Here is a 57,671-nt window from a genome sequence, read left to right as displayed (position 1 = left end):
CTCGCCGACGGCGACTTCCTCGATGGTCAGTATACCGTCGTCGGCGACGTCGTCGAAGGCATGGATGTCGTGGACAAGATCAAGAAGGGCGACGCTCAGGCGAACGGCGCCGTCGACAAACCCGACAAGATGCTGAGCGTCCGCGTCGCGGCTGACGAAAAATAGGCTGGCCGTCGAAGGGCGGATCGGGCTTTGCGTGAGGGCGAGGCGTCGCAGACGTTAGGGCTCTTCCCCTTGCACGTTGGGGCAAAAACCCCCAAACAGCCGCCATGAGCAGCCGGGGCGCATCGACGCCCCCGCAACCGCAACGGCAAAAAGGACGACACATTGGCTTACGAAAACCCCGAAGACACGCTCGTTTTGGAAACCACCAAGGGCAAGGTGGTGATCAAGCTTCGGCCGGATCTCGCGCCGAACCACGTGGCGCGGGTCAAGGAACTCGCGCGCGAAGGCTTCTACGACGGCGTCGTCTTCCACCGTGTGATCGACGGCTTCATGGCGCAGACCGGCGATCCGACGGGCACCGGCAGCGGCGGTTCGGACAAGCCGGACCTCAAGGCCGAGTTCTCCGACGAGTCGCACAAGCGCGGCACCGTCTCGGCGGCGCGTACCGCCAATCCGAATTCGGCCAATTCGCAGTTCTTCATCTGCTTTACCGACGCACCCTGGCTGAACAAGCAGTATTCGGTCTGGGGCGAGGTGATCGAGGGTATGGACGTCGTCGACACGATCAAGCGCGGCGAGCCGGTGCGCGATCCCGATGCCATCACCACCATGCGCGTGGCAGCCGACCTTTAGGGCAGTCCGCTCGCGTCATCATGGCCGGATGGCGCCGACTGGTGCCGTCGCCGTCGAAGATGATGCGTCGCTGAGAGCGCGAAGACATGCGCGTCGATCTTTTCGATTTCGAACTGCCGGAGGAGCGGATTGCGCTCCGGCCCGCCGTGCCGCGCGAAGCGGCGCGGCTTTTGCACGTCGGTGCTGCCGGCATGCTGGCCGACCGTCATGTCCGCGACCTGCCCGAACTGCTCGGCCCAGGCGATATCCTCGTCTTCAACGATACGAAAGTCATTCCCGCACGGCTGACCGGCCTGCGTCGCCGAGAAGGCTCGGTCGACGGCGAGGGCGTGGCGCGGATCGAGGCGACGCTGCACATGCGGCTTTCGCCCGAGCGGTGGAAAGCGTTCGTCCGTCCCGCCAAGCGGGTGAAGATCGGTGACCGGATCGTCTTCGGCGCCGAGCGGGAGACAGCCTGCGCCTTGTCGAGCCTCGTCGGCGTCGTTGAAGAGCGCGGCGAGGGCGGCGAGGCGACCCTCCGCTTTGAGTTCTCGGGACCGGTGCTCGACGAGGCGATCGCCGCGGTCGGCCATATTCCGCTGCCGCCCTACATCGCCTCGAAGCGGCCCGAGGACGAGGCCGACCGGCGCGACTACCAGACGATGTTCGCGCGCGAGAGCGGCGCCGTCGCCGCGCCGACGGCGGGGCTGCATTTCACGCCGGAGCTGATGGACCGGATGGCGGCGCGCGGCGTCGGCACCGCCTTCCTGACGCTACATGTCGGGGCGGGGACCTTTCTGCCGGTGAAGGCCGAGGACACCGGCGCCCACAAGATGCATGCCGAGATCGGCCATGTGGACGAAGCGACGGCCGAGCGGCTGAACACGGCGCGGCGCGAAGGCGGACGGATCGTCGCGGTCGGCACGACGTCGCTGCGGCTGCTCGAAAGCGCGGCAGGCGAGGACGGAGTGATCCGGCCTTTTTCCGGGCCGACAGACATCTTCATCACGCCGGGCTACCGGTTCCGCGCCGTCGACCGGCTAATGACCAATTTCCACCTGCCGCGCTCGACGCTGTTCATGCTGGTCTCGGCCTTTTCCGGACTTCCCACGATGCAGGCGGCCTATGCCCATGCGATCAAAAGCGGATACAGATTTTACTCCTATGGAGACGCCTGCCTGCTCGAGCGGGCGGACGGCTGACTGCGGGATCTGAGAGCGCAAGGCAGAGCATGCCGCGACGATGGTGCCGCCCACACGAAAAACGGGGCCTTGCGGCCCCGTCCTCACGTCTCGGACCAGCATCCGGACCGTCTCAGTCGATGATCTTCACGATGTTTCGGTTCTCGTCGACCAGGACGGTGTGCCCGTCAACGACAGCATATTCATAAGGTCCAACGTCGTCCGGCAGGCGGTAGAGCGGGACCGGCTCCGGCAGCGGGGTGCCGACCGTGACCGTGTAGCCATCCGGCGCAGGCACCGATTCGCGCCGCTCCTTGGTGACATAGGTCTGGATCGTACCGTAGTCGGGGTCGGTCGTCTCGACGGTCGTGGTAGTGGTGGTCGTCGTCTGGGCAAGAGCGGCGACGGGTGCGCCAAGCGCCAGTGCGGCAACGAGGAGAAGGCGTTTCATCCTATTGGTTCCTTTCGGATTTCGTCCCGGCCCGAAAACTCCGTCAATGCCATTCCCGTTCCCACGGCCTGATCGCGTATCGTTTTGCTTCGCAACAATTCTCGAGGCACAGCCTCGGGGCCATACCGAAACAGGGCATCGGCAGCCCGACCATCGGGAGACGAGGCGCGTTGCCAGCAGCTGCCGAGCGCGCTACCGGATGCCGGCCATGACAGAACGCTTTTCCTTTCGCCTTTCCACCACCGACGGCAAAGCCCGCCGCGGTGAGATCACCATGCCTCGTGGGACGGTGCGTACGCCGGCCTTCATGCCGGTCGGGACCGCCGGCACGGTCAAGGCGATGTATCTCGATCAGGTGCGCGAGCTCGGCGCCGACATCATCCTCGGCAATGTCTACCACCTGATGCTCCGGCCGGGCGCCGAGCGGGTGGCGCGGCTCGGCGGCCTGCACGAATTTGCCCGCTGGCCGCATCCGATCCTGACCGATTCCGGGGGCTTCCAGGTGATGTCGCTCGCCGCTCTGAGGAAGCTCGACGAGAAGGGCGTGACGTTCCGCTCTCACGTCGACGGGTCGGTCCATGCGCTGACGCCGGAGCGCTCGATCGAGATCCAGGGTCTGCTCGATTCGGACATCCAGATGCAGCTCGACGAGTGCATCCGCCTGCCGGCGGAGCGGGCCGAGATCGAGCGGGCGATGGAGCTTTCGCTGCGCTGGGCGGAGCGTTGCAAGATCGCCTTCGGGGAGCAGCCGGGCAAGGCGATGTTCGGCATCGTCCAGGGCGGCACCGAGATCGACCTGCGCCAGCGTTCGGCGGCGGGCCTGTCGGCGATGGATCTCAAGGGCTACGCCGTCGGCGGGCTGGCGGTCGGCGAGCCGCAGGACGTCATGCTGACGACCCTCGATGAGACGCTTCCCGTCCTGCCGCAGGACAAGCCGCGCTATCTGATGGGCGTCGGCACGCCCGACGATATCATCCAGTCGGTGGCGCGGGGGATCGACATGTTCGACTGCGTGATGCCGACGCGGGCGGGGCGGCACGGCCTCGCCTATACGCGGCGCGGCAAGATCAACCTGAAGAACGCCCGCCATGCCGAGGATCATCGTCCGCTCGACGAGGAATCGGGCTGCCCGGCGGCCCGCGACTATTCGCGGGCCTATCTGCACCACCTGGTGCGGTCGGACGAATCCCTCGGCGGCATGCTGCTCACCTGGAACAATCTCGCCTATTACCAGCAGCTGATGGCCGGCATCCGCGCCGCGATCGAGGCAGGGCGCTATTCCGATTTCATGGCCGAGACCAGCGAAGCCTGGGCAAAGGGCGACCTGCCGCCGCTCGGCTGACGCTGTCGCGCCTGCCGCAGCTCAGCGTGGATAGGATCCATCAGACCGCGACGTCGTCGCCCTTGCGCAAAGAGCAGCCGGTGATCTTCATCGAACCGTCCGGCTGGCGCTGGAGCGTATAGCTGGCGATCCAGCTCTTGCCCTTGCGGTCGGTCAGGTGAACCTCCTGGCGAAAGCCGCTGCCCTCGGGCTTCAGCGCGCCGAAGACGGCGCTCTCGGAGCGATAGACCGGATCGTAGGCGGACTGGACCATGCCCATGAACTGGCCGGGGCTCGGAAACATCGTCTGGATGTTCGGCGCGGCATAGGAATAGGCCTCGGCGCCGTTGCCGGCGTTGAAGGCTCCGAGCTGGGCGGAGATCGTCGCCTGGATGTCGCCGGCATCGTCGGCCCGGGCGGCAAGCGGCGCGGCGAAGACGAGGGCGGCGCAAAGAACGAGGGTGGAGGCGGATTTCATCGGCAATTCTCCGGTGGTCTGGACCGGGAGGAGAATCGCTCATCTCGTCGGCGCGAAAACCTCCCGCCGGGTCAATTGCACGTGATGGTGTTCGGCGCGGAGGCGCGGGGGCCGCGCCTGGCGCCAGCCGGCGCTTTGGTTGGCCGCGGTTCGGCCGAGAGTATGAGTCGCCGGGCCGCGGTTCAGCCGTCGTTGGCGGAGGAAAGATCCTCCGGCCGCGTGCCTTCCTGATGGGCGTGATGGATGAGTTCGACGACGCTCACCTCCGGACCGGGGAGGCCGGGCTCCAGCGGCTGGCTCGAAATGGCAACCGTCAGGGCGAGATCGTCGCGGGCAGCCTCGCGCAGCGCGGCGTTCAACATTTCGGCCGCGGCCTTCGCCCGAGCAAGGATGGTTTTCGGTGGGCCGGGGGGCGTTGCGTCGGTGGTTTCCATGGCCTCACTTTCGAACAAGCGCACCCGGAAGGCAAGCACCGGGAGGTTACCGGCCCTTTGCCGGGAAACGATCTCGGCCCCCTGACCGCCGCCTTCTTCAACTCGCCATGAATCACAGGCAAGAGGCGTGCGGGGCTTCAGACGTCTTCGACGACGCCGGTCAGGTGGCGTAGCGCCATCGGCGGTCGCAGGCGTCTTGGGTCATGACATTCGGAGATCCCATGCGAAAAATCCACCTGATCACCACGGCCACCGTCGCAGCGCTCCTGGCGACGACTGCGCTCGCCGGCGCCCAGTCCTCCCAAGCGGCCGCCCCGGCACCGGCGGCGAGCCGAGCCGGCGATGCGGCGGCTGCGGCCGAGCCGACGCGCACCGGCGACATCCGCTCGATCGTGCTCTTTTCGGGCGGCGTCGCCGAGATCGTCCGCTCGGCCGAGGTCTCCGGCGATGCGACGATCGGCATGGAGGTCCCGCTCGACCAGGTGAACGACGTCCTGAAGAGCCTCGTCGTCCGCAATCCCGGCGGCGGCGTCGGCCAGGTGTCGCTGGAGGGCTCGGTCAACGCGCAGGAGCTGTCGCGCGCCGCCTTGTTCACCCCCGCCGATCTCGATTCGCTGCCGCTGCTCCTGAACAGGCTGAAGGGCGCCAGGGTGCGCATCGAGGGCGACCGCTCGGTGACCGGGACCGTGCTCGGCATTTCCCAGCCGCCCGCGGGCGAAAGCGCCGAGAAGTCGCAACGGCCGGTCGCAATCGTGGCGGTTCTCGACGAGACCGGCTCCGTCCGCTCGCTGCCGGTCTTCGCCGACACGTCGGTCGAGATCCTCGACGCGGAGACCGCCGAGGAACTGCAGAAGGCCGTCGCCTCGCTGTCGCGCAGCCTGTCCGACGACAGCCGCCTCGTCTCCGTCAAGGTCGACGGGACCGGCACGCGGAACGTCGAGTTCGACTATGTCGTCGCGGCGCCGGTGTGGAAGTCCTCGCACCGACTGGTGCTCGGCAAGGACGGCAAGGGCCGGCTGCAGAGCTGGGCGGTGATCGAGAACGCCACCGGCGAGAACTGGAACGACGTCAAGGTCGCGTTGTCCTCGGGCTCGCCCGTGACGCTGCGCCAGAACCTGTTCGATCCGTTTTTCAAGGAACGGCCGGAAGTGCCTGTCTTCGTTGACAGGCAGTCGGTTCCGGACGCCGATCGCGGCGCCGTGCCGAGCCCGTCGGTGCAGCAGGCCAAGTCCTACCGCTCGGCCGATGGCGCCGCCGCTTTTGCCGACAATCTGATGGCCGCAGCGCCGATGCCGGAGGCCGCGGAGTTCGCGATCGGCGGCGCGAGCGAGGTCGGTGAGGCGGTCGAGGGCGACGTTTCCGTCACCTATCCGCTGCCGCAACCGGTGACGCTGGACGCCGGCTCGACGCTGTCCGTGCCGGTGGTCGACGCGGACGTTCCGGCCGAGCGGATCGCCGTGTTCACGCCGGGGCGCGGCGAGATCCATCCGACCGCCGCCGTTCAGCTCGACAACGAGACCGGCTCGGCCCTGCCGGCGGGGATCGTCACGGTCTACGACACCTCCGGCTATGTCGGCGATTCGACGCTTCTGCCGGTGCCGGCGGGTCAGGAGCGGCAGGTGCAGTTCGCCCTCGATCGCAAGCTGACCGTCAACACCACCGAAAACCCGCAGGAGCTCGTCAGCGAGCTGCGCGTCGTCGACGGGGTGCTGCGCTACAAGTCCATCCAGGAGCGCCGCACCGTCTATACGGCGGCGAACGCGGCCGAGGAGGAGCGCAAACTCGTCGTCAATCATCCCAAGCTGTCAGGCTGGGAGCTGATTGCCGAGGACGAGGTGGGCGAGACGGAAGACGCCTATCGCCTCGAAGCGGTGATCCCGGCGGGCGGCACCCACGACATCGCGGCGACCTATCGCTTCGTCCGCGACGAGGGCTTCGCGCTGGTCGATGCCAGCCAGTCCGAACTCCTGCGCTTCTCCAGCCAGTCGCGCGATCCGGCGCTTTCGGCCGACCTGAAGGCAATCGCCGAGATCCAGGGCGAAAAGACCGACCTCGACCGCAGGATCGACACCCTCAGCAACCAGAAGCAGGACATCTATGCCGCCCAGGACCGCATCCGCGAGAACGTCAAGGCGGTTGGGCCCGGGGATCTGCGCGACCGATATCTCGACGCGATGCGCGACCAGGAGGATCAGCTCAAGGCAATCGACCGGGAGATCGCGACGCTGAAGAGCCAGCGGGAAGACGTCGAGGCACGGCTGCGGGAGAAGATCCGGGCGATCTGAGCGGCTGCGGGCGAAGGTCGGTTCTCCTGCGGAGGGGGTGGCGCCTTCGCGCCCCCTCTGTCTTGCCGGACATCTTCCTTTTTTGGGGGAGATCGATATCGCCGCGGGGACTGCGCGAAACAGCGGATGTCGGGGTCGGCATCCGACGATACGAAAAAAACGCTCTGGCGCAGCAGCTGCATGATCTCCCCCCCTGTGGGGGAGATGGCTGCAGCCCGCAGGGGGGCTGCAGGGCGCTACCGTTGGCTGCAAGGCCAGTAAATTGGTATCGCCCGGAGGCGCATCACCCCCACAGTCGCGGGTCGGGCGGGGAGACCATCGAGCCGGCATAGGTGAGGGGATGCGGACGGTCTCGTGCCAGGAGCAGCGGGCCGTCGAGATCGACGATGTCGGCGGTCTGAGCGAGGAGGATGGCGGGCGCCATGGCCAGCGACGAACCGACCATGCAGCCGACCATCACGCCGAAGCCGCGTCGCCTCGCTTCGCGCGTCAGCCGCACCGCTTCGGTCAACCCGCCGGTCTTGTCGAGCTTGACGTTGACGTAGTCGTAAAGGCCGAGGAGATGGTCGAGGTCCTCGCCGACATGCAGGGATTCGTCGGCGCAGACCGGCACCGGATGGGGGATATCGGCGAGGATCGCGTCCTGGCCGGCGGGCAGCGGCTGCTCGACGAGAATGGCGCCGGCGGCCGCGGCGGCGAGGAGATGGTCCCGCAGATTGGCGTCCGTCCAGCCCTCGTTGGCGTCGAGGATCAGCCGCGCGCCCCTGGCTGCCGCATGCACCGCACGGATGCGCTCGCGATCGTCGGCGGTGCCGAGCTTGATCTTCAGAAGGTCGCGGCCGGAGGCTCTGGCGGCGCTGGCCATCGCGTCGGCGCTGTCGAGGCTGATCGTATAGGCGGTCTCGACCGGCCGCGGCGTCTGGCCGCAGACGATGGCCGAGACGCGCCCGCCGGTCGATTTCGCCTCGAGATCCCACAGCGCGCAGTCGAGGGCGTTGCGTGCCGCGCCGGCCGCGAGCGCGGCGCCGAGGCTGTCTCGCGAGCCGCCGCGCTCGATCAGATCGCGCATGCCTTCGATCTGGTCGCAGACGCTCTCGAGGCTTTCGCCGTAACGGGGATAGGGCACGCACTCGGCTCGGCCCCTGCCGTATTCGTCGGCAATTTCGCACGTCACCACCGCCGCCTCGGTCTTGACCCCGCGCGCGATCCGAAACGGCTCGCGCAGCGGAAAATGCTCCACTGTGACCGAAAGACGACGCGGCATGGTAAATGATCTCCTTCAGGATGGCTCCGGTTTATTCCCACGAAGGCCTGTGCCAGTGAAGGGGGTACCGCGACTTCGCCGGACGGGTCGCCGCGGATCTTCGGGGAAACCTCGGGGAACGGCGGCTCCCGGCGGCCGAAACGGATGCGGATCGAGGAACGATGCTGGAGGCTGCGAAGCCTGACGAGACCGCCGGGCGCGGTCGCCTGTCTGCCGTCAAGCCTGCTCTCGAAGGCGAGAAGCGGGACGGCGGCGTGCGGCTGGTCGCCAGCGGCGACTGGCTGGCCCGCACCATCGGGGCCATGGAGCCGCTGCTTGCCGAGACCGCCGGCTCCGATCTCGGCAAGCAGATCACCGTCGACTGCTCGAAGGTCGGCCGGATCGATACCGCCGGTGCCTTCGTCCTCGAACGGCTGTCGCGCGAGCTTTCGGCCGACGGGCGCACGGTCGACCTCGCCGGCATCTCGCAGCGGGACGAAGCGCTCTTCGACGCCGTGCGCGGAACGATGGACCGGGAAGTTCCGATCAGCAAGCCGCCGCACGTCTCTCCCCTGACGAGCTTTTTCGGCGCGATCGGCGGGGGGGTCTACGGGGTCCGCGACGAGGCCGTGGCGTGGCTCAACATCATCGGCGGGGCGATCTACGGGGCCGGCTACCGCCTGGCCGGGCGGAGCCGCAGCCGGCCGGCCGCCGTGTTCAACCAGCTCGACCAGATGGGGGTGAAGGCGATCCCCATCATTGTCCTCATCACCTTTCTTATCGGCGGCATCATCGCCCAGCAGGGCGCCTTCCAGCTGCGCCGATTCGGCGGCGAGGTCTATGCGGTCAATCTCGTCGGCATCCTGGTGCTGCGGGAAATCGGCGTGCTGCTTGCCGCGATCATGATCGCCGGCCGCTCGGGAAGCGCCATCACCGCCGAGATCGGCTCGATGAAGATGCGCGAGGAGATCGACGCGCTGCACGTCATCGGGCTGAACCCGATCGGCGTCCTGGTGTTTCCGCGTCTCGTCGCCCTGACCATCGCGCTGCCGCTGCTGACGGTCCTCGCCAATCTGTCGGCGCTGCTCGGCGGCATGCTGACGCTGAAGCTCTACTCCGACATCTCCTTCGCCAACTACATGCAGGGAATCCAGAACAGCGTCGATTTGTTCACTGTCTTTTCCGGCCTGATCAAGGCACCCTTCATGGCGATCGTCATCGGCATCGTCGGCGCCCTCGAGGGAATGAAGGTGGGCGGCAGTGCCGAGAGCCTCGGCCTTCACGTCACCGCGTCCGTGGTCAAGGCGATCTTCCTCGTCATCGTCATGGATGGCCTGTTCGCGATCTTCTACGCCTCGATGGGACTTTGACCTGGTGACACTCGACACTGCGGCTGCGAACGGAGAAGCTGCGGCGAAGGCCGCATCATCGGCGCCGGAAGCGGCGGACGAGGACGTTTTGATCCGCGCCCGCGGCGTCAACGTTTCCTTCGGCCGCAAGAAGATCCTCGAAAACCTGTCGCTCGACGTCCGGCGCGGCGAGATCCTCGGCTTCGTCGGCCCGTCCGGCGCCGGCAAGTCGGTGCTTCTGCGCACCATTCTCGGCCTCAATCCCAAGCAAGGCGGTACGATCGAGGTCTTCGGCATCGACTATCACCAGGCGAGCGAGCGCGAGAAGCTCTCGGTGGAGCGGCGCTGGGGCGTCCTGTTCCAGCAGGGCGCACTGTTCTCGGCCCTGACGGTCGCCGAGAACATCGAAGTGCCGATGCGCGAGTATCTCGACCTGTCGCCCAAGCTGATGCGCGAATTGACCCGGCTGAAGATCGATCTCGTCGGTCTCGCCCCGGACGCGGCCGACAAGTATCCCTCCGAGCTCTCCGGCGGCATGATCAAGCGCGCCGGGCTGGCGCGGGCGCTGGCCCTCGATCCGGAGATCGTCTTCCTCGACGAACCGACCTCCGGCCTCGATCCGATCGGCGCGGCCGATTTCGACCAGTTGATCATGACGCTGCGCGACACGCTGGGTCTCAGCGTCTACATGGTGACCCACGATCTCGACAGCCTGTTCCAGGCCTGCGACCGCATTGCCGTGCTCGGCGACAGGAAGGTGCTGGTGGAAGGCCCGTTGTCTCAGATGCTGCAGTCCGATCACCCCTGGGTGAGATCCTATTTCCACGGCAAGCGCGCCCGCACCATCGTCACCGACGACGCGACACCGGCGCAGCCGATGCCCTCCGATGGAGCCGCCTGATGGAAACCAAAGCCAACTACGTCCGCGTCGGCATCTTCACGCTCCTCGTCCTCGCGCTGGCGGTGGGCTTCACCTATTGGAGCGTCTTCGCCTCAAGCGGCGACAACCGTGTGCCGCTGCTGGTCAGGATCGATGGGTCGGTGACCGGGCTCCAGCAGGGCAGCCAGGTCCTCTTCAACGGCCTGCCGGTCGGCCAAGTGACCTCGCTCAGGATCGACAACAACAATCCGAGCGTCGTCATCGCCACCACGATGGTGGACCCGTCGATCCCGATCAAGGAGAACACCCAGGCCAATATCGGCTTCCAGGGCCTCACGGGTTACGCCTTCATCGAGCTGAAGGGCGGCGATCCTTCGGGCGACAATCTCATCGACGAAGCCCGCCAGCAGGGTGTCACCCCGGTCATCCGCGCCAATCCCTCGGATGTGACGGACATCCTGGCGACGGCGCGCGACATCGCCGACCGGGCGAACACGATTCTCGGCGAGTTCGAGAGCATCGTGAAGGGCGCCGCTCCGGGCGTCCAGACCACCGTCGCCAACGTCGCCAAGACGTCGGAGAACGTCGAGACCTTCACCGCCGCGCTCGCCCGCAACACCGACAACATCGATTCCTTCGTCGACAGCCTGTCGGCCCTGACCGTCAGCGCGCGCAACGTCGCCGACGCCTTGCCCGGTGCGATCCAGCGGGCCCAGGATATCCTCGCAGCCGTCAACACCGACGAGGTCGGCCAGATCGTCGACAACGTCACGGCCGTGACTGCGAACTTCCGCGCCCAGTCCGACCGGATCGGCGAGGTCGTCGATTCGGTCCAGGCAGCGGCGAACGGCGTCGGCACGGTCGGCGACGTCATCACCCGCAATGCCGATGGGATCGACCAGTTCATCGGCGCGCTCGGTCCCTTCGCCGATACGGCGACGACCGTCGCGAACCAGCTCGGCACGACGCTCCAGAGCGCCGATCGGGTGATCGCCGCGGTCGATCCGCAGAAGGTGTCGACCACCCTCGACGGCGTCTCGACCACGGCGACGAACGTCGCGGCGCTGAGCCAGCGGCTGAGCGACCAGTCCGGCGCCATCGACACGATCATGCAGGGCGCGTCGAACGCCGTCGCCAATGTCGAGACCGTCACCAAGACCGTCGCCGACCGGCGCGAGGATCTCGACCGGACGCTGGCCAATCTGGCGCCGCTCTCCGACACGGCGAACCGGGTCGCCAACCGTCTCGACGTGACGCTGCAGAACGCCGATCGGGTGGTCGCCTCGATCGACCCGGAGAAAGTCACCTCGGCGATCGATTCCTTCTCCTCGGTCGCCAGCAACGCCGCGTCGATCACCGAGACGGTGAACCAGCAGAAGGAGGCGATCTCCTCGGCGATCAGCGGGCTTTCGAACTCGGCCCAGAACGTCAACCGGATCACCACGACCGTCGCCCAGCGCTCGGACGACATCGACGCGCTGCTCGCCAATCTCGGGCCGGTTTCCGATCAGGTCGGCCAGGCGGCGACGACCCTGAACCAGACGCTCGACTCGGCCAACAAGGTGGTTGCGGCGGTCGATCCCGCAAAGGTTTCCGCGACGCTGGACCAGGTTTCCAGCGCGGCGACCGACGTCGCCTCGATCACCCGGACGGTCGATCAGCAGAAGGAGGCGATTTCCTCGGCGATCAGCGGCTTTGCCAACTCGGCTCAGAACGTCAACCAGATCACCACGACCGTCGCCCAGCGGGTCGACGCCATCGACCAGCTGCTCGCCAGCCTCGGCCCGATCAGCGCCAATGTCACCGAAGCCTCGACCAAGCTGAACTCGACGCTCGACAGCGCCAAGGGAATGGTCGATTCGGTCGACACGGCGATGATCAACAAGTCGATCGACAACGTCGGCGCCATTACCGACGCAGTGCGCGAGAAGACGCCGGAAATCCAGTCGATCGTCGATCGGGTCAATTCGGCGGTTCTCACCATCGACGGCGCGGTCAAGGGCTTTTCCGAGACGCGGGCGCAGCTCGACACGCTGCTCGCCAGCATCGACCCCGGCAAGGTCAACCAGGCGGTGGAGAACGTCTCGGCGGCGACCGACAACGTCGCCAAGGCGGCCGATTCGATCGCCGGCGTCGCCAACGACATCGGCGAGAAGCGGCCGCAGATCGACAGCATCATCGAGAACGTCCAGGCGACCAGCGAGAGCCTGAAAACCGCCTCGGCGAAGATCGACGGGGTGCTGAATTCGATCGACGGCGTCTTCGCCGGCGCCGGCAACGGACAGCAGCTCGGATCCGACCTTTCCGGCGCGTTGCAGTCGGTGCGCGGGGCGGCGCAGTCGATCCAGGAGCAGGTGACCCCGATCTCGGCCAACCTGCAGCGCTTCTCCAGCCAGGGTCTGCAGCAGTTTCAGTCGCTGATGCGCTCGGTCGACCGGACGGTGAACCGGATCGACGATGCCGTCACCGACTTCTCCAACAATCCGAGCCGCATCCTCTATGGCGGCGACGACGTGAAGCAGTTCGACGGACGGACGCGGCGGTAGCAGGCCCTCGGGTCCGCCAGCCTCGGCGCTCGGACCTCGATCAAACGCTGCGTCCGGCGGTGGGTTTGTGGCAATCTCGTCCCGCCGCGGAAGTTTGTGCTGGAGCCGCCCGGCCGCGGCGATCGGTGCGATTGACAGCCCCGGTTGCGGATGCAAGCAACGGAATAGCCTGCACAACCGGCAGGCTTCCAGGTGCATGACGGACGACGATGCCGCCGCGCCGTTGGAAGAGGGACGATCGCGACGATGACCGCCGTGAAGCTACCGATGATTGCCGCATTCGTGGCAGCACTGCTCGCCGGCTGCACGTCGGTGCCGCCTGACACGTTCGAGATCGCCTCTCCAACCAACGTCTCCGTCCAGAGCGGCAGCCGCGCGCAGCTGCTCATCCCCGAACCGACCGCGATCAAGACGCTCGACAGCGAAAAGATCGTCGTCAAGACCGCGCCTTATGCGATCGAATATCTCGCGCAGAGCCAGTGGAGCGACCGGCTGCCGCGCATGGTGCAGCTGCGGCTTCTGCAGGCCTTCGAGAACACCGGCCGGATCGGCGCCGTCGGCGTGCCGGGCCAGGGGCTGGCGATCGACTATCAGCTGATCATGGAGATCCGCCGCTTCGAGATCGAAACGGCAGGCGCTGCGACGGCGCGGATCGACATTTCGGTGAAGGCCCTCAACGACCGCACCGGCAGCGTCCGGCAAACGAAGATCTTCTCCGCCGCCGCGCCGGTCGGCGGCGCCGGCAATTCGGCCTATGTGGCGGCGCTCAACCGGGCCTTCGACCAGATCTCGGGTGAGATCGTCACCTGGACGCTCGGGCTGATCTGATCTGGCAGAGGCGTGCGGCGGTCGTTGGGCTCGCTCTCGCTGGCCGCGCGGTCGCGGCGGTCATACCGCCATCCCTGACGCCAGGCGTTCGGCCCGGCGCATCGACGCCGCAGAGTTGGCGCAAGCATCCCCGCTTCGTCATCCCGGGCTTGACCCGGGACCCATTCCAAATCGGTGACGGCGTTTCGCCTGCCGTTGCCAATGCACTGTATTCTGAGGCGAAATGCCGCTTCCACGCAGAGGAATGGATCCGGCTCGGTGGCCGGGATGACGAAGCTTCAGGCGTCGCGATCATTCTTGCAGGCGGCGCCCTTTCGAGCCGATCCCCGGCGGCATCTGCGCGGATGCGCTCCGGCATCTTCCTATGGTCCCCGAGCGAGCCGGGTCGTCGAACGGCGGACGCTCGCCACGGCCGTCTCGACGTCCTGCCAGGCGGGACGGGAGCGGGCGAACTGGCTGCGGACGTAGCGGACGAGTTCGGCGATCTGCCGGTCCGTGAAGGTGTCGGCAAAGCCTGGCATGGCGCTGTGCGCGCCGCTTTTCGCCGGCTCGACGCCGGAGAGAACCACCTGGATCAGATTGTCCGGCTGCTCGGCATGGAGGGCACTCGTCAGGGCGAGCGGCGTGCCGGCATTGAACAGCGCGCCCTGCGCTTCGCTGCGGTGGCAGACGGCGCAGGCGCCGTCATAGAGCCTGGCACCGACGCTGCGGGCCGGCCGGATGTCCGCCTCGCTCTCGGCGACGAGTTTTTCCGCCAACGCCGTGCCGTCGATCCCGGGCGCGGTTTCGCGACGAGCTGAGAGATAGACGGACATCGCCCGGATGTCGGCGTCCGGCAATTCGGCGAGCGACGCGACGACGGGCGCCATCGGCCCGGCGGCGGCGCCATGTTCGGCGGAGCGGCCGGTCCTCAGATAGGCGTAGAGCGCGTCTTCGGTCCAAGGCACCGGGGCATCGCTCACTTTGCCGAGGGCCGGCGCCTGCCAGCCGTCGACGAAGCCGCCGGCAAGATGCGCTGCGCCGCGCTTTTCCGCGCCCAGCGCATTCCTCGGCGAGTGGCAGGCGCTGCAATGGCCGAGCCCTTCGACGAGATAGGCGCCGCGGTTCCATTCGGCGCTGTGCGCGGGATCGGGCACGAAGGGTTGAGCCTTGTGGAACAGCGTGTTCCAGCCGGCCATCAGCGCGCGGATATTGAACGGGAAGGCGAGGGTCGTCTTCGGCGTTTCGGCGCGCACCGGCGGCTGCGCCATCAGATGCGCGTAGAGCGCATGGAGGTCGGCTTCGGAGGTTTTGGCGAAGGACGTGTAGGGGAAGGCCGGATAGAGATGCCGGCCGTCGCGGGAGACGCCTTCGCGCATCGCCCTCGCAAATGCCGGATAGGACCAAGCGCCGATGCCGGTTTCCGCGTCCGGCGTGATGTTGGTGGAATAGACGGTGCCGAAGGGGGTCTCAATCGCCCGGCCGCCGGCATTGGTCGCGCCGCCAGTGGCGGTATGGCAGACGGCGCAGTCGCCGAGGGCGGCGAGGAGGCGGCCGCGCTCCAAGGTTTCGGCGGAATAGACGGAGGAGCTTGGCGGCGCGACCGGGGCGATCGGCGCCCGCAGCGTTAGGCCGATGGCGGCGGTGCCGAGCGTCGCGGCAAGGCCGGCAGCAAGCGGCGCGGCCAGCCGGCGCCAGAGTTTTGGGCGCGCGGGAGGGGCCGAAGCCGCTGGCCGATCTGATGGATGGCCGCCGAGTTTCGCAGCTTTGGGCTTCGCGTCTGCAGCCGCATTGAGGCCGGCCTTGATCCTCTCCGGCGTGAAGGGCAGTTCGCGGAACCTCACGCCGGTCGCGTCGAAGATCGCATTGGCGATGGCCGCGGCGCTCGGGACAGAGGCCGACTCGCCGACGCCGAGCGGCGGCTCGGCAGGTCGTGGCAGCATCAGGACTTCGACGTCCGGCACCTCCGGGAAGTTGGCGATCGGATAGCTGCCCCAGTCGCGGCTTTCGACGGTGGAGTTCTGGAACGACACCTCTTCCTTCAGCACCCGGCTCGCCGACTGGACGACATTGCCGTGGATCTGATGCTGAACGCCGGCGGGGTTGATCATCATGCCGGCATCGTGGCCGACGACGACCCGCTCCAGCGCCACCTCGCCGGTCCGCCTGTCGACCGCCACCTCGGCGATCCAGGCGGCATGGGCGGCGGCCGTGCCGGGAAAGGTGCCGTGGACATAGACGGCATAGGCAAAGCCCTGGCCGTAGAGCGTCTCGCCGTCGCCCCTGCCGTTGCTCGTGCGGCGAGGCCCCGTCCGCTCGACCCAATTACCACGCTCCGCCGTCGCCCTGACGAGGTCGGCGGCGCGGGGATCCTTCAGATGCTTCAGCCGGAAGGCGACCGGATCGACGCCGGCCTCGGTGGCGAGCTCGTCGATGTAGCTTTCGTGGGCGAAGGAGTTCGGCATCGCGGAGACGCCGCGCATCCAGGAGGCGCGGACGATCGGCGCCATGTCGTGGACGCGGATGCGTTCAGTTTCATAATGGTAGGGCGGGATCGCGGTGCGGTCGCCCATGTCGGACGGTTGCGGGTCCGGCGGGATCGCGCCGGTGAGAAGCAGCGCGAGGTTCGGCCCGCGATTGGAGGGATAGCGGGTCTGGAAATCGTAGGCGGCGAGATCGCCGTCCTCGCCGAGACCGCCGTCGATGTCGATCAGCTGCGCCGCGCCCTTGGGCTCCCAGGCATGTTCCTGCTCGCGGGTGAGCTGCACGCGGACGGGGCGGCCGATGGCGCGGGACAAAAGCGCGGCATCGGCGCTGACGTCGTCGGCACAGTTGCGACCGTAGCAGCCGGCCGCTTCGTGCCGGCGGATGTCGATCGATTCGGGGCGCATGTCGAGGAGCCGGGCGAGGTCGCCGCGCAGCATGTGCGGGTTCTGGGTGCCGGACCACAGCGTCAGGAAATCGCCTCTGAAATCCGCCACTGCGCAGGAGGGGCCGATCGAGGCATGCATCTGATAGGGCCAGACATAGCGCCGGGTGAGCCGGGTGGCGGCGCCTTCGAGGGCGACGTCGACGTCGCCGATCTCGGACAGCGTGCGCGGCTTGCCCGGGTGGTTCTGCAGCGTCTCGGCGAGATCGTCCAGATCCGGCAGCGGCGGCGGGACGGCCCATTCGAGCTTCAGCAGACGGGCAGCTTCCCCCGCCTGTTCCTCGCGCTCGCAAATCACGCCGACGAAATCGCCGATGACGAGGAGATCGACGAAACCCGGCAGCCCGGCGACGGAGGCGCGATCGACGGCGATCAGGCTCTTGCCGATGAAGTCGCCACTGTCTCGCCCGGCATAGGGCGGGCGGACGACGCGGCCGTGCAGCATGCCGGGCACGCGGACGTCGTGGATATAGATCGCGCGGCCTGATGCCTTGTCCGGTATGTCGACGCGCGGCAGCGAGGTGCCGACCAGCCGGTAGGTTTCCGGCGACTTGACCGGGGCGCGCTCGTCCAGCGCCACCCGGATCGTCTCGCCGGCGAGGAGTTCGCCGAAGCCGAGCCGGCGGTTGCTGGCCGGCGCGAAGACGAGGCCGTCGTCGATCCGCAGCTCTTCAGGCGAAACGTCGAGGATCGCGGCGGCGCGAGCGAGCAGCAGTTGCCGCGCCGTCGCGGCCGCCCGGCGCAGCGGCACAGCCGCGACCTGGATCGTCTCGCTGGCGATCGTCGGGCCCTGGTCCGGCGTGCGCGCCGTGTCGCCGAGCACCATTGCGACGCGGTCGGCGGGGACGTCCAGCTCCTCGGCGACGATCTGGGCGAGGGCGGTGGCAATGCCGGTGCCGAGATCGACATGGCCGTTGTAGCCGGTGACATGGCCGTCGGCATGGAGAACGAGGAAGGTTTCAGAGGCGCCATTCGCCGACGCGCGTTCGACGGTGAGGCTCCCACCCTCCGAGGCCGGGTTCCGCTCGTCCTTCATCGGGCGGGACTTTCGAGCTGAGCCTTGCAGGATGAGCCGGTCTCGCCAACGCTTCGCGAGCCGCGGCATCCGCGATGACGGTTAGCGGCGGCATTTGAAGCTTCGTCATTCTCGGGCCCCGTCCCTACAAGATTCACACATCTCAGCGAGGCTACATTGGTAAGCCGGTGCCAAGTGATCTTACCGTTGAAGGGGGCGGCGAAACCTCGCAGCTTCGTCATTCTCGGGCCCCGTCCCGAGAATCCAGGGGCAGCAGCCCCGACGTCTGCCGCTTGCGCCTTCCGCAGCTGAAGCGAACTGTGCCCGACGATCTCTGGATTCTCGGGACGGGGCCCGAGAATGACGAAGCGTTGAGGCTGGCGCCTCCAGTTTCTGCCCCCCGCCTCTCGAGCTTCCTTCGCAAGGCACTGTCTTGGCATGGCTTTTTGCGTCATGTGAATGCTGTAGAGCCCCGTCCCGAGGATCCAGGGGCGGTTGCCGCAATATCGCCCGCCTCCGCCTTCTGCGGCTGAAGCGGAACGCGCCCGACGATTCCTGGATTCTCGGGACGGAGCCCGAGAATGACGAAGCTGCGGAGTTTCGCCACCACCCGTCAACGGTGACACCGATCGGTGCCGGTCTCTCCATGAGGCCGATCTGAGACGTGTGGATTTCGCAGGGACGGCCCAAGAGAATGACGAAGCGTCGAGGCTGGCGCCTCGAGTTCATGCCCCGCACCATCCGAAATTCTCATCGGCAGCTGCTGTCTTGAAGCCGTTTGCTCACCCGTGTGAATGCCATGGGGTCGCCCACCGGGCACGAGCCCGCACACCCGGCGGGCGGCGGCGAGGATCTCCAGATGGGTCCCGCAGCGGCAGAGATTGTAGCGGAGTGCCTCGCGGATCGTCTCCTCGTCGGGGGCGGGGTTGCGAAGGGTCAGCGCCTTCAGCGCCATGATCATGCCGTTCAGGCAGTAGCCGCATTGCGCGGCCTGCTCGGCGACGAAGGCCTCCTGCACCGGATCGAGCCGGTCCTCTTTCGCCAGGCCTTCGAGGGTGAGGATGTCGCGGCCGGCAACGGAGCCTGCGGGGATCGTGCAGGCTCTGGCCGCCATGCCGTCGATCAGAACGGTGCAGGCGCCGCACTGGCCGAGGCCGCAGCCATATTTCGGGCCGTTCAGCTGAAGATCGTTGCGCAGGACGGTGAGGAGCGGCGCCGTCGCCGGGACGGCGATGCGATGGGCGATGCCGTTGACGGAAAGGGTGATCTCGGCGTCCGGGGCGGGCATCATGGCGTCTCGTCAGACGGCGAGATACTGGTCGCGCACCGCCGTGTTCGCCTCGAGCTCGGCGATCGTCCCGGAAAAGCGGATGCGGCCCTTTTCCAGAATGTAGGCGCGGTCGGAGATCAGCCGGGCGAAGTGGAGGTTCTGCTCGGAGAGAAGGATGCCGAGGCCCTCGCGCTTCATGGCCAGGATCGCGTCGGCCATCTGCTCGATGATCTTCGGGGCAAGGCCCTCCGACGGTTCGTCCAGGAGGACGAGCGACGGATTGCCCATCAGCGTGCGCGAGATCGTCAGCATCTGCTGCTCGCCGCCGCTCATCTGGCCGCCGGGCCGCCGGCGCATCTCGGCGAGATTGGGAAAGAGGGCGTAGAGGCGCTCCGGCGTCCAGGTGGTGACGCCGTCGCGGGCCGGCTGGCGGCCGACCTCGAGGTTCTCCTCGACCGTGAGTTCGCCGAACACCCGCCGGTCCTCCGGCACGTAGCCGAGGCCGCGCCTTGCGATCTCGTAGGTCGGCTGGCGGGAGATCTCGGCGTCCTCGAAGCGGATCTCGCCCTCGCGCCGGTCGACGAGGCCCATCAGCGACTTGAAGGTGGTGGACTTGCCGGCGCCGTTGCGGCCGAGAAGGGCGACGACCTCGCCGCGGCCGACGGAAAAGCCGACGTCGAAGAGGATCTGGATCGGCCCGTAGAAGGCGTTCAGCCGGGCGACGTCAAGCTTTGCCGCTGCACTCGTCACGCGCTCGCCCTCCTTGCCGCCGCCGCCTGGTCGTAGACGAGGCCCTCGCCGAGATAGACGGCCCTGACCTGCGTGTCCTGGCGGACGTCTTCCGGCCTGCCTTCGGCGATCAGCCGGCCGCGATTGAGCACCATCATCCGGTCGGCATGGGCAAAGACGACATCCATGTCGTGCTCGGTAAAGAGGACGCCGATCTGCCTTTCCTTGGCGATCCGCGCGGTCAGGCCCATCAGCTCGACCCGCTCCAGCGGTGCCATGCCGGCGGCGGGCTCGTCCATCAGAAGAAGCTTCGGATCGTTGGCGAGCGCCATGGCGAGTTCCAGCCGCTTGACGTCGCCATAGGCCATGTCGGCGCAGGGGCGGTCGGCGAAGTCGGCCATGCCGATGAGGTGGAGCACGGCTTCGGCCTCGGTGCGGTGGGCGCTGCCGGCGCGGGCGAGAAAACCCCAGCCGCTTTCGCGCGAGGCAAAGACGGCCTGGACGTTCTCGCGGACGGTCATCGACTTGAACACCTGCGCCACCTGGAATGTCCGGCCGACGCCGAGCCGCCAGATCTGGCGGGGCGACAGGCCCGAGACGTCGCGGCCGTCGATCCGGACGCGGCCGGAGCCGGCAGGGATCTGGCCGCCGACCATGTTGAAGCAGGTGCTCTTGCCGGCGCCGTTCGGCCCGATCATCGCCAGCATCTCGCCGGGAACGAGGCTGAAGGAGACATCCTGAACGGCATGGACGCCGCCATAGGACTTCGACAGGTGCTCGACCTGGAGCAGCGGCGCGGCGCTCATCGGGAGCCCTCCGCCGATACGGCGATGGTTCGTTCGGTTCGCCCGCGGGTGCGCCAGCGTTCGAACGGCCCCGAGACGAAGGCCGAGAGCGAGCCGACGATGCCTTGCGGGAAGGCGACGACGAGGAAGACGATGAAGCCGCCGAGCACCAGCCGCGACAGGTCGGTGGCGCTCATCAGCCAGATCGAGGCCATGGTGTAGACGATGGCGCCGACGACCGAGCCGGAGACGGTAGCGACGCCGCCGAGCAGCACCATGACGAGCGCGTCGATCGAGGTCGGGATGGCGAGGACGTCGGGAAAGATGCTGCCCTTGAGAAATGCGAAGAGCGCGCCGGCGAGGCCTGCCGCCGTGCCGGAGATGGCGAAGGCGACATATTGCGTACGCTGGCGGGAGATGCCGATCGCCTCGGCGCGGACGGTCGAATCCCGCACGGCCCGGAGGCGGTAGCCGAAGGGCGAGAAGACGAGGTGGCGCAGGGCCAGCACCGCGACGACGCCAACAGTGAGCGTCAGCCAGTAGAAGTTGGCGGGGCTTGACGCCCAGTCGGCCGGCCAGACGCCGAGGATGCCGTTGTCACCACCGGTCACCTCGACCCACTGGAAGGCGATGGACCAGGTGATCTGGGCGAAGGCCAGCGTCAGCATGGCGAAATAGACGCCGGAGAGGCGGACGCAGAACCAGCCGAAGACCAGCGCGCCGACGAGGCCGGTCAGCGGGCCGACGAGGAGCGCCAGCTCCATCGGCAGATCGAACCACTCGACGGTCATCGCCGCGCCATAGGCGCCGAGGCCGAAATAGGCGGCGTGACCGAAGGAATCGAGGCCGCCGGTGGACATCTGGAACTGCAGGCTCATGGCGAAGACCACGGCGATGAGGATCTGCGAACCGACGCTGAGGCCGTAGGAGCCGAGGACGACGGGCAGGAGGGCGGCGACCAGGACGGCGACGGCGACGGCGATGCCGGTGGTGTTCGACCAGGGGCGCCAGGGCCGCGTGGCCTCGCCGATGGTCGTGACGCCCGTCTGGATCGGCTTGCCGAGGAAACCCCAAGGCCGGATGACCAGGACGACGGCCATGACCAGGAACATCAGGACGAGCGAGATACCGGGGAAGACGAGGATGCCGAAGGCGTTGAGCTCGGAGATCAGGACGGCGGCGAGGAAGGCGCCGGTGATCGAGCCGAGGCCGCCGATGACGACGACGACGAAGACCTCGGCGATGATCGTCAGGTCCATCTGATGGGTGACGGCCGTGCGCGGGATCTGCAGCGCGCCGCCGAAGGCGGCGAGGAAGATGCCGAGGGTGAAGACGCCGGTGAACAGCCATTTCTGGTTCACGCCGAGCGCTGCCACCATGTCGCGGTCCTGGGTCGCGGCGCGAACCAGGACGCCCCAGCGGGTGCGGTGCATCAGGAGCCAGAGCCCCCCGAGGACGAGGGGGCCGAGGACGATCAACAGGAGATCGTAGGTCGGCACCGGCAGGCCGAAGACCGGCACCGCGCCTTCAAAGCCGGGCGCGCGGGGGCCGACGAGATCCTGCGGACCCCAGATGATGTGGACGAGATCCTCGACCATCAGCGTGACGCCGAAGGTGGCGAGGAGCTGGAAGAGTTCCGGCGCCTGGTAGATACGGCGCAGGAGCAGCATCTCCAGAAGCGTGCCGAGTACCGCGACGAAGGCCGCGGCGAGAAGGATCGCGGCCCAGAAGCCGAAGGCGCCTTCGAGCCGCAGCGTCAGCGAATAGGCGACATAGGCGCCGAGCATGTAGAAGGCGCCGTGGGCGAAGTTGACGATCCGGGTGACCCCGAAGATCACCGACAGGCCGCAGGCGGCGAGGAACAGCGACGAGGCGTTGGCGAGCCCGGTCAGGAACTGCACGACATAAAGTGACATCGGTGGTTCGCAGTCCCTGAGCCGATTTCGTTGCCTCTGCCCGCGGTCAGTCCTGCGGCCGCAGCGTTTTCACCTCTTCGTCGGACGGCAGGTAGTCGGCGCCGTCCTTGTAGGTGAAGTCGACCATCACGCCCTTGCCGTCCTCGACCGCGGTCTTGCCGACGAAGGCGCCGAGGGTCGCCTGGTGGTCGATCTCGCGCATGGTGATCTCGCCGAAGGGGGTGTCGAGGGTCAGGCCCTCGGCGGCGGCGACCAGATCGTCCGCCTCCGTCGACTTCGCCTTCTTGAGGATCTCGGCGATCAGCTTGAACTCGACATAGCCGACGACCGAGCCGAGATAGGGATGCTCGCCGTACTTCGCCTCATAGGCCTTCATGAAGGCGTCGTGCTCGGGGGTCTCGATGGCGTACCAGGGATAGCCGGTGACGATCCAGCCTTCCGGCGCCTCGGCCTTCAGCGGTTCCAGATATTCCGGCTCCCCGGTGAGGAAGCTGACGACCTCGCGGCCCTCGAACAGGCCGCGGGTCGTGCCTTCGCGAACGAACTGCACGAGATCGGCACCGAACTCGACGTTGAGGATCGCTTCCGGATCGGCGGCAGCGAGCGCCTGGGCGACGGCGCCGCCATCGATCTTGCCGAGCGGCGGCCACTGCTCGGCGACGAACTCGACGTCGGGCCTCGCCTTGGTCAGGAGTTCCTTGAAGACCTTCACGGCCGACTGGCCGTATTCGTAGTTCGGCGCGACGGTCGCCCAGCGCTTGGCCGGCAGCTTCGCCGCCTGTTCGGCGAGCATCGCCGCCTGCATGTAGTTCGAGGGGCGGAGGCGGAAGGTGTATTTGTTGCCTTCTGACCAGGTGATCGCGTCGGTCAGCGGCTCGCCGGCGAGATAGAGCACCTTCTTGTGGCTGGCGAAGTCGGCGATGGCGAGGCCGACATTGGAAAAGAAGCCGCCGGTGAGGAGAACCACGCCGTCGCGGGAGACGAGCTCGTTGGCCGCGGTGACCGCCGCGGCGGGCTTGCCGCCGTCGTCCTTGGAGATGACGACGAGGTTGTCGCCATTGATGCCGCCGCCCGCGTTGATCTCCTCGACGGCCAGCTGCCAGCCCTTGCGATAGGGCTCGGTGAAGGCGGGCAGCGCCGAATAGCTGTTGATCTCGCCGATCTTGATGTCGTCGGCCCATCCGGCGGAGGCGGAGGCCATCAGGCCGGTGCCCACCAGCATCGAGATGCAGCCCAGTCGAGACAATGTCTTCAGCATTTCCAGCCTCTCGTTACGTTGCTCGTGCCAGCCGCAGCGTCCTCGCTGGCGGCGATCCTCGGTTCATGCCGTTAGTATACGAACGATCTTTCTGCCCGCCGTCAAGCCACTTCGCGTCTGCGCTCAGAATTTGTTCAGGCGCCGCCGCCCTGCGACGTCGAGCCCCGAGTGTGATTGGTCCGCACGTTCACCGCAACGCCTTCAGGCAGCGCAGAAAAAGCGCCCGGTCCGGCTCGCTCAAGGCGGAAAGGGTCGCCGTGCTCGCTTTGCGGGCATCGGGGAGATGGCGGTCGAAGGCTGCTCGCCCTTCCTGCGAAAGCGAAATCAGCAGCTGGCGCCCGTCGTCCGGATCGCGCCGGCGCAGCACCAGATGGCGGACCAGAAGCCGCTGCACGACGCCCTTGATCGTCGCGACGTCCATCGCGGTGTAGCGGCCGAGGAGATTTTGAGAGCATTCGCCGATCTCGGCGAGCTTGGCGAGGACGGCCCACTGGGTCGGCGTCATGTCGCCGCCGAAGCAATCCGAGAACAGGCCGGCATGGCGCTGCTGGGCCTGGCGGAGCAGGAAGCCCACCTGCTCGTCGAGGACGTAGTCGTCCTGTTCGTTCTGCTCGTCCTGAAGATGTCCTGCTGGGTCCAAACCGTCGTTCCTTCCAGTGGCAGGCGGCCAAGCGTCGAGGCGTCGCCTGCTGCCGAGGACCGGCCCGGACATGCCGACAACCCGTCCCGTCCGAGGCAGCCAGAGGCGGCAATCTCCTGGCGTCGCACCCGCCGCCCTCGATGCGAATGGAAGCCGTCCTCCGCCCGGTTGCCAAAGTATCGTTCGCGCATCATAGTCCGAAGATCGTTCGTATGCGAATGATAAGTCGAGACACTGGCGGGAAGAAGAGGGGCCGATCATGGCGCATGAGGTGCAGCAGGCGGGTAAGCCGGACGCGAAGCTGGTGATCCGCAATGTCGGCTTGATGCTGTCGGGCGACATCGCAAAGCCGATCCTCGACGCCGATACGATCGTTTCCGTGGGTGGACGCATCGCCGCGATCGGCAAGGCCACCGACCTCGATCTGGGCGGCGCCGACACGGTGATCGACGCCAACGGCACGGTGGTGGCGCCGGGCCTGATCGACAGCCACGTCCACCCCGTCGCCGGTGACTGGACGCCGCGCCAGAGCCAGCTGAACTGGATCGATTCCACCCTCCACGGCGGCGTGACGACGATGATCTCGGCCGGCGAAGTGCATACGCCCGGGCGGCCGCGCGACGTCGCCGGCGTCAAGGCCATGGCGATCTACGCCCAGCGGATCTTCTCGAATTTTCGCCCGAGCGGCGTGAAGGTCCTCGCCGGGGCGCCGGTGATCGAGCCCGGCATGGTCGAACAGGATTTTGCCGAGATGGCGGCGCAAGGAGTGAAGTTCCTCGGCGAGGTCGGCCTCGGCGGCGTGAAGGACGGGGCGACCGGGCGCGAGATGGTCGCCTGGGCGCGCAAGCACGGCTTCAACTCGACGATCCACACCGGCGGGCCGTCGATCCCCGGTTCCGGGCTGATCGATGCCGATGTGGTGCTGGAGGTCGACCCGGACGTGATCGGCCACGTCAACGGCGGCCACACGGCGCTGCCGGACGGCGAGATCCGCTGCATCTGCGAGGGCTGCAAGCGCGGGCTCGAGCTCGTTCACAACGGCAACGAACGCGCCGCCCTCTACACGCTGCGGATCGCGCAGGAGATGGGCCAGCTCGAGCGGGTGATCCTCGGCACCGACGGCCCGGCCGGCTCGGGCGTCCAGCCGCTCGGCATCGTCCGCATGGTGTCGATGCTGTCGTCGCTCGGCGAGGTTCCGGCCGAGATTGCCTTCTGCTTCGCCACCGGCAACACGGCGCGGATGCGCGCGCTCGATTGCGGGCTGATCGAGACCGGCAAGTCGGCTGACTTCGTCTTCATGGACAAGGCGCAGCATTCGGCGGGACGGGATTTCCTCCACTCGATCGCGCTGGGCGATCTGCCGGGCGTCGGCATGACGGTGATCGACGGAGTGGTGCGCTCGCATCGCAGCCGGAATACGCCGCCGGCGGAGAAGATTCCGAGCGTGGTGGTGGGATCGTAAGAAGTGCTCGGACGTCGCGACCTGCGCGTGCGCCTCTGCCCGGCAGGATTGACGGGCCGGTGCGCCGCCGTCGGTCGAGAGGAGCCATAAGCAGCAGGCGACTTTGCCGGCATTCGCCCCGATGGCAAATGCATATGACACATCCGCGCCTTCTGCGGACTGCTGGATTGCTGTATCAAGGCAGCAAGGCGAAGAAGTGAGATTGCCATGACCCCGTCGCAGCAGCACGAGACCGATTTCTATCGCTGGACGCAGGATCAGGCGGCTCTTCTGCGAGCGTTGCCGCGCAGCTCCAGTAGTCTCGACATCGACAACCTGGCGGATGAAATCGAGGATATGGGCCGCGCCGAGATCAAGGAAATCTCGAGCCTGTTGCGCCAGACTCTGACCCATATCGTCAAGATTGCAGTCGGTCGAGAGGCGCCGTCCGTCCCTCATTGGGTGGGCGAAGCCTCCGGGTTCCAAGCCGACGCCGTCTTGGCATATTCGCCGGGACTGAGACAGCGTCTGGACCTTCCCACGATCTGGAAGCTGGCCAGAAGGAATGCCGCGGATTCCCTCCGAGAGTACGGTGTCGCGGTTCCGCCTTTGTCCGAAGAGTGCCCTTTGACCTTGGATCAGCTCCTCGATCCAGACTTCAGCCCCCGAGAGGCGGCAAACATCGTGGCGCTTCGCGTGAAGTCGGATGACGCGGCATGACCGAGGTTAGCCGCGTCCAGCAAGCCCACTCTGCCTTGCCGCGTTTCTTCCCTCGACGATCATACTGACGACAGCTGGATCATCGCGTGCGGCAGCACGGAGCGCTGACGCACGCGCGTCACGCCGTCAGAGCCCCTCCCATCGTGCTGCAGCCCCCGCTATCGCACACAGCGCAGCCCATCCTTACCCTCGATCTCCGCCGTCATCAGCCCGCGGATGCGGGTCGCGACGGCGGAAACCGGGCGGGACGACAGCCCAGAAGCGCCACGGCCGATGGAATCGACGAGCGGCGGATGAAAAATCGAATTTCGATTGTCTGCCATATTGTTGAAAGGTTTCCATTCGGTTACAAGCGCAATCGTTACTGTTCCATTGCGCCTCTGGACAGCTAACTCTCGGATAGGTATCGGCGAAAATAAGGGCCGACTAGGAGTATTGATATGCCGATTACCTTCAATAACGTTGAATATCCAGCTGGATACGTCTCTTCAGCCACGCAGTCGGGCAATCAGTTTACTGTAATTCAACTATCGCCATACACAATTACGATGAATGGCACCATAAATAATCCAGGAGATACTATAGTTGCTAGTTTCGATGGTTTTCCTAGGACGCTAGTTGCTACGGAATTTGATGACTCGGGGAACATAGTATTCAGTGAAAATACGAATATCTTCGTATTCTCCAATACTCCCTCGTCCGACGGCCATGTATTTTCATTTTCAGAGACCAGTCTAGGTGAATATGAACCGCTATGCTTCGCGACGGGCACGAATATCTGCGTGATCTGCGGCGGGAATCAAACCGAAATTGCAGTCGAAGATTTGCGCGTTGGCGATCTGGCTCTGACTGCGTCAGGCAGCGAGCGGCCGGTCGTCTGGATCGCCAGTCGGACCATCGACTGTTCGGGCGAGAATTCTCGCATGGCGCCGGTTCGCGTCATGGCGAATGCCTTCGGCCCCGGCGTGCCCGCGCGTGACGTGTTTCTCTCGCCGGGCCATCCGGTGCTGGTGAAGCAGGACGGTGCCGAGGTTCTGGTGCCGATCATGAATCTGATCAACGGCACCACCATCGAGCGCACCGCGATGCCCTCGGTGACCTATTGGCATGTCGAGCTCGATCAGCACGACGTCATCCTGGCCGACGGCCTTGCTGCCGAGAGCTTCTTCGACATGGGCTCGCGGAGCTGGTTCGAAAGCGAATCGAACGACGTTCTGGCAAATCCGGATCTCGTCTGGTCCGGCAGTAACGGTCGTTGCCGTGAGGTCCATCTGGATGGACCAGTGGTCGAAGCCGAGCGCAAACGTCTTGCCGATCTCTTCTATGCAAGCCTCAATGAGCAGTGCGATTGGCCGACGCTCGAACAGCGCGCCGCTCTTTAGTTCGTTGCAAACGGCGGACGGCGGAAGATCCCGTCATCCGCCGAGACACAACGAGGATCCCGTCTTTCAAACCGTGTCGGCAAAGAAGCCGACGTGGTGGGGGCATGCTGATCTGAAGGCGCCCCGGAGGTAAGCCCGGGAATGGCCGACGCCGCATCCTGCGTCGGCCGCGCCAGCATCCTCGTCAGCGCAGCCCGTCCTCGCCCTTGATCTCGTCCACCGTCAGCCCGCCGACACGCGGCAGCGGCCGGCCCGAATCGGTCACGACGATCGCCACCATGATCTCGTCGGCGCGGGGCGCGTCGTTGATGCGGACCTCCATGCCGTCGAAATGGCTGCGGACATAGGCGGCGTCCTTGTGGCCGAGGGGCACGTCGAGGACCCCGCCGAGGCCGCAGCGCTTCTTCGAGGAGGGGACGAGCGCGGCGCCCTTGCCGAGCACCTTGCGCAAGGGGGCGCCGAGCCTCGGATGAAGGATCGCGGCGGCGTGTTCGAGTTCGCCGTTCTCGCCGACGGCGGCGGCCTTGCCGTAGCTTTCGGCAGCCGCGCCTTCGATGCCGAGGGCGGCGACGGCGCGTTCCCCGAGGAGGCCGCCGAGTTCCTCGCCGATCTCCATCAGCGGCTCCAGGTTCTCGACATAGGTGCCGGCGAAGGGGTTCCTGATGACGGCGACCGCCGCGGCGCGGCGGGTCGGCGGGTCGATGGGGCGGCCCATCTCGCTCGACACCTCTTCAACGATCGTCACCAGCTTGCGGATCTCGGCCTTCATCGCAGTCCGTCCTCTCCCTTGATGTCCTTCGCCTTCAGCCCGCCGGCGCGGTCGTGGATCCTCGCGCCCGTGGTCATCACGAGGACGAAGACGATCTCGTCGGCCCGCGGCGCGTCGGTGATGCCGACCTCGATGGCGTCGAAATGGCCGCGCACGTAAGAGGCGTTGATGTGGGTGACGGGTACGTCGAGCCGCGTGCCGGGGCCGCCGACCTTCTTGGTCGAGGGAACGATCGCCTTGGCATCGCCGAGGAGTTCGCGCATGGCGTAGCCGCCCGGCGCGTGCCACAGGGCGCCGTGCTCGATCTCGCCGGCCGACCCGACGATCGCGCCCTTGCCATAGCCCTCGACGACGGACGGATCGCCGCCTAGCGCGTCGATCAGCGCCTTGGCCATGGTCAGGCCGAAGGGCTTCAGATCCTCCATGAAGGGCTGGATGTCCTCGACATAGCGGCCGGCATAGGGGTTCTTCACCACGGCCAGCGCGGCGGCGCGGCGCAGCGGGGTTTCAGCCGGCGGGCCGCCCTCGTGAAAAATCTCCTCGACGGTGATCAGGCGCTTGCGGACCTGGATTTCGGGCATCGGCGTGTTCTCCCTCAGGCTGCGGCCAGCGCCATCGCGCCGGTCGTCTTGGTGGCGCCGGCCAGGTGCAGCGCGGCGGCGGTGATCAGACCCTCGCGGGCGAGGCGATCGGCGACGGCGAGGCCGCGCGTCAGTGCGAGATCGATCTCGGCTGGGTCCAGCCGCCCGACGCTCTCCGTGACCAGCCGATCGCCGAGATCGCTGTCGGGCTGGAGCTCACGCGCCGCAATGCGACGGATGGCAGGGTGGTCGGGCAGGTCGACGGCATTGGCGATGACGGTCGCGGCCGCGTCGGCGTCGGCGGCGGTTTCGGCAAGGACCGTGACGGCATCGGCGATGCCGAGGGAGAAGCTCCGCCCGTGCCGGCCGCTGGTGGCGATGCCGCGAACCGGATCTGCCGCCTGGATATGCGATCGGGCGAAGAGGGAGGGCTTGTCCGGCCGGTCGACGAGGCCGATGGCGAAGCTCGTCCCCGGCGACAGAGCGAGGGCGATGTCGCCGCCATTGTTGACATAGGCGCGTGTCAGCGGCGCGGCCGCCACCATGGCGGCGAGGACCGCCTCGGCGACGGCTCCGGCGACGGCGGCCATGGGCGTGAGGAAGCCGGATGCGGCCAAGGGTTTTACCGCGTCATACATGCGGCGGCCGACCGGATCCCGCGGGATCGGGCCGTCGGCGGTGAAAGGCGCGCGCAGCAAGGGCAGTTCGGCGCAGAGCCCATCGAGGAGGCCTGTCAGCCGGTCAACTGCCGCGAGATATGCCGCCTCGACTGCTTCGGCGCTGCCGTTCGCCTCGATGACGAGGTCGATCGGGCCGTCCTGCAGATGCAGCCGGCGGCCGTCCGGCAGGAGCGCGGCCCGGGGGGCGGGACGCTTCGGGGGCCGCACTCGCCTGGGCTGACTGTCTTCGAATTTTTCAAAGAGCGCTTTCACGACAGCGGCTCCCGATGGAAGTTCGACATGTCGAGATGCAGGAGTGGGCGCGCTATCCCCAACGCGTCGTCATTCTCGGGCCCCGTCCCGAGAATCCAGAGATCGTCGGGCGCGTCCCGCTTCAGCTGCAGAAGGCCAAAGCGGCCGATGTCGCGACGGGTGCCCCTGGGGTGAAGAAAGGCACTTTCGAGACAGCGACTAGTCCAGGCGGATCGGCATGCCGGCATGGACAATGAAGGCACCAGCCCCGACGCGTCGTGATTCTCGGGCCCCGTCCCGAGAATCCAGGAATCGTCGGGCGCGTCCCGCTTCAGCTGCAGAAGGCGCAAGCGGCAGACGTCGCGGCGGCTGCCCCTGGATTCTCGGGACGGGGCCCGAGAATGACGAAGCTGCGAGGTTTCGCCACCATCCGTCAACGTAGATATCGCTTGGCACCGGCTTGCCAATGAAGCCCCATCCGAGATGTGTGAGTCGTGTAAGGATGGAGCCCGAGAATGACGAAGCTTTGAATGTCGCAGCCCGGTTGGACACGCAGAGGCCTTTTGGCAGCGGATTGCCGACGACCCGTCACGGAGACGTCGGAAAGATGTCGCGCGCCGATCTGATGCCCGGTCCGAGAAGAAGTCCCGGTTCGGCAGGACTTTAGTCGTGAGACATCCGGCCATGGTCGTAACCACCCCCGTCAGTGGCTGAGTTCGCCGGCGATGCGGCGGGCGAAGGGCCAGGGGTTGTCGCGGCGGTTGGGGATGCTCTGGCCGCCGGTCAGCGAGGCGAGGGGGCGGACGTGATCCATGTGGCCGCCGAGCGCCGCGTAGTCGGAGAGCCGGAGGGTGAATTCCAGCGGCGCGACGAGGGCCGGCGTCGGGACGTAGCCGAAGGCGTTGTCGGGCAGCCGGGTCACGTCGACCATGAAGGTGATGCCGCCCCCCGGCCAGAGATAGACCGGCGCGCCGCCGCAGGTGACGTTGGTGAGCGCGTCCTTGATCGAGCGCGTCAGCCGGACCGGATTTTCCGTGACGCCCGCGCGCAGCGAGCCGCCGGCGCCGCCGATGAAGAGAACCGTGCAGAGTGCCGGTTCGCAATTCTCGGCGATCCGCTCGACCGGCTCGATCAGCGGCTCCGGCATCGCCATCTCGACCGGGCGAAGCGCCTCGTCGAGCTCATAATAGGCGGCGTGCTCGCCGGTGGTGGAGACCATCAAGAGACGCAGGCCGGGGAATGCGTGTTTGGGGTCGAAGTCGCCGAGGATCGACAGCGGATCGGAAATGTTGGTGCCGCCCCAGCCGGTGCCGGGCTCGGCCACCTGGAAATAACGGCCGGGGGTGGAGCGCCGCCCCTTGAGGCGGATGCCGGTCGGCGGAATGTCGAGCATCTTGCCGGCCTGGTGCTCGGAAAGGACGCCGGTGATGTGATCGTCGACCACCACCACCTCGTCGGCCTTGCCGAGCCACTGCTTGGCGAAGATGCCGATGGTGGCCGAGCCGCAGCCGACCCGCATGCGGGTCTCGGTCTGGCCGTTGACGATGGGCGGCTTGCCAGCCTCGACGATCAGCGTCGCGCCGCCGTCGACGGACATCTCGACGGCATGGCCGTTGGAGAGGTCGAGCAGCGCCTGGCAGGTGACGCGGCCTTCTTTCTTGGATCCGCCGGTGAGATGGTGGACGCCGCCGAGCGACAGCATCTGCGAGCCGTATTCGCCGGTTGTGACGTGGCCGATCTGTTCGCCCGCCACCCGGACGGGGCTGGTCTCCGGGCCGACGAAGCGGTCGGTGTCGATCTTCACCTTGACGCCGCAATAGGAGAAGATGCCCTCGGTGACGACGGTGACCATGTCGACGCCGTCGATCTCGGACGAAACGATGAAGGGTGCCGGCTTGTAGTCGGGATAGGTGGTGCCGGCGCCGATCGCCGTGACGAAGCGTTCTGGGGTCTGGACGATGGTGCCGTCCCAGTCCACCGGCTGGGTGAAGGGCACGAGCTCGGTGCCGCCGGAAATCGCCTGTTCGAGCAGGACGTGCGGATCGACGCGCACCAGCTCGCCAGCGCGATTGGCATAGCGGTCGCAGGCACCGGTCATGCCGGGCTTGATGTAGCACATGACCGGGCAGGCATCGCAGCGAATCTTGTCGTCGAGAGCCGGCTCGGCGCCTAGTTGCGAAGACATGTCCACCATCGCTTCGATCGCCATTCGTTCGTATACAAACAATCATGGCGAGGTCGCCGCTGTCAATCGTCCTGTCGGCCGTGCCGCAGAGGTGAGCGGTGCGGCGCAGGATCGAGGGCGTTTCCAGCCGGCGGGAAGAGCGACCGAGCGCGAAGCATAGCCGGCTTTGCGCAGGCGCTTTGACTTCGCCCGGCGGCGTTTCAGATACCGGCGACATGCCCCCGATCCTCGGGCGAGCTTTCCACCCGGAGCGACGACGCTGACGGACCTCTCTTGTCTTTCCAGATGCTTGCGCTGCGCCGCCCTGCGCGCCGCGAAACGGCCGTCGGCAGCCGCGCACACCGGTGCACCGCAATGAGCGGTTCGTTCTCTGCCGCCGCGCGGCTCGACTACCAGCCTTTCGAAACCACCTTCGCAGAGGCGCGGCAGGCGGGCCTGTTCCGCGAGGTGGGCGGGCTCTACGACGGCGCGGGCCGGCTCGGCGATCGCTGGCCGGTGCTTCTCGGCCATCTGGCCGAGGTCGGCGGGCGAAACCTCAATCTCGGCCGGCTGCTCGAGGGTCATGCCAATGCGGTTCAGCTCGTGCGTCTCTATGGCAGTGACGTTCAGAGGGCGCGGCTGGACGAAGCCCTGGAACGCGACCACATTCTCGGCGTCTGGGGCGCCGATGGATCTCCCCCGGCAGCCGTCGAGGACGGCGCGGGCGGCGCAATGCTCGCCGGCTCGAAACGTTACGCCTCCGGGCTCGGAACGGTCTCGCTGGCGCTGGTGCCGATCGCCGGCGAGGGCGGCGGCCAGCAGCTCTACCTCGTTCCCGCCGACGAGGCCTTTCGGCAGGACGTGTCGACCTGGCGGATGAGCGGCATGCAGGAATCGGCGTCCGGGACGTTTTCGCTCGAGGGGATCGTCGCCGACAGGGCGACGCGCCTCGGCAAGCCCGGCGACTACAGGATCGAGCCCTTCTTCGAGGGCGGCATCTGGCGCTGCACCGCGGTGCATCTCGGCGCCGTCGAGGCGATCGTCAGCCTGATGGCCCGGCAGCTCGACGGGAGCGGGCGGCTCGATCATCCGCTGCAGGCCGAGCGCCTCGGCCATGCGGTGATGCATGCGCGGAGCGCCCGGCTGTGGGTCGAAGACGCCGCGAGGCGGGTCGAGGCACCGCGAGCCGGCGAGGCGATCCCGCAGGCCGTGGCGGCGGCGTCCTACACGCGGCTGCAGGTGGAGAAGGATGCGCTCGCGGTGATGGAACTCGCCCGGCGGGCCGTCGGGCTTTCATCCTTTGCGACCGATCATCCGCTCGGCGAAGCGATCGCGGATCTGTCGGTCTATCTCAGGCAGGCCAATCCCGACGCGCTGCTGCTGAACAAGTGCCGGATGATGGCGGAGGCGTATCTCTGATGGCCGACACTTCGCCGAAGACGCGGCCCGAGGCTCGGGCTGAGACGTGGGGGGCGTTTCGCGCCCGCTGCGAGGCGGCACCGCTGACCGACGCGGCTCGGCTGGTCGGCGAGGGCGGGCTCGTCGTCCTCGCGCCGCATCCAGACGACGAGACTTTCGGCGCTTCTGCGCTCCTGCTGGAGGCAGCTCGGAGCGGCCGGGCCGTCGGCATCGTCGCCTTGACCGACGGAGACGCCTCGCATCCGAACTCGCAAGCTGTGTCGCGCGCGCAGCTCGCCGAAATCCGCCGTGGCGAACAGGAAGAAGCGGTGGCGACTTTCGGTGTCGCCGATGCGCGGTGGCTGCGACTGGGCCTTCCGGACAGCGCGGCAGGCCGATCCGCCGGCTTCGCCGCAGCGGCGGAAAAGATTGCGGCGTTCTGCGACGAGATGTCCGCAACTACGCTCTGCGCGCCGCATCCGGACGATCCGCACATCGACCACCAGGCCGCCGCAGTCCTCGCCGAAACCGTGCTGCGTCTAAGGCCGGCGTTGCGGCTGTTGTTCTACCCGATCTGGTCGATGCGCCTCGGCGACGGCGAGCCCTATCGCAGCAACGGGCTGCTGCCGTTCCGCATCGCCACCGATCCTGAGATGAAGGCGCGGGCGACCGCCTGCCATCGCTCGCAGCTCGGCGAGGTGATCGAGGACGATCCCTCCGGCTTCGCGCTTCCGGACTGGTTCCTGGAGGCGCAGGGCGAACCGACGGAGGTCTACGTCTGGGCGAAGAAGCCAGGGCTGCCGCCGGGTCCCGATCATTTCGCGGCGCTCTATGCCGATGACGGCGATCCCTGGCAGGCGCAGAACTCGCCCTATGAAGTGGAAAAGCGGGCCGACAATATCGATCAACTCGCACGGTCGCATTATCGAGAAGGCCTCGACATCGGCTGCGGCGAAGGCCATCTCGCCGCCGAACTGATCGCGGCCGGCAAGGTGGACGCGATGGCCGGTCTCGACCGCGACCCGTCCATCGTGGCCCGCGCCGAACGTCGCTACGGGGACGATGCGCGATTGCACTTTCGCGCCGGCGCGCTGCCGGAGGATCTGCCGGAAGGGCGGTTCGACTGCGTGATCGTGTCGGAGATCCTGTATTTTCTCGACGAGGCGGCGATCGCGGCACTCGCCCTGCGGCTGGCCGATCGTCTCGCTCCGGGCGCCGACATCCTGATCGTCAGCTATCTCGGGCCGACCGATACGCCGCTCTCCGGCCGCGAGGCGCACGACCTCTTCGTCGCCTGTCTCGGCGAAGCTTGCCGGACGATCAGTTGCCGGCGTCGCGAGCGCTACGTGGCCGAGCTGCTGCGGTTCGTGCCAGAAGGTGCCGCAAGGATGGAAGGTGACGGCACAACTCGCTGAACCGCATCGGTGTCCGTCGCAGGCAGGGCAGCTCGGCTTCGGCGTGGAACCACGCCATTTTGCGGGCCGGAAGCGCGGCGAGTTCGTCAGCCCGGTCGGGTGAGAGGCCGTGGCCGCTAAGGGCGGACGCGACATGGCGGCGGTCGGTCTCGGCCTCGACGAGGCGGCGCAATCGCAGCCGCCGGTGGAGGCGGGAGGGCGTCTCCAGCGCCTCGTCGACGATCGGGTCGGCCTCCACGCGGTTGCGCCTTAGTTCTGCCGAGAGGCCGCCTTCGGTCCGGCTGTCCAGCCGGCAGGAGGTGGCGACGCGCGGGGCCTCGTCATGGCGGATCCGCAGGCCGAAGCCTTCGAAGCGGCGGCGCAGCGCCCAATCCTCGCCAAACGGCACGGCCGGTATCGGGCCGGCGAGGCGATAGGCCGTCCTCGTCACCGCGAAATTCGCACCGCCGATGCCGCCATGGTGGGGCCAGGGATTGTCCGGATCAGGAAACCAGAGCGCCTGCAGTTCACGGCAGATCCCGCGATACTCGCCGATCGCCGCATCGCGCTGGGGATGAAGGGGATCGACCGCCGCGACCTCCGCCTCGTCGAAGGTGATCTGGCCGCAGACCATGTCGAAGCCGCATGCGAACGCGTCCTCGTAGGCCTGCCGCAGTCCCGGCAGGACGACGGTGTCCGCATCGGTCGAAAAGATGAAAGTCGCATTCGGCGCAGCGAGATCGGCCAGGTCGAAGGCGAGCGCGCGCGCCTTCGGGGCGGAGCTCGAAGCGTTACGCCATTCGACGCAAACCGCCGTCAGCGCGCATTGGAGCCCGGCGACAACGGACTGGACGACGGCGAGCGTCTCGTCGGACGTATCGTTGACCAGCAGGAGGACGTGCAGGACGGGGCCGAACTCTTTGTCCAGCGCGAGGATCGTGGCCGCGATCCTGGCCGCTTCGTCGCGCGCCGGGATGCAGGCAACCCATCGCGTCGACGGCGCGAGGCCAGGCCAACGTTCAAGGGACGTCAGATCCGCGCCATGCCGGGAGACGAGATCGCTGAAACCACAATTCATGGCCACCCACGCAACGGGAACGACAGCGTCCCGCGCCGGAAAGGGCGCAACCACTGCTTTCGTTGCGTGAGCGTTGAGCAATAAACGCTAGCCGACGTCCGGTTTCTTCCTGACCGTCCGCCGTCGCCGCGATCGGCTCAGCGTCGAATCGCCTGGAAACGTCGACAGACGAGCGAAGAGGCGTGTTCCGAGCGTCTCGCAGTCCTGCCGAATGCCATTCGGGCCCGGCCTATTGGCCGAGCCCGAATATTTTCAGAAAAAACTGCGGCGGGCCCACCAGCCGGTGCGGCGCGGCTTTCCGTCCTCGTCGGACTCCTCCTCGCGCGAGGAGGTGACCACCGGCTCCTTCATCGCCTCCGGTTCGGGTGCATCGTCGTTGGCGGCCGGCTGCTCCGACGCCTCGACCTCGGTCGAGGCCGGCTCGGTGGCCGGAACGTCGCCAGAAACCTCGCCAGAAACCTGGAGCGGCTCCATCGGAGCGTTCGCGGCAGGATCCATGGCCGAGGCTGCCTCTTGCGTGGATTGCGCAACCTCGGCGGCAGGCATCGCGGTGCTGACCGGGTCGAGATCGCCGGTCTCCTGCGAACCGATCTCGGTCGGCTGGGCGGTGGCATTGTCCGACGCGGCGGGTCCGGAGGGCTCGATCGTCGTGCTGGTCACCTGGATGGTGGTGTCGCGCAAGACGCTTTCGGTTTCCGCGACGACGGCTTCCGTCACCGCCGCCGAAACGCCGCCTTCGGGAGCCTCGGTGCCAGCCTCGTCGATCGGCGAGACGCCGAAGTTCGACACCTCCGCCTCGGCAGCTTCGACCGGCGCTGCGGCGACCGCTTCGACGGGCCGATCCTCGGACGCTCCCTCGCGGCCGTCGCCACCGGCCTCGACGCCGGTTTCGTCGCTTCCGTCGCGATGGCGGCGACCGCCCCGCCGGCCACGCCGACGACGGCGCGAGCCGCGATCGTCCTCGTCGGATTCGGCGCCCGCCTCGGTGCCTGCCTGCGTACCGCTCTCGTCGTCGTCGCGACCGTCGGCGTCGTCGTCTTCCTCGCCGTCCTGGTCGTCGTCATTCGAGGTGCCGTTCGACGCAGCATCCGTCTCGTTGTCGCGGCCATCCGGGCGCTCGCCGCGCCGCCGCCGCCGCCGCCGCCGGCGACGCTTGCCGTCGCCCTCGTCCTTCTGCTCCTCCGGAGCCTTCGCCTCGACCGCCTCGACGACGACCTCTTCCTCTTCGGCGATCTCGATCTCGTCCTCGGCCGAAACCGATTCCGGATTGACAACCTCCTGCCGGATGATCGGCTGCGCGGCCGGCGCGCCGTGCTCGATCGACACCGCCTGGTGGCCGGCGGTCTCGTCCGCCTCGATGGTGATCCTCAGGCCGTAATGCTGCTCCAGCTCCTCGATCCGCTTGCGCTTCTCGTTGAGCACGTAGAGCGCCGTCGCTGTCGGCACCTTGACCACGAGGTCGTGGGTGGCGTGCTTCTGCAGATGTTCCTCGATGCAGCGCAAGACGTGCAGCGCCAGCGAGGAGGCCGAGCGGACATGGCCGGCGCCGCCGCAGACCGGGCAGGCCTGCATGGTGGATTCGAGGACGCTCGCCCGAATGCGCTGGCGGCTCATCTCGAGCAGGCCGAAATGCGAGATCTTGCCGACCTGGATGCGCGCCCGGTCGTCCTTCAGGCAGTCCTTGATCTTCTTCTCGACGGCGCGGTTGTTGCGCTTTTCCTCCATGTCGATGAAGTCGATGACGATGAGGCCGGCGAGGTCGCGCAGCCGCAGCTGTCTCGCGACCTCCTCGGCCGCCTCCAGATTGGTCTGATAGGCGGTGTCCTCGATCGAATGCTCGCGGGTGGAGCGGCCGGAATTGACGTCGATGGCGACCAGCGCCTCGGTCTGGTTGATGATGATGTAGCCCCCGGACTTCAGCGTCACATGAGGCTGCAGCATCTTGTCGAGCTGGGACTCGATCCCTTGGCGCGCGAAGATCGGGGTCGGATCGCGATAGGGCTGGACCACCTTCGCCTGGCTCGGCATCAGCATCCGCATGAAGTCTTTCGCTTCGCGGTACCCGCCTTCGCCGGCGACGAGAATCTGGTCGATGTCCTTGTTGTAGAGATCGCGGATCGAGCGCTTGATCAGGCTGCCTTCCTCATAGACGAGGGCAGGGGCGATCGAGGAGAGGGTGACGGTGCGCACCGTTTCCCACAGGCGCATCAGATATTCGTAGTCGCGCTTGACCTCGGCCTTGGTGCGGTTGGCGCCGGCGGTCCTGAGGATGATGCCCATGCCGCGCGGAACCTCGAGCTCGCGCACCACGTCCTTCAGCCGCTTGCGGTCGGCCGCATTGGTGATCTTGCGGGAGATGCCGCCGCCGCGCGCGGTGTTCGGCATCAGCACCGAATAGCGGCCGGCGAGCGAGAGATAGGTGGTGAGTGCCGCGCCCTTGTTGCCGCGCTCTTCCTTGACGACCTGGACGAGCAGGATCTGCCGGCGCTTGATGACTTCCTGAATCTTGTACTGCTTGCGCGAGCGGGCCTGGCGGACCGGCACTTCCTCCATGGCGTCCTCGGAGCCGAGATCGTCGATCTCCTCGGCCTCGTCGGTATCCTCCTCGCCATTGTCGGAATCGGCATTGCGGCCGCGGCCACGGGGCCTGCGGCTGCGCCGGCCCCTGCGATTGCGGCCGCCGTCCTCGTCGCTCTCGTCGGAATCGCCGTCGGCCTGACCGTTGTCCTCACCGTCGCCGGAATTGGTCGTGTCGCTCTTTGACGTTTCGCCGTCGTCGCCTTCGCCGCGACGAGCCTCGACCGCTTCTTCAGTCTGGTCGTCGTCGGCAAAAGACGTCGCGCCCTCATCACGGCCTTGGGCAGCGGTCCGTTCGTCGCCGTTTTCGCCGGCCTCGGCTCCGTCGACCGCCTCGGCGATCGTATCGCCGCCCTCGCGGTTCGCCGCCTTGCTGCGGGACCGACCGCCGCTCCGGCTTCTCGCCTTAGGCTTGACCTCCTCGGCGTCGTCGTCCTCGTCGCCGCGCGCCAGTTCCTCGGCGATCAGGGCTTCGCGGTCGGCCTTGGGGATCTGGTAGTAGTCGGGATGGATTTCGGAGAAGGCGAGGAAGCCGTGGCGGTTGCCGCCATATTCGACGAAGGCCGCCTGGAGCGAGGGTTCGACCCGCGTGACCTTGGCGAGATAGATGTTTCCCTTGAGCTGCTTCTTGTGTTCCGATTCGAAATCGAACTCTTCGATGCGGCTACCGCGGACGACGACGACGCGCGTCTCTTCCTGGTGGGACGCGTCGATCAACATTTTGTTTGCCATCAGATGACTCCCCGGCGCTCGCGCAAGGGACACGCATCCGGCATCTTGTCGCCTGGCGGTCTTTGGAAGGGCGCGAGCCCGAATGGGTCGTGCGTTGGCACCGCGACGCGTCGATCGCACGCTGATGACCGGCCGCGACGAAGCGGGCGCAGGGCAATGGCATACAGAGCGAATCGGACAGCGGCGGCAACAACACGACCTTATAACAACAGGTGACCGCCTTCTGGCGGCCGATGGAACGCCTCAATTGCGCTGCCGCCGAGCGGACCTGCGCATCTTGAAGGACGAAGCGTGTCGATCGCAGTTCAAGCTGCGGCATCGACGGAAATCCTCGACACGAGGGGATGGTGGGATGCGGCATCGCCTGTCGGGCATGATCGGCAGCCACCACGGACGTCGCCCGCAATGGCGTCCGAACCTCTTGCCGGCGAGGAGCGATTCCCTGCCACCTAGAACCTCGTTCCTGCTTTTATGACGGGTTATTGATCATGACAAGGGTACTGCCTGTTCGGAAGGCGTCGAGAGGCAAGTTTGGCGGCCGCCGGGCGAGCCCCGGGCAAGCCTCGTCGCCTAGACGTCTCGGACGTCGTCGTGAACTTGCCTGCAGAGACGGGTGAGCGATGGGGCCGGCGAGGGATGGACGCGCAATGCACGTCTCCGTGCCGTTTCCACTTTCGGTCGGCCATCGAAACGGATGCCCGTCGGCAGAGGCTGTCTTCGCCACTGACTTCAAATCTGCGGCCTGGCGTCGTCCCCCCGTCTCGGACCGCTCGCCGATGTGATACTGCCTCGGCATCGTCCGGGAGGGCACTGCGCCCGTGCGGCTCCGCGCCGCCAAGGCGGGCAACACGAATCAAGGGGGATGTTGGAATGACCACCGGCCGCCTCTCGGCTCTCGTCTTCGCACTCGTCCTTTCATTCCCGTTCGTGCTGGGCGCCATTTCGGCAAGGGCTGCGGACGAACAGGTGATCACCAAGATCGAGCCGGCGGCCAGCGAGGGCGGCCTTGCGGTGCGCTTCACCCTGACCGGCAAGACCAAGGTGCGCAGCTTCGCCCTGGAGAATCCGGATCGTATCGCCGTCGATTTCGAGGGCGCCGTTCCGGCGGTGCCGTTCGACACGTTGCCCGACAACCCGTTGGTCGCGGCTGTTCGGCACGGCCTCGTCACCGCCGACCGCTACCGGGTGATATTCCGCCTGAAGGCGCCGGCGGTCGGCACGCTGTCGGAGCGGAGCGAGGGCGGCAGCGACATCGTCGAACTGACCATCAGGGACGGCGACGGCAGCAGTGCACCGGCTCCGTCCGGCGAAGTCGCCGCCACAACGAAGCCTGGGCCCGATGCCAAGAAGGCCGACCGCAACCAGGCCGCGGAGAGGCGCCTGACGATCGTCATCGATCCCGGCCACGGCGGCGAGGACAAGGGGGCGGTGTCGCCCTCCGGAACGATGGAAAAGACCATCAATCTGGAGAGCGCGCGGATGCTCCGCGATATCCTCAACGGCTATCCCGGCGTCGCTGCCGAGCTCACCCGCAACGACGACAGCTTCATTCCGCTCGACGACCGGGCGGAGATCGCCCGCCGGCACGGCGCCGACCTGTTCCTGTCGATCCACGCCGATTCCATCCACTACCAGTCGCTGCGGGGCGCTACCGTCTACACCCTTTCGGAGGACGCGTCCGACGATCTTTCCCGGCAGATCGCGGCGAACGAGAATGCCGCGGACCGCTTCGCGCCGGAGGGATTCCAGAAGAGCTCGCCCGAGGTCTTCGACATCCTCCTCGATCTCACCCGGCGGGAGACGGTGAGCTTCTCGGAGCATTTCGCCGCGGCTCTCGTGACCGATCTTTCGAAGCGCAAGATCGACCTCATCAACCGGCCGAAGCGCTCGGCGGGATTCAGGGTCCTGAAGTCCCCGGACGTGCCGTCGGTGCTGATCGAGATGGGCTTTCTGTCCAATTCGGAGGACGAGAAGCTTCTGAAGAACGACGAATGGCGGCGGAAGATCTGCATGGCCATCGCCGAATCGGTCATCCAGTTCTTTCGCGGCGGCAAGGCGGAGGCGCTGAAGGCGGCCGAAGCGAAAGAGTGAATTTTCCAATCCCGCGAGGGCTTTACGCCAGCTTTTTCAGTGGATTTAGCGAGAATGCGGCCACCGACGGTGCGTTCAGCGTTGCGTGGAGCTTGACAGCCGACCGGCCGTCTGTGGCAATTCGGCAAGTTTCGGACGCGGAATCCCGAATAATCGCCTTCATCCATGGCGATGCCGCAATTCGCGGTCATGGCTGACGAGGTCTCACGGCGTCGATCGGGGGCGGGGACGGCGAGGGCCGTTCCGACGGGGGCAGGACGACCGGACGCGGCCGTTCGCAGACACCCGGACGGGAGACATTTGGGGACCGTCCGGACGGAGTTTCGATGATCAGGCTGATCGGCTATTTCTTCGGCATTGGCGCCGTTCTCTTCATTCTCGTCGCCGGCGCCGTCGCCTGGTATGTCGAACGGATGTCGGAGGGGCTGCCGGACTATCAGGTGCTGGCCAAATACGAGCCGCCCGTCACCACGCGTTTTCACGCGTCCGACGGCCAGCTGATGGCCGAATACGCCACCCAGCGGCGGCTGTTCCTGCCGATCCAGGCGATTCCCGATCTGGTCAAGAACGCCTTCCTCTCGGCCGAGGACAAGAACTTCTACACCCATCCGGGCATCGACATCGAAGGCGTCGGTCGGGCCGTGATGGTGCTGGCCAAGGGCGGCCGGATGCAGGGTGCCTCGACGATCACCCAGCAGGTCGCCAAGAACTTCCTTCTGACCAACGAGCGCACCTTGGACCGCAAGTTCAAGGAAGCAATCCTGTCGCTTCGTATCGAGCAGGCCTATTCGAAGGACAAGATTCTCGAACTCTATCTCAACGAGATCTATCTCGGCATGGGGTCCTACGGCATCGCCGCCGCGGCGCTCGCCTATTTCGACAAGTCGGTGACGGAGCTTTCCGTCGCCGAGGCCGCCTATCTCGCCGCGTTGCCGAAGGCGCCGGAAAACTACAACCCGTTCCGCGACTACGACCGGGCGCTCGACCGCCGCAACTGGGTGATCGCGCAGATGGCGGCCAACGGTGTCATCACCGCGGACCAGGCGGAGACGGCGAAGGAGACGCCGATCGATGTCAATCCGCGCCCCTCCGGCACCTATCTCGCCTCGTCGGAATATTTCACCGAGGACGTGCGGCGCGAGATCGTCCAGCGTTACGGCTCGAAATCCCTCTACGAAGGCGGCCTGTCGGTGCGCACGACGCTCGATCCGACTCTGCAACAGGAGGCTCGGGCGGCGTTGCAGAACGGCCTGATCGAATACGACCAGCAGCGCGGCTATCGCGGCCCGGTCGACACCCTCGACATCGGCAGCGACTGGGGTGCCGAACTCGGCAAGGTCGGCGCCTTGTCCGACGTGCCGGAATGGCAGCTCGCCGTGGTTCTCGAGTCCGGCTCCGATCAGGTCAGCGTTGGACTGCAACCGCCCCGGACGGTGTCCGGCTCGCTGTCCAGCGAACGCGAGATCGGCACGATCGCGTTGTCGGACATGAAGTGGGCACTGCGGCTGAACACCAAGGACAGGAAGGGCTCGGTGCGCGCGGCCGACGACGTCCTGTCGCGCGGCGACGTCGTCTATGTCGAGAAAAAGGCCGAGGGCGAGGGCTACCGGCTGCGCCAGCCGCCGAAGGTCCAGGGCGCGATGGTCGTCATGGAGCCGGAGACCGGCCGGGTGCGCGCCATGGTCGGCGGATTCTCCTATGCCCAGTCGGAGTTCAACCGGGCGAGCCAGGCCTATCGCCAGCCCGGCTCCTCGTTCAAACCCTTCGTCTATTCCGCAGCGCTCGACAACGGCTACACGCCGGCCTCGGTGATCATGGACGGGCCGATCTCGCTGCCCGACGGCAATGGCGGCTATTGGGAGCCTTCCAACTACGGCGGCGGCTTTGCCGGACCCTCGACCCTGCGCCTCGGCATCGAGAAGAGCCGCAACCTGATGACCGTGCGCCTCGCCAAGGACATGGGCATGGATCTCGTCGCGCAATATGCCGAGCGCTTCGGCATCTACGACCACCTGAAGCCGTATCTGCCGATGGCGCTCGGAGCGGGCGAGACGACGGTGCTGCGGATGGTCACGGCCTATTCGGTGATCGCCAATGGCGGCCGCTCGATCGAGCCGTCGCTGATCGACCGGGTGCAGGACCGCTACGGCCGCACCATCTACAAGCACGACCAGCGGTTCTGCGCCGACTGCAACAGCCGGGAATACGACGGCCAGTCCGAGCCGCAGCTCGTCGACGAGCGCGACCAGGTGCTCGACCCGATGACCGCCTACCAGATCACTTCGATGATGGAGGGCGTCGTCCAGCGCGGCACGGCGACCCGCGTCCGTGAACTCGGCGTGCCGATCGCCGGCAAGACCGGCACCACCAACGACGAGAAGGACGTCTGGTTCGTCGGCTTCACGCCGGACCTCGTCACCGGCGTCTATCTCGGCTACGACAACCCGACGCCGATGGGCCGCGGCGCCACCGGCGGCGGCATGGCCGCGCCGGTCTTCATCGACTTCATGAAGGAGGCGCTGAAGGGCAAGAAGCCGGTGGACTTCAAGGTGCCCGAGGGGATGGAACTCATCGCCGTCAACCGCAAGACCGGCATGCGCGCTTCGGGCTCCGGCTCCGACGTGATCATGGAAGCCTTCAAGCCCGGCACAGGCCCGGCCGACAGCTATGAGGTCATCGGCGAGGACGAGGTCGCGGGCACCGGATTCGGCGGGACGGGGCAGGTGTCCCAGCAGGCCGAACAGGCGATCACGCAAGGGGCTGGCGGGCTGTTCTGATCAGCCGCTCCGTGTCGGCGCCGCGTGTTGACGGCCCGGCGGCTGCGCCGCTAAGACCCTGTGCTTCAATGAGAGCGCCGCACCCTCGGATCCCCGACGGCGCTCTCGTCCATTTCAAGGAGAATGCGGCATGCGTGCCGAAATCGAGACCTTGGTCGACGAAATCAAGCAGGCCATAAGCCTGCTGAGGAGGCATCTTTGACTGGGATCGCTCCCTCAGACGTTTCGACCAGCTGAATCAGAAGGCGGAGGATCCGTCGATCTGGAACGACCCGATGGAAGGCCAGAAGCTGATGCGCGAGCGTCAGGAGCTTGAATCTTCCATCACGGCGATCCGGCGCCTCGAACAGACGGTAGCCGATTCGATCGACCTCATCGCCATGGGCGAAGAAGAGGGTGATCAGGACATCGTCACGGAAGCCGAAAAGGCGCTGCGCGAGGTCAAGGCCGAGGTCGACAAGCGGCAGATCGAGACGCTGCTCTCCGGCGAGGCCGATTCGAACGACACCTATCTGGAAGTCCATTCCGGGGCCGGCGGCACCGAGAGCCAGGACTGGGCCGAGATGCTCGAGCGCATGTACATGCGCTGGGCCGAGCGCGCCAAGTTCAAGGTCGAGGTGCTCGAGGAGCATGCAGGCGAAGAGGCCGGGATCAAGTCGGCGACGCTGCTGATCAAGGGCCACAACGCCTATGGCTGGGCGAAGACCGAATCGGGTGTGCATCGCCTGGTGCGGATCTCGCCCTATGACAGCCAGGCGCGGCGGCACACCTCCTTCGCCTCGGTCTGGGTGTATCCGGTGGTCGACGACACGATCGACATCCAGGTCAACGAATCGGAGTGCCGCATCGACACCTACCGGGCGTCGGGCGCCGGCGGTCAGCACGTCAACACCACCGATTCGGCGGTTCGCATCACCCACATCCCGACCGGCATCGTCGTCGCCTGCCAGCAGGAGCGCTCGCAGCACAAGAACCGGGCCACTGCCTGGAACATGCTGAAGGCGCGGCTCTACGAGGCCGAGCTCGAAAAGCGCGAGGCGGTGGCGAACGCCGAAGCGGCCTCGAAGAGCGACATCGGCTGGGGCCACCAGATCCGCTCCTACGTGCTGCAGCCGTACCAGATGGTGAAGGACCTGCGCACCGGCGTCGAAAGCACCAGTCCGCAGGACGTGCTGGATGGCGACATCGACGCCTTCATGGAGGCGGCGCTCGCCCAGCGCGTCCATGGCGGCAAGGTGGACGTCGAAGACGTCGACTGAGAGGCGGCAAGGTCGACATCGAAGACGTCGGCCGAGGTTTTTCATCGTTCAACTGTCAACGGCCCGGCATCGCAGCGAGCGGTGCCGGGCCGTTCTCGTTTCGCTCGAGCTCAGCCGAATTCGCGGATGCGGTCCCCGAGGCGAAAAAACTTCGCCGGATCGACGGCCTTGTCGTTGCGGCGCACCTCGTAGTGGAGGTGCGGGCCGGTGCTGCGCCCGGTCGAGCCGACGGCGCCGACGCGTTCGCCACGGCCGATGGTCTGGCCGACCTCGACGGAAATCTTCGACATATGCCCGTAGCGGGTGGTGATGCCGTCGCCATGGTCGATCTCGACCATGTTGCCGTAGCCACCATAGGAGCCCGCCTTGATCACCTTGCCAGGCGCCGTCGCGCGGACGGCGCTTCCGCGGGGCTCGGCGAAGTCGATGCCGGAATGAAAGGCGCTGCGGCCGAGAAACGGATCGGCCCGGACCCCGAAGGTGGAGGAGATCATCCGCGCCGGCATCGGCCGGTCGAGCGGCAGGGTCTTCGTCACGGCGGCGACGCGCTGCAAGGCGTCGAGCGCCTCGTCGAGTTCGGCGATCGACTGATCGAAGGCGTCTGCGGCGGGCACCGGCTCGTAGGGGCCGCCCTGGGCGCGCTCGCCGTCGTCATCGCCGCCGGGCACCTTGATTCCGGCCGCAGCCAGCGCCGAGGAGATGCGCACGGCCCGGCCGCGGGCGGTCGAGGCCAAGGCTTCGAGATGTCGGATCTGGCCGAGTTCGGCGACGCTGATCGCCTCGCCGATGCGGCGCAAACTGTCGTTGGAAATGACGTCCGCCGGTCTTCGGGCTAGGCGCCCCGACTTGGCGGCGGTCGGTGCGGCTGGGGCCGGCTCGGCTTCGGCCCGCAGGCGGGCGAGCCAGTCGACCGGGGCGGCATCTTGCGAGGGCGCGAAGGCGTTCGCCGCCGGGGCGGCCATCGGCTCTTCGGCGGTGACTTCGCCGTCGCCGTCGCCGCCGCCTTCCGCCACCGACAAGGAATCTGAGGCCGGCTCGATTTCCACCGGATCGACGGCTTCCTCCTCGGGCTTGGGCGTCGGGATGGGCACGGCTGCGGCGAGGAGACCCGTAGACTTCGCCTTGTCGAAGAGCGGCCGGAGCCGCTCGTAGCGGGCACTGAGTTCCTCCTGCTGCTCGAGCAGGACGTCGACCTTGCTCTCCACCATCTTCTGGGCGAGGAACTGCCGGCTGGTCGCCCGGTCGAGTTCGGCCCGCAGCGTCGCGATCCGCTCCTCGTATTCGTGGCGGACCTGCCACTGCCGCTCGCTGACGCCGGTGTCGTCCGGTGCCGTGGAGACGTAGCCGAAGGGGGCGGCGAAGGCCGCGGCGACGATGACGGCGGCGAGCGCCGATCCCATGAGCAGACGCGTGCGGCAGATGGTGAAGTGCCGGACGTGCTCGCCCCGGGCGATGATCACCGTGTGGGGCTCTTTGCGTCTACCGAAGGTGCTCGTCAGCATGCTCGCCTGCATCGACCCGATCGCTTCTGGGGCGGCCCGAAGGGGCTCTCGTCGACGGCGATTAGAAATCCTTAAGGTTAATGTTTCGTTGGCAACGACCTTGGGAAATCGCCACGCGCTCAGCGCGAGCGGGGCGAGAGCGAGCGATAGAAGGTCGGCGTCAGCCCCGCCTCGGCCCGGGCGCGGTCGTTGAACGGGGCCTTCACGTCGCCGCGGAAACTCTCCCGCACCAGGACGCCGAAGCGTTCGGCCGCATTGACGTTCTGGCGCGCGCAGAGAAAGCGGAACCACTTGGCGCCGATGGCCACGTGCTTCTTCTCGTCGCGATAGATGATCTCCAGGATCTTCGCCGTATCGAGGTCGCCGACGGCGGTGAGCTTGTCGATCATCGAGGGCGTGACGTCGAGGCCGCGGGCCTCGAGAATCAGCGGCACGACGGCGAGCCGCGCGGACAGATCGTGGGCCGTCGCCTCGACGGCCTGCCAGAGGCCGTCATGGGCGGGCAGGGCGCCGTAGCGCGAGCCGAGCGACTGGAGCCGCCGGGAGAGCAGGCCGAAATGCTTGGCCTCCTCCAGCGCCACCGTCATCCAGCCGTCGAAGAAGCTGCGCGGCATCGTCTCGCGGGCAAAGCGGGCGACGATGTCGAGGGCGAGATCGATGGCGTTGAGCTCGATATGGGCGAGGGCGTGGATGAGGACGATCCGCCCCTCCTCGGTATGGGCCGAGCGGCGCGGGAGGAAGCGCGGCGAGACGAGTTCGGGCTCGTTCGGCCGCCCGGGCCTACCCGGATGGGAGGGGTCGGTCGCCGAATGGAGGCCGAGCCGCCGGGAGAACCACAGGCGGCAGGCGAGATTCGTCAGCCGGACCTTCTCGTCGAGGTCGCTCGCGGCCAAGGCGTCGATCGCCGCCTCGCGCAGCGTCGAAGGCAATCTTTCCTCGGTTCCGGTCGGCGCAGCGTCCTCCACGAGGATCACGCCGTCTCGGAAAGCTGGCGCGCTGCCTGAAGCACCTCCTCGGCGTGGCCCGGCACCTTCACCTTCGGCCACAACTGCCGGACTTCGCCGCCCGCCCCGATCAGCGCGGTCGTCCGCTCGACGCCCATGTACTTGCGGCCGTACATCGACTTTTCGACCCAGACGCCAAAGGCCGAAAGGAGCGACTTTTCTTCGTCGGCGAGGAGCCGGACGGTCAGTTCATGCTTGTCGCGGAACTTCTGGTGCTTCTTCACCGGATCGGGCGAGACCCCGAAGACCGCCACGCCGGCCACGGCGAAGTCCTTAGCCAGGCTGCTGAAATCGACAGCCTCGCGCGTGCATCCCGAGGTATCGTCCTTGGGGTAGAAATACAGAACGAACGGCTTTCCGAGGAGGTCACCGAGCGAGACCATCTCGCCACGGTCGTCGGGCAAGTTGAAGTCCGGGCATTTGTCGCCGAGGGAAATCGTCATCGTGTCATCCTTTCGACGCGAGAAGATTGAAGGAGCACCCGGGAGGGGCATGGCACATCGGTTCCGACCGATACCGCACGGGAGGGGTCCTGGCCATGCTGCCATGCGAAAGTGGGGTGGGAAGCTGTTGAGATGCAGGCAGGGGCGATGCGGGCGAGGACCCGACCGACGGTGATGGACGACATTCATCCCGACGAAGACGGATCGCGCGAAGCAGCCAACACCCTTGGCCGGACGCAAACATGAGGCGCGCTGCCGGGATCTCCTGCGGCGTGCTCGCCGCCGTCCTCGTCTTCGTCGTGGGCACGATCACCCTCGTTGTCGCCACCTCCTTCGGCAACCGCCTGCTCCTCGACCAGAGCGAGCGTCTGGCGGCCATGATCTTGCCCGACGGCGTCGCGGTTTCGATCGGCGGTCGCAGCGTCGGATTCGCGCCATCCGGCAAGATCGGCCTGCGCTACGCCAATGTCGTCCTGACCGACCGTGCGTCCGGGGCGACGCTCGGCTCCGTCGCCGACCTTTCCATCGGCTTCAGCCTCTTCGACCTTCTGACCGACGATCTCGCCGCCGAGGCGATCACCGCCGATGGTGTCATCATCGAACCGGCGTTGCTTTCGGGGGGAGCGGATGTCGGGCCGGTGAAGGTCGAGGCGATCTTTGCCGGCCTCGACCGGGCCGCCGCTGAAATCGTCGGCCTGCCGATCGAGACGATCACCGTCAGCAACCTGCAGCTTGCGGGGAGCGGCCCGGCCGAGCCGCGGGTCGAGCGGTTGCAGATGAGCAAGGAAGCCGGCGGCGATCTCCGCCTGAACGCCGCCGTCGCACTCGACCAGAGGAGGATCGCCGTCACCGGGTCGGCGGTGCCCTTCGCCGCGGGCCCGGGCCTGCGGGAACTCAGCCTCTCCACCAGCCGGATCGACGTTCCCGTCACCATCGGCCCGGCGGCCCGGCCGTCACTGGCGTTTTCGCTCGGGCTCAGCGGCGAGAAAGGCGAGCGCCGACTGAAGCTTGTCGCGACGACGGCGCTTTCCGACGGGGACGGGCAAAGGATCGACGGCGTACTGTCGATCGGGTTCAACGAAGGCCTCCAAGCAGCTGACATCGCAGCCGATTTCACCGACGGCTCGGACGTCAGGGCCGTCTTCGAAGGCGCCGTCGATCTTGCCGCGGCGGCGGACGGCATGGTTCCCTTCCGGCTGGATTCGACGCAGCTCGTCTCGAGTCTTCGGAGTGTGGTCGCCGAGCCCGGGCCCACTCTGACGCGGACGGCAAGGCTGACTTCCCGCGGTACGGTCGATCTCAAGGCGGGCAAGCTTCGCATCCAGGAGGCCCGGCTCGAGACCGGCGACGGCTGGCTCGCCGCAACCGCCGAACTCGGCGGCCTCGGCGCGCAGGACAGGCTGGAGACCCGGGTCGCCGCCATGGGACTGAGTGCCGCAGACCTCCTGGCCTTCTGGCCGTTCTTCCTGGCCGAGGGGCCGCGCAGCTGGGGGATGGCGCATCTGAAGGACGGCGTGGTCACCGATGCGCAGATTTCCCTCGACCTGACGATCGAGCGGTTGCTCGCCGTCATCGAGCCCAACACGCCGATGCGCGACGACGAGTTCAAGCTGCGGCTCGGCTTCGAGGGAGGCGCGTTCACCACCCTCACCGACATGCCGCCATTGGCGGAGGTATCCGGCTCTGTCCGGCATCGCGGCGACCACGCCACGATCGGCCTCGAATCGGGATCCGTCGTCGGGATGCCGGAGCTTTCGATCCTGCCCTCGTCGCTGGAATTCCAGCATGCCGGAGGCGGCGTCGACGGCGCATTGTCCCTCAATATCGAAGGCGCCGCCGCCGACCTCATTCGGCTTGCCGGGCACGAACCGATCATCGCCAACGCCACGAAGGACTGGCAGCCCCAGGATTTCGAGGGCAAGGCCCGTGTCGGGGTGGGGACGGCCTTTCATCTCGGCGATGAGCCGGAAGCGGGGGCCGACGTGAGCGGACTGAAATGGACCGTCGTCGCCGAACTGAAGGGCGTCGACGTCAAGAAGCCGATCGAGGGGCGGCGACTGACCGATCTCACCGGAACGGCGATGATCGCCGAGGCGAGCGCCATGGGCGACTTCACCGGCCGGATCGACGGCATTCCCGCCGATGTCAGCTTCACGCAACCGATCGGACCCGACCCGGTGGGGGATGCCTCGCTGAAGATCTCTGCCCGTCTCGACGATGGCGAGATCGCCGCGCTGTCGCCGTCGCTGGCGCGGGTCGTCAAAGGCCCCGTCGCCGTCGACCTCACCCGGCAAGGCAGCGGTTTCGCCTCGCGGGTCGATCTGACCAGGGCGGCGATGACGTTGCCGGCGATCGGCTGGTCGAAGAGCGCCGGGGTGCCGGGGATCCTGACCTTCTCGGCGAGGCAGGACGGCCCCGTCTTGAGGATCGACGACGCGGTCCTCGACGGCGAGGGGTTCTCGGCGACGGGTTCGGCCGAGCTCGACGATGCGGGCCTGAAATCGATGGTCCTGAATTCACTGGCGCTCAATCGCAGCGATTCGGTTTCCGCCCGGCTGACCCGGATCGAAGGCGGCATCGGCATCAGCATCGCCGCGAACGGCATCGACGCGCGGCCGATGCTCGCCGCCTTCGAGGCCGGCTTCGGCAAGAACGGCGACAAACAGTCCGGCGACGAGGAAAGGCTGCGCATCGAACTGTCGGCGGACAAGCTCGTCGGCTTCAACGGCGAGACGCTCCAGGATGCGGCGATTCGCTACGAGGCCAGCGGCGACCGGGTCCGGGGTGCTTCGCTGGCCGCCAGCATTGCCGGAGCTCCGGTCTCGATGATCTTCGAGCCGGCGGCGAGGGACACGCCGGCCCTGCGGCTGGAGGTGGGAGACGCCGGCGCGTTGCTGCGCTTTTCCGGCTTCTACGGCAAGATGAAGGGCGGGCGGCTGCAGGCCAGGCTCGGAACGCGCGACGGCGCCTATGGCGGTCAGGTGGTGCTGAGCGATTTCACCCTGGTCGACGAGGAGCGGTTGCGGCGTCTCGTCGGGACGGCACAGCAACGATCCGACAGTCTGGCCGCCCGGCTCGGCAAGGATCTTCCCGTCGCCAACGCCTATTTCGACACCGCCTACGCCACCTTGCTGTGGAAGGGCGGGCGGTTGATCCTCGACGACGGGATCATTCGCGGGCCGGTGTTCGGATCGAGCTTCGCCGGCACGCTCATCGATCCGTCCGGCCGGGTCGACATGGCCGGCTCCTTCATGCCGGCCTACGGCGTCAACCGGCTGTTCGGCGCGCTGCCCTTCGTCGGCGGCGTACTGGGCAATGGCGGCGAGGGCGGCCTCATCGGCATTACCTACCGGCTCGACGGCATGCTCTCCGACCCGACCCTCATCGTCAATCCGATCTCGCTGATCGCGCCCGGCATCTTCAGGCGGATCTTCGAGTATTGATCGGGGTTGGAAGGATGCGGCTGAACGTCTATCGGCGGAGCGACGGTTTGGACCGTCGCTCCGCCGCTGCGTTCCGGATGACGACTAAGGCGACGCTTCCGTCTACTGCGGCCGCACCAGCACGTGCTTCTTGCGCCCGACCGAGAGCTTGATCACGCCGTCCTTGAGATCAGCCTCACCGAGGCTTGCGCGCGGGTCGGAGACCGTCTCGTCGTTGACACGCACCGCGCCGCTCTGGACGTGGCGGCGCGCCTCGCCATTGGAGCCGGCAAGACCCGCCGCGACGACGAGCGACAGGAGCCCGGCGCCGCCCGCAAGTTCCGACCGCGCCACCGTGATGGTCGGCAGCGTCTCGGCGAGCGCCCCTTCCTCGAAGGTCACGCGCGCCGTTTCGGCGGCCTCTTCGGCGGCCTCGCGGCCATGAACGACGGCCGTCGCCTCGGTTGCGAGGATCTTCTTCGCCTCGTTGATCTCCGATCCGTCGAGCGCTTCGAGCCTGGCGATCTCGTCCAGCGGCAGGCGGGTGAAGATCTTCAGGAAGCGGCCGACGTCGGCATCCTCGGTGTTGCGGAAATACTGCCAGAAATCATAGGGGCTGAAGAGGTCTCCATTCAGCCAGACGGCGCCTTGGGCGGTCTTGCCCATCTTGGCGCCGGAGGCGGTGGTGAGCAGCGGCGTCGTCAGCGCATAGAGTTGCGGCGTGCCCATGCGGTGGCCGAGGTCGACGCCGTTGATGATGTTGCCCCACTGGTCCGAGCCGCCCATCTGCAGCCGGCAGCCGTAGCGCCGGGACAGCTCGACGAAGTCGTAGCCCTGCATGATCATGTAGTTGAATTCGAGGAAGGACAGCGACTGTTCGCGGTCGAGCCGGATCTTCACCGAATCGAAGGACAGCATCCGGTTGACCGAGAAATGCCGGCCGACGTCGCGCAGGAACTCGACATAGTTGAGCTTCAACAGCCAGTCGGCATTGTTGACCATGACCGCGTCGGTCGGCCCCTCGCCGAATTTCAGGATCTTCGCGAAGATCTTCTTGATGCCGGCGATGTTCTCCTCGATCGCTTCCGTGGTCAGAAGCTTGCGCTGCTCGTCGCGGAAGGACGGATCGCCGACCATCGAGGTGCCGCCGCCCATCAACGCGATCGGCCGGTGGCCGGTCTCCTGCAGCCAATAGAGCATGGTCGCCGAGATCAGATTGCCGATGTGAAGGCTCGTCGCCGTGGCGTCGTAGCCGACATAGGCCGTCACGGTCTCCCTGGCGAAAAGTTCGTCCATCCCGGTCTCGTCGGAGACCTGGTGGATGAAGCCGCGCTCGGCGAGCGTACAGAGAAAGTCGGACTTGAAACCGGTCATGGGTGCGGGGTCCTGTCGATCGGGGTCGCCTCTGGCCGCAGCGAGGCGTTGGTAATGCTGTCGTCGGGAGCGTGACGCGGAAGGGACGAGGCCAGATGTCCCGGCCGCGTCGTGCAATGCCTGGGATCACGCACTCGGTCGCGGCGATGACGGGCGACGCGTGAAGCCGCAGCCGTCGCGCGGGTCCTTTCTTGGCAGGACTTGCAGCCTGGCCGCTGCCTCGTCCTGCCTTGCAGCGCTGATGTCGCGAATGCCTCAGCGCAAGCGCTTCGGCCGCGGGTCGGAGAGTTCGCCGGCCATCCGACGGTCGAGATAGTCGGCGCATTCAGCGATCAGCTCGTCGGTATGCTCGGTGTAGAAGTGGTTCGCCTCTTCCATCGTCTTCTGGGTGATGATGATGCCCTTCTGGGTCTTCAGCTTGTCGACCAGCGTCTGGACGTCGCGCGGCGGCGCGACGCGATCCTTGCCGCCATGAATGATCAGGCCGGAAGACGGGCAGGGGGCGAGGAAGGAGAAGTCGTAGGAGTTCGGCTGCGGCGAGACCGACAGGAAGCCCTCGATCTCGGGCCGGCGCATCAGCAGCTGCATGCCGATCCAGGAGCCGAAGGAATAGCCGGCGACCCAGGTCTGCTTGGAATCGGGATGCAGGCTCTGGACCCAGTCGAGCGCCGAGGCGGCGTCGGAGAGTTCGCCCGTGCCGTGGTCGAACTCGCCCTGGCTGCGGCCGATGCCGCGGAAATTGAAGCGCAGCGTGGTGAAGCCCCGCTCCACGAACATGTAGAACAGCTGGTAGACGATCTGGTTGTTCATCGTCCCGCCGAAGCGCGGATGCGGGTGCAACACGATCGCGATCGGGGCGTTCTTTTCCTTGGCGGCTTGGTACCGGCCTTCGAGACGACCCGCCGGGCCATTGAAGATCACTTCGGGCATATAGATACTCTCTGATAGCGGGCGGAGCCGCCACGTTGGCGACGGTTGACGAAGCCGTACCGCCTCCGTAGGTTCCAGTTTGGAAGAATTCAAAACTGGCGCTGCCGTGTAAGGGCGCTTTCTAGTCCTTTCGGGGACGAAATTTCAAGAAATTTGCGTCGGCGATACGAGACGACCTCTGCGAGTTGACATGAACGTGCGCCGCGAGCGGATCTATCTGGACCACAACGCCTCGGCACCGCTGCTGCCCGAAGCCCGGGAGGCGGCGGTGGCGGCGCTCGATCTCGGCAATCCGTCGTCGACCCATCGCGAGGGCCGGGCGGCCCGCGCGGCCTGCGAGAATGCCCGCGCCTCAGTGGCGCGGCTGATCGGCGGGGCCGGCGGATCGATCCCAGCCGAGAACGTCGTCTTCACCAGCGGCGCCACGGAAGCCGCGACGCAGCTTCTCTCGCCGCACTGGCTGATCGGCGGCCAGGCGGTGGAGATCGCGCGGGTTGCGGTTCTTGAGACCGATCATCCGGCGACCCGGGAAGGCGGCCGTTTCGCAGCCGAGGCGGTCACGCGGCTGCCTGTCGATCAGAATGGCGTCATCGATCTCGGCGCGCTCGCGGCTTTCGCCGAGGCAGCCGCGAAGGCCGGGCCCGCGATGCTCGCCATCTCCTGGGCGAATTCCGAGACCGGCGTCATCCAGCCGGTGGAGGCGATTCGCGCCGTGCTCGAGGAACGGCGCGGTGATCATTCGGTGGTCCTGGTGCTCGACGCTGCCCAGACGGCCGGGCGCATCGCCGTCGATCTCGCAGCCACGGGCGCCGACGCGCTCATCCTGTCCGGCCACAAGATGGGGGCGGCGAAGGGCGTCGGGGCGATCGCGCTCCGGACTCTCGCGACGCGACCATTTACGCTGCTGCGCGGCGGCGGGCAGGAGCGGGGCATGCGCGCCGGAACCGAAGCGCTGCCGGCGATCGCCAGTTTCGGCGCTGCGGCGGAGGTCTGCTTCGCCCGGGGCACGGACACCGTGGCACGCCTCAGCGCCATGCGCGAGCGTCTGGAAGAAGAACTGACGCGGCGGCTACCTCAAGCGATGATCCTGGGAAAGGGTGCCGAGCGTCTTCCCAATACGGTCGCGATGGTGCATCCCGGCGTCAAAGCGGAGACGGCGCAGATCGCGCTGGACCTGGCCGGCATCGCGGTCTCGGCCGGTTCGGCCTGCTCGTCCGGCAAGGTCGGGCCGAGCCATGTCGTCGCGGCCTTGGCAAAAGCCGGGCTCGACGTCGACCAGGCGCTCGGCGCGATTCGTGTCAGTTTCGGCCTCGAAACGGATGAAGGGGCTCTCGACCGGTTCGTTTGCGAGTATGAGAGGCTGGCCTGCCGGGCGGCGGTGAAAACCAGATCCGCGGCGGCCGCCTGAGCGCTTGCGATTATTTGGAATGGCACTAAAAACCCGGCCATTCGAGACTTATCTTGACGAGCGGGAGCAAGTTTTCCCAATCGTATCACCCGACCACCGGACCTTGACTCCGGCGAGTATGGAGCGAGACGCATGCCTGCAGTCCAGGAGACCATCGACCAGGTCCGACAGATCGACGTCGACCAGTACAAATACGGCTTCGAGACGCTGATCGAGATGGACGTCGCCCCGAAGGGGCTGAACGAAGAGATCATCAAGCTCATCTCGGCCAAGAAGGGCGAGCCCGAATGGATGCTCGCCTGGCGCCTTGAGGCCTTCGAGCGCTGGAAGACGATGGAGAGCCCGGACTGGGCCCGCGTCGACTATCCGCCGATCGACTTTCAGGACATCCATTATTACGCCGCACCGAAGTCGATGTCCGGTCCGGCCTCCCTCGACGAGGTCGACCCGGAGATCCTGCGCACCTACGAGAAGCTCGGCATCCCGCTGCGCGAGCAGGAGATCCTTGCCGGCGTCGTAAAGCCTCAGGCAGAGCCCGAGACCGACGAGAACGGTCTTGCCATGCCGACCGGCAACCGCGTCGCCGTCGATGCGGTGTTCGATTCGGTTTCCGTCGCGACGACCTTCAAGAAGGAGCTGCAGAAGGCCGGCGTGATCTTCATGCCGATCTCCGAGGCGATCCGCGAGCATCCGGAGCTGGTGAAGAAGTATCTCGGCTCGGTGGTCCCGGTCTCCGACAACTTCTTCGCCACGATGAACTCGGCCGTCTTCACCGACGGCTCCTTCGTCTATGTCCCGCCGGGCGTGCGCTGCCCGATGGAGCTGTCGACCTATTTCCGCATCAACGAGAAGAACACCGGCCAGTTCGAGCGGACGCTGATCATCGCCGATGCCGGCTCCTACGTCTCCTATCTCGAAGGCTGTACGGCGCCCCAGCGCGACGAGAACCAGCTGCATGCCGCCGTCGTCGAGCTGATCGCGCTGGACGATGCCGAGATCAAATATTCCACCGTCCAGAACTGGTATCCGGGCGACAAGGAAGGCAAGGGCGGCATCTACAACTTCGTCACCAAGCGGGGCGACTGCCGCGGCAAGAACTCGCGCATCTCGTGGACGCAGGTCGAGACCGGCTCGGCGATCACTTGGAAATATCCGTCCTGCATCCTGCGGGGCGACAATTCGCGCGGCGAGTTCTATTCGATCGCCGTGTCGAACGGCCGCCAGCAGATCGACAGTGGCACCAAGATGATCCATCTCGGCAAGAACACGACGAGCCGGATTATCTCGAAGGGCATTTCGGCGGGCAATTCCAACAACACCTATCGCGGTCTGGTCACCGCCAATCGCAAGGCGGCCAATGCCCGCAACTTCACCCAGTGCGACTCGCTGCTGATCGGCAACGACTGCGGAGCGCATACCGTGCCCTATATCGAGGCGAAGAACGCCACGGCGCAGTTCGAGCACGAGGCGACGACGTCGAAGATCTCCGACGACCAGCTGTTCTACTGCATGCAGCGCGGCATCCCGGAGGAGGAGGCCGTGGCACTGATCGTCAACGGCTTCGTCCGCGACGTCATCCAGCAGCTGCCGATGGAGTTCGCGGTCGAGGCGCAGAAGCTGATCGGGATTTCGCTGGAAGGCTCGGTGGGTTGACGCGGCCGGTGAATGACTACCGCGGCCGGGTCTAAAACGTGGTTTAAGATGATGGTGGCGGAGTCACTTGCCAGGAGCAAGCCATGAACGAGAACGTCGAGAATCTGGTCCTCGAACATTTGCGATCCATGCGCCAGCAAATGGCGCGTCTGGAAGAGAAGGTCGATCGGCTGTCTGCGGAATCGCTCGTCATTCGCCAACATGTCGGTGGTCTGGTTGGGAGCAACACGCTCAGTGACCACCGGTTCGCCAGCCTGGAATTGCGCCTCGACCGCATCGAACGCCGGCTGGAACTGGTAGACTGATGACCCCCGACCCGACGGACCCGCGCCACGCCCGCCTGCGCGCGGTCGAGGATCAGATTGAG

Annotated in this window: 43 protein-coding genes and 1 pseudogene (2 of these 44 only partly in view); 22 read left to right on the top strand and 22 right to left on the bottom strand. The window is 66.8% G+C overall.

The window, feature by feature from the left end; translation table 11 throughout:
* From GTK09_RS13045 to queA, 3 genes are all read left to right on the top strand, one after another.
* Positions 1-165: the final stretch of a peptidylprolyl isomerase gene (locus GTK09_RS13045; RefSeq protein ID WP_163463606.1), read on the top strand. Its footprint begins 426 nt before the window's first position; 165 of the gene's 591 nt are visible here — the last part of the coding sequence; its start codon lies beyond the left edge, outside the window; it ends in the stop codon at positions 163-165.
* A 162-nt stretch (positions 166-327) separates the two neighbouring features.
* On the top strand, positions 328-798 hold the full coding sequence (locus GTK09_RS13040; protein ID WP_163463605.1) for a peptidylprolyl isomerase: 471 nt from the start codon (positions 328-330) through the stop codon (positions 796-798).
* A gap of 86 nt (positions 799-884) precedes the next feature.
* A complete protein-coding gene (gene queA / locus GTK09_RS13035) occupies positions 885-1,979 on the top strand; it encodes a tRNA preQ1(34) S-adenosylmethionine ribosyltransferase-isomerase QueA (protein WP_163463604.1) in 1,095 nt (364 codons plus the stop codon).
* A gap of 112 nt (positions 1,980-2,091) precedes the next feature.
* Here queA and GTK09_RS13030 read toward each other — a convergent pair whose 3' ends face one another.
* Entirely contained in the window at positions 2,092-2,409 is a 318-nt protein-coding gene (locus GTK09_RS13030; RefSeq protein ID WP_163463603.1) for a DUF1236 domain-containing protein, read from the bottom strand.
* A gap of 208 nt (positions 2,410-2,617) precedes the next feature.
* Here GTK09_RS13030 and tgt point away from each other — a divergent pair, with 208 nt between their 5' ends.
* Positions 2,618-3,751: a tRNA guanosine(34) transglycosylase Tgt gene (gene tgt / locus GTK09_RS13025; protein WP_163463602.1), complete on the top strand. Its 1,134-nt coding sequence runs from the start codon at positions 2,618-2,620 to the stop codon at positions 3,749-3,751.
* Between the two features lie 40 nt (positions 3,752-3,791).
* On the opposite strand, the gene GTK09_RS13020 is transcribed toward tgt, so the two are convergent.
* Positions 3,792-4,208 carry a DUF4864 domain-containing protein gene (locus GTK09_RS13020; protein ID WP_163463601.1) on the bottom strand — a complete coding sequence of 139 codons (417 nt, stop codon included), beginning with the start codon at positions 4,206-4,208 and terminating at the stop codon, positions 3,792-3,794.
* A gap of 182 nt (positions 4,209-4,390) precedes the next feature.
* Positions 4,391-4,642, bottom strand: a complete 252-nt coding sequence (locus GTK09_RS13015; RefSeq protein WP_163463600.1) for a hypothetical protein — start codon at positions 4,640-4,642, stop codon at positions 4,391-4,393.
* Positions 4,643-4,863: 221 nt separating this feature from the next.
* Here GTK09_RS13015 and GTK09_RS13010 point away from each other — a divergent pair, with 221 nt between their 5' ends.
* Positions 4,864-6,927, top strand: a complete 2,064-nt coding sequence (locus tag GTK09_RS13010) for a DUF4139 domain-containing protein (protein ID WP_163463599.1) — start codon at positions 4,864-4,866, stop codon at positions 6,925-6,927.
* A 283-nt stretch (positions 6,928-7,210) separates the two neighbouring features.
* On the opposite strand, the gene dgcA is transcribed toward GTK09_RS13010, so the two are convergent.
* Entirely contained in the window at positions 7,211-8,191 is a 981-nt protein-coding gene (gene dgcA / locus GTK09_RS13005) for an N-acetyl-D-Glu racemase DgcA (protein WP_163463598.1), read from the bottom strand.
* Positions 8,192-8,352: 161 nt separating this feature from the next.
* Here dgcA and GTK09_RS13000 point away from each other — a divergent pair, with 161 nt between their 5' ends.
* The 4 genes from GTK09_RS13000 (at position 8,353) to GTK09_RS12985 (ending at position 13,773) form a co-directional block, all read left to right on the top strand.
* Entirely contained in the window at positions 8,353-9,540 is a 1,188-nt protein-coding gene (locus tag GTK09_RS13000; protein ID WP_163463597.1) for an ABC transporter permease, read from the top strand.
* An 88-nt stretch (positions 9,541-9,628) separates the two neighbouring features.
* Complete coding sequence (locus GTK09_RS12995) at positions 9,629-10,420, top strand: ABC transporter ATP-binding protein (protein ID WP_246217892.1); 792 nt, start codon at positions 9,629-9,631, stop codon at positions 10,418-10,420.
* Positions 10,420-12,945, top strand: a complete 2,526-nt coding sequence (locus GTK09_RS12990) for an MlaD family protein (protein WP_163463595.1) — start codon at positions 10,420-10,422, stop codon at positions 12,943-12,945. Before GTK09_RS12995 ends, GTK09_RS12990 begins: the two co-directional genes overlap by 1 nt.
* Before the next feature lie 246 nt (positions 12,946-13,191).
* Positions 13,192-13,773 (top strand): ABC-type transport auxiliary lipoprotein family protein, encoded by a 582-nt coding sequence (locus GTK09_RS12985; RefSeq protein ID WP_163463594.1) that lies wholly within the window; start codon positions 13,192-13,194, stop codon positions 13,771-13,773.
* 362 nt (positions 13,774-14,135) lie between these two features.
* Here GTK09_RS12985 and GTK09_RS12980 read toward each other — a convergent pair whose 3' ends face one another.
* From GTK09_RS12980 to GTK09_RS12950, 7 genes and pseudogenes are all read right to left on the bottom strand, one after another.
* The gene (locus tag GTK09_RS12980; protein ID WP_163463593.1) at positions 14,136-17,717 is read right to left on the bottom strand and encodes a molybdopterin cofactor-binding domain-containing protein; all 3,582 of its coding nucleotides are present in this window, start codon (positions 17,715-17,717) and stop codon (positions 14,136-14,138) included.
* Positions 17,718-18,519: 802 nt separating this feature from the next.
* Positions 18,520-18,984 (bottom strand): annotated as a pseudogene (locus tag GTK09_RS12975) ((2Fe-2S)-binding protein); the annotation flags it as partial.
* Positions 18,985-18,996: 12 nt separating this feature from the next.
* Positions 18,997-19,716 carry an ABC transporter ATP-binding protein gene (locus GTK09_RS12970; protein WP_163463591.1) on the bottom strand — a complete coding sequence of 240 codons (720 nt, stop codon included), beginning with the start codon at positions 19,714-19,716 and terminating at the stop codon, positions 18,997-18,999.
* Positions 19,713-20,501: an ABC transporter ATP-binding protein gene (locus GTK09_RS12965; protein WP_163463590.1), complete on the bottom strand. Its 789-nt coding sequence runs from the start codon at positions 20,499-20,501 to the stop codon at positions 19,713-19,715. The genes GTK09_RS12970 and GTK09_RS12965 overlap by 4 nt, the downstream gene beginning before the upstream one ends.
* The gene (locus GTK09_RS12960) at positions 20,498-22,396 is read right to left on the bottom strand and encodes an ABC transporter permease (RefSeq protein ID WP_163463589.1); all 1,899 of its coding nucleotides are present in this window, start codon (positions 22,394-22,396) and stop codon (positions 20,498-20,500) included. The genes GTK09_RS12965 and GTK09_RS12960 overlap by 4 nt, the downstream gene beginning before the upstream one ends.
* Before the next feature lie 46 nt (positions 22,397-22,442).
* The gene (locus GTK09_RS12955; RefSeq protein ID WP_246217891.1) at positions 22,443-23,618 is read right to left on the bottom strand and encodes an ABC transporter substrate-binding protein; all 1,176 of its coding nucleotides are present in this window, start codon (positions 23,616-23,618) and stop codon (positions 22,443-22,445) included.
* A 223-nt stretch (positions 23,619-23,841) separates the two neighbouring features.
* A complete protein-coding gene (locus GTK09_RS12950) occupies positions 23,842-24,294 on the bottom strand; it encodes a MarR family winged helix-turn-helix transcriptional regulator (protein WP_246217882.1) in 453 nt (150 codons plus the stop codon).
* A gap of 259 nt (positions 24,295-24,553) precedes the next feature.
* Between GTK09_RS12950 and GTK09_RS12945 the strand changes: the two genes are divergently transcribed.
* The 3 genes from GTK09_RS12945 (at position 24,554) to GTK09_RS12935 (ending at position 27,837) form a co-directional block, all read left to right on the top strand.
* Entirely contained in the window at positions 24,554-25,756 is a 1,203-nt protein-coding gene (locus GTK09_RS12945; protein ID WP_163463586.1) for an amidohydrolase family protein, read from the top strand.
* Between the two features lie 207 nt (positions 25,757-25,963).
* Positions 25,964-26,455 (top strand): DUF29 domain-containing protein, encoded by a 492-nt coding sequence (locus tag GTK09_RS12940; protein ID WP_163463585.1) that lies wholly within the window; start codon positions 25,964-25,966, stop codon positions 26,453-26,455.
* Positions 26,456-26,895: 440 nt separating this feature from the next.
* Positions 26,896-27,837 (top strand): Hint domain-containing protein, encoded by a 942-nt coding sequence (locus GTK09_RS12935; RefSeq protein ID WP_163463584.1) that lies wholly within the window; start codon positions 26,896-26,898, stop codon positions 27,835-27,837.
* A gap of 184 nt (positions 27,838-28,021) precedes the next feature.
* On the opposite strand, the gene GTK09_RS12930 is transcribed toward GTK09_RS12935, so the two are convergent.
* The 4 genes from GTK09_RS12930 to GTK09_RS12915 form a co-directional block, all read right to left on the bottom strand.
* On the bottom strand, positions 28,022-28,606 hold the full coding sequence (locus tag GTK09_RS12930) for an amino acid synthesis family protein (RefSeq protein WP_163463583.1): 585 nt from the start codon (positions 28,604-28,606) through the stop codon (positions 28,022-28,024).
* On the bottom strand, positions 28,603-29,187 hold the full coding sequence (locus tag GTK09_RS12925; RefSeq protein WP_163463582.1) for an amino acid synthesis family protein: 585 nt from the start codon (positions 29,185-29,187) through the stop codon (positions 28,603-28,605). The genes GTK09_RS12930 and GTK09_RS12925 overlap by 4 nt, the downstream gene beginning before the upstream one ends.
* A 14-nt stretch (positions 29,188-29,201) precedes the next feature.
* The gene (locus GTK09_RS12920; protein WP_163463648.1) at positions 29,202-30,074 is read right to left on the bottom strand and encodes a UPF0280 family protein; all 873 of its coding nucleotides are present in this window, start codon (positions 30,072-30,074) and stop codon (positions 29,202-29,204) included.
* A 727-nt stretch (positions 30,075-30,801) separates the two neighbouring features.
* Positions 30,802-32,283 (bottom strand): 6-hydroxynicotinate reductase, encoded by a 1,482-nt coding sequence (locus tag GTK09_RS12915; RefSeq protein WP_163463581.1) that lies wholly within the window; start codon positions 32,281-32,283, stop codon positions 30,802-30,804.
* Positions 32,284-32,637: 354 nt separating this feature from the next.
* Here GTK09_RS12915 and GTK09_RS12910 point away from each other — a divergent pair, with 354 nt between their 5' ends.
* Positions 32,638-33,681 carry an acyl-CoA dehydrogenase family protein gene (locus GTK09_RS12910; RefSeq protein WP_163463580.1) on the top strand — a complete coding sequence of 348 codons (1,044 nt, stop codon included), beginning with the start codon at positions 32,638-32,640 and terminating at the stop codon, positions 33,679-33,681.
* Positions 33,681-35,075 carry a bifunctional PIG-L family deacetylase/class I SAM-dependent methyltransferase gene (locus tag GTK09_RS12905; protein WP_163463579.1) on the top strand — a complete coding sequence of 465 codons (1,395 nt, stop codon included), beginning with the start codon at positions 33,681-33,683 and terminating at the stop codon, positions 35,073-35,075. Before GTK09_RS12910 ends, GTK09_RS12905 begins: the two co-directional genes overlap by 1 nt.
* On the opposite strand, the gene GTK09_RS12900 is transcribed toward GTK09_RS12905, so the two are convergent.
* Together GTK09_RS12900 and GTK09_RS12895 are read right to left on the bottom strand one after the other, a co-directional pair.
* A complete protein-coding gene (locus GTK09_RS12900; protein WP_163463578.1) occupies positions 34,981-36,132 on the bottom strand; it encodes a glycosyltransferase family protein in 1,152 nt (383 codons plus the stop codon). The two genes, GTK09_RS12905 and GTK09_RS12900, sit on opposite strands and share 95 nt — an antisense overlap.
* Before the next feature lie 252 nt (positions 36,133-36,384).
* Positions 36,385-39,441, bottom strand: a complete 3,057-nt coding sequence (locus GTK09_RS12895) for an Rne/Rng family ribonuclease (protein ID WP_163463577.1) — start codon at positions 39,439-39,441, stop codon at positions 36,385-36,387.
* Between the two features lie 870 nt (positions 39,442-40,311).
* On the opposite strand from GTK09_RS12895, the gene GTK09_RS12890 reads away from it, so the two are divergent.
* The 3 genes from GTK09_RS12890 (at position 40,312) to prfB (ending at position 45,568) form a co-directional block, all read left to right on the top strand.
* The gene (locus GTK09_RS12890) at positions 40,312-41,532 is read left to right on the top strand and encodes an N-acetylmuramoyl-L-alanine amidase (protein WP_163463576.1); all 1,221 of its coding nucleotides are present in this window, start codon (positions 40,312-40,314) and stop codon (positions 41,530-41,532) included.
* A gap of 326 nt (positions 41,533-41,858) precedes the next feature.
* Positions 41,859-44,309 carry a penicillin-binding protein 1A gene (locus GTK09_RS12885; RefSeq protein ID WP_163463575.1) on the top strand — a complete coding sequence of 817 codons (2,451 nt, stop codon included), beginning with the start codon at positions 41,859-41,861 and terminating at the stop codon, positions 44,307-44,309.
* A 130-nt stretch (positions 44,310-44,439) separates the two neighbouring features.
* Positions 44,440-45,568, top strand: a protein-coding gene (gene prfB, locus GTK09_RS12880) for a peptide chain release factor 2 (RefSeq protein ID WP_163463574.1) whose coding sequence is annotated in 2 segments (ribosomal slippage) — positions 44,440-44,508 and positions 44,510-45,568 — 1,128 coding nt in all. Because the reading frame shifts where the segments join, the coding sequence is not laid out codon by codon here.
* Between the two features lie 110 nt (positions 45,569-45,678).
* Here prfB and GTK09_RS12875 read toward each other — a convergent pair.
* The 3 genes from GTK09_RS12875 to GTK09_RS12865 form a co-directional block, all read right to left on the bottom strand.
* The gene (locus tag GTK09_RS12875) at positions 45,679-47,070 is read right to left on the bottom strand and encodes a M23 family metallopeptidase (protein WP_163463573.1); all 1,392 of its coding nucleotides are present in this window, start codon (positions 47,068-47,070) and stop codon (positions 45,679-45,681) included.
* Positions 47,071-47,189: 119 nt separating this feature from the next.
* A complete protein-coding gene (locus tag GTK09_RS12870; RefSeq protein ID WP_312869830.1) occupies positions 47,190-48,044 on the bottom strand; it encodes a ferritin-like domain-containing protein in 855 nt (284 codons plus the stop codon).
* The gene (locus GTK09_RS12865; RefSeq protein WP_163463572.1) at positions 48,041-48,517 is read right to left on the bottom strand and encodes a peroxiredoxin; all 477 of its coding nucleotides are present in this window, start codon (positions 48,515-48,517) and stop codon (positions 48,041-48,043) included. Before GTK09_RS12865 ends, GTK09_RS12870 begins: the two co-directional genes overlap by 4 nt.
* Before the next feature lie 242 nt (positions 48,518-48,759).
* Between GTK09_RS12865 and GTK09_RS12860 the strand changes: the two genes are divergently transcribed.
* A complete protein-coding gene (locus GTK09_RS12860; protein ID WP_163463571.1) occupies positions 48,760-51,960 on the top strand; it encodes an AsmA-like C-terminal region-containing protein in 3,201 nt (1,066 codons plus the stop codon).
* Positions 51,961-52,062: 102 nt separating this feature from the next.
* On the opposite strand, the gene tyrS is transcribed toward GTK09_RS12860, so the two are convergent.
* Entirely contained in the window at positions 52,063-53,313 is a 1,251-nt protein-coding gene (gene tyrS / locus GTK09_RS12855; RefSeq protein ID WP_163463570.1) for a tyrosine--tRNA ligase, read from the bottom strand.
* 255 nt (positions 53,314-53,568) lie between these two features.
* Positions 53,569-54,243: an alpha/beta hydrolase gene (locus GTK09_RS12850; protein WP_163463569.1), complete on the bottom strand. Its 675-nt coding sequence runs from the start codon at positions 54,241-54,243 to the stop codon at positions 53,569-53,571.
* A 190-nt stretch (positions 54,244-54,433) separates the two neighbouring features.
* Here GTK09_RS12850 and GTK09_RS12845 point away from each other — a divergent pair, with 190 nt between their 5' ends.
* The 4 genes from GTK09_RS12845 to GTK09_RS12830 all read left to right on the top strand — a co-directional run.
* On the top strand, positions 54,434-55,651 hold the full coding sequence (locus GTK09_RS12845; RefSeq protein ID WP_163463568.1) for a cysteine desulfurase family protein: 1,218 nt from the start codon (positions 54,434-54,436) through the stop codon (positions 55,649-55,651).
* A 132-nt stretch (positions 55,652-55,783) separates the two neighbouring features.
* Positions 55,784-57,304, top strand: coding sequence for a Fe-S cluster assembly protein SufB (gene sufB / locus GTK09_RS12840; protein ID WP_163463567.1), 1,521 nt, complete (start codon positions 55,784-55,786; stop codon positions 57,302-57,304).
* A gap of 83 nt (positions 57,305-57,387) precedes the next feature.
* Positions 57,388-57,609, top strand: a complete 222-nt coding sequence (locus tag GTK09_RS12835; protein ID WP_163463566.1) for a hypothetical protein — start codon at positions 57,388-57,390, stop codon at positions 57,607-57,609.
* Positions 57,609-57,671, top strand: the start of a protein-coding gene (locus GTK09_RS12830) for a hypothetical protein (protein ID WP_163463565.1). It continues 138 nt past the right edge of the window; 63 of the gene's 201 nt are visible here — the first part of the coding sequence; it begins with the start codon at positions 57,609-57,611; its stop codon lies off the right edge, out of view. Before GTK09_RS12835 ends, GTK09_RS12830 begins: the two co-directional genes overlap by 1 nt.

The organism is Jiella pacifica (genome assembly GCF_010500815.1).
In the GTDB taxonomy this organism is placed as follows: domain Bacteria; phylum Pseudomonadota; class Alphaproteobacteria; order Rhizobiales; family Rhizobiaceae; genus Jiella; species Jiella pacifica.
This window is presented reverse-complemented; position numbering and strand designations above follow the sequence as displayed.

Bases quoted from the DNA above. Each gene is read 5' to 3' on its own strand.
- queA (WP_163463604.1), top strand. From the start codon at position 885: ATGCGCGTCGATCTTTTCGATTTCGAACTGCCGGAGGAGCGGATTGCG.
- GTK09_RS13030 (WP_163463603.1), bottom strand. From the start codon at position 2,409: ATGAAACGCCTTCTCCTCGTTGCCGCACTGGCGCTTGGCGCACCCGTC.
- tgt (WP_163463602.1), top strand. From the start codon at position 2,618: ATGACAGAACGCTTTTCCTTTCGCCTTTCCACCACCGACGGCAAAGCC.
- GTK09_RS13020 (WP_163463601.1), bottom strand. From the start codon at position 4,208: ATGAAATCCGCCTCCACCCTCGTTCTTTGCGCCGCCCTCGTCTTCGCC.
- GTK09_RS13015 (WP_163463600.1), bottom strand. From the start codon at position 4,642: ATGGAAACCACCGACGCAACGCCCCCCGGCCCACCGAAAACCATCCTT.
- GTK09_RS13010 (WP_163463599.1), top strand. From the start codon at position 4,864: ATGCGAAAAATCCACCTGATCACCACGGCCACCGTCGCAGCGCTCCTG.
- dgcA (WP_163463598.1), bottom strand. From the start codon at position 8,191: ATGCCGCGTCGTCTTTCGGTCACAGTGGAGCATTTTCCGCTGCGCGAG.
- GTK09_RS13000 (WP_163463597.1), top strand. From the start codon at position 8,353: ATGCTGGAGGCTGCGAAGCCTGACGAGACCGCCGGGCGCGGTCGCCTG.
- GTK09_RS12990 (WP_163463595.1), top strand. From the start codon at position 10,420: ATGGAAACCAAAGCCAACTACGTCCGCGTCGGCATCTTCACGCTCCTC.
- GTK09_RS12985 (WP_163463594.1), top strand. From the start codon at position 13,192: ATGACCGCCGTGAAGCTACCGATGATTGCCGCATTCGTGGCAGCACTG.
- GTK09_RS12980 (WP_163463593.1), bottom strand. From the start codon at position 17,717: ATGAAGGACGAGCGGAACCCGGCCTCGGAGGGTGGGAGCCTCACCGTC.
- GTK09_RS12965 (WP_163463590.1), bottom strand. From the start codon at position 20,501: ATGAGCGCCGCGCCGCTGCTCCAGGTCGAGCACCTGTCGAAGTCCTAT.
- GTK09_RS12960 (WP_163463589.1), bottom strand. From the start codon at position 22,396: ATGTCACTTTATGTCGTGCAGTTCCTGACCGGGCTCGCCAACGCCTCG.
- GTK09_RS12955 (WP_246217891.1), bottom strand. From the start codon at position 23,618: ATGCTGGTGGGCACCGGCCTGATGGCCTCCGCCTCCGCCGGATGGGCC.
- GTK09_RS12945 (WP_163463586.1), top strand. From the start codon at position 24,554: ATGGCGCATGAGGTGCAGCAGGCGGGTAAGCCGGACGCGAAGCTGGTG.
- GTK09_RS12940 (WP_163463585.1), top strand. From the start codon at position 25,964: ATGACCCCGTCGCAGCAGCACGAGACCGATTTCTATCGCTGGACGCAG.
- GTK09_RS12935 (WP_163463584.1), top strand. From the start codon at position 26,896: ATGCCGATTACCTTCAATAACGTTGAATATCCAGCTGGATACGTCTCT.
- GTK09_RS12930 (WP_163463583.1), bottom strand. From the start codon at position 28,606: ATGAAGGCCGAGATCCGCAAGCTGGTGACGATCGTTGAAGAGGTGTCG.
- GTK09_RS12925 (WP_163463582.1), bottom strand. From the start codon at position 29,187: ATGCCCGAAATCCAGGTCCGCAAGCGCCTGATCACCGTCGAGGAGATT.
- GTK09_RS12915 (WP_163463581.1), bottom strand. From the start codon at position 32,283: ATGTCTTCGCAACTAGGCGCCGAGCCGGCTCTCGACGACAAGATTCGC.
- GTK09_RS12910 (WP_163463580.1), top strand. From the start codon at position 32,638: ATGAGCGGTTCGTTCTCTGCCGCCGCGCGGCTCGACTACCAGCCTTTC.
- GTK09_RS12905 (WP_163463579.1), top strand. From the start codon at position 33,681: ATGGCCGACACTTCGCCGAAGACGCGGCCCGAGGCTCGGGCTGAGACG.
- GTK09_RS12900 (WP_163463578.1), bottom strand. From the start codon at position 36,132: ATGAATTGTGGTTTCAGCGATCTCGTCTCCCGGCATGGCGCGGATCTG.
- GTK09_RS12895 (WP_163463577.1), bottom strand. From the start codon at position 39,441: ATGGCAAACAAAATGTTGATCGACGCGTCCCACCAGGAAGAGACGCGC.
- GTK09_RS12890 (WP_163463576.1), top strand. From the start codon at position 40,312: ATGACCACCGGCCGCCTCTCGGCTCTCGTCTTCGCACTCGTCCTTTCA.
- GTK09_RS12885 (WP_163463575.1), top strand. From the start codon at position 41,859: ATGATCAGGCTGATCGGCTATTTCTTCGGCATTGGCGCCGTTCTCTTC.
- GTK09_RS12875 (WP_163463573.1), bottom strand. From the start codon at position 47,070: ATGCTGACGAGCACCTTCGGTAGACGCAAAGAGCCCCACACGGTGATC.
- GTK09_RS12865 (WP_163463572.1), bottom strand. From the start codon at position 48,517: ATGACGATTTCCCTCGGCGACAAATGCCCGGACTTCAACTTGCCCGAC.
- GTK09_RS12860 (WP_163463571.1), top strand. From the start codon at position 48,760: ATGAGGCGCGCTGCCGGGATCTCCTGCGGCGTGCTCGCCGCCGTCCTC.
- tyrS (WP_163463570.1), bottom strand. From the start codon at position 53,313: ATGACCGGTTTCAAGTCCGACTTTCTCTGTACGCTCGCCGAGCGCGGC.
- GTK09_RS12850 (WP_163463569.1), bottom strand. From the start codon at position 54,243: ATGCCCGAAGTGATCTTCAATGGCCCGGCGGGTCGTCTCGAAGGCCGG.
- GTK09_RS12845 (WP_163463568.1), top strand. From the start codon at position 54,434: ATGAACGTGCGCCGCGAGCGGATCTATCTGGACCACAACGCCTCGGCA.
- sufB (WP_163463567.1), top strand. From the start codon at position 55,784: ATGCCTGCAGTCCAGGAGACCATCGACCAGGTCCGACAGATCGACGTC.
- GTK09_RS12835 (WP_163463566.1), top strand. From the start codon at position 57,388: ATGAACGAGAACGTCGAGAATCTGGTCCTCGAACATTTGCGATCCATG.